The following is a 57,671-nucleotide window of genomic DNA, read 5'->3' on the forward strand; positions in this document are numbered from 1 at the left end:
CAGGGTGTCGTGCAGGGCGTCGGGGCGGAGGCCGAACAGGCCTTCCACCAACGAGCGGGCCGCCACGCCGATGGGGTCGGCAAAGTCGCGGTACAGCTCGCCGCGGTGGGCGTCGTAGAAGCTGATCTGCTGGAAGTTGCCGGGGCTGCTGCCCAGGTACATGCTTTCGAGCAGGGCGCTTTTCCAGAGCCGGAACCCATCCTGGGCGCGGCCCGCCTGCCAGTAGGCCAGCGCGGCGTGCAGGTTTTCGGCCAGCACCACGTTGTTCAGGGACCAGTCGTAGGGCTGCCAGTTGGTGGTCGACAGCAGGTAGTAGCCTTCGTCGGCAAGGCCCGCGGCCCGCACCGGAATGCGCGGCAGATCGGTATCGGCGTAGCGCAGGGCCTGGTAGGCCTGCTGCGCGTCGGGCACTTCCGAGTCGATGGCGTGGTAGACGGTCCAGAGGCCCGGCGCCGCGTGCAGGTCCCGGCGGCCCAGCGCGTCCTGAAACTCGGCGTACCAGCCCTGCTCGGGCAGCCACAGGCGCGTGTTCAGCGCCTGCCGGATCTTGCGGGCTTCCTGCTGGTAAGGCGTCGCGTTCTGCCCGATGAGGGCGGCCAGCTCGGCGGCCATGTTGTTTGCCAGGTAGTTGTAGGCCGAGGAGTGCGTGACGGCCCCGCCGCTGTACTGCAGCGCGTCGGAAGCCCAGATGGCGGCGTAGGCGTCGTAAAGTCCGTCGTTGTCGGGGTCGAAGTTGCGCTTTTCCCAGGCCAGGTGGCGCGTCAGCACCGGCCACATTTCGCGGGCAAAATTCAGGTCGCCGGTCCAGCGCAGGTGGCGCAGCAGCTCGTCCACGAACACCAGGTTCATGTCGTAGTGGTGGGCGCGCAGGTCGCCGCCGGGGTTGCGGCTGATGTAGCCCTCGGAGTAGACGCTGGTGCCCAGCTTTTCCTGCGAGCGGGCCAGGTTCAGGGCCGTGTCCATCACCACCGGCCCGATTTCGGGCTGCGTGAGCTGCGACTGGGCGTAGGCGCGAAAATGCTGCTGGGCCCGGTCGTGCCAGCCCAGCGGGTCGGCGGCGTAGGGGCCGCGCCAGCCGTTGAGGCGCATACGCCAGGCCACCGCGCCGTGCATGTAGGAAGGGGCCTCCCAGATGGCGTCGGCGGCCACGCTCAGCGCCCCGCCCAGGGTGTTCAGAAATGGATCGGGCGTGCTCACCCGCACCCGGCCGGCCAGCTGCTGCCGGGCCGCTTCGGCCTGCGCAAAGGCCGCCGGCAAATCGGCGTAGCGCAGCGCCGGGGGCGCGCCGTTCGGGCCGGGCTCCACCGCTTTCTGCACCGCGAAGTACAGCGTTTCGCCGGCCCGCACCGGCCGGCGGCCGACCAGTACCGGCGCCGCGGCCGACGCCGGGGCGGCCAGCAGCTGCGCCGGGGTTGGCTGCTGCGCGGCATCGGCTACGCGCAGGGCCGTGGCCGGCGGCACCACGCCCAGCAGGCGCGGCCGGGGCGTGCCGGCCGGGGCGTTTTTGGGCGGCTGCCCGTACGTGAGCGTGAAAGCGTCGCGCTGCAGCTCGACGGCGTTGCCCTGGCAGTTTTCGGGCTTAAGGTAAAAGCTGGATTCCGGGTCGGCGCCGATGTCGCCGTCGCGGCTGAACTTGCGGCCCGTGGCCCCGCCGAAGGCCCACACCAGCTGCACCGCGCCGGGCGCCACGCGCTCCAGCTCGGCCCGCACCAGCACGCCCTCGGCGTCGGCCAGGGGCAGCACGGTGAGGCGCAGCTGGCCCTGCGGCCCCAGCAGCGCATCCTGAATGCGGTAGCGCATGGTGCCGGGCCGGTAGCGCGCCTCGATGCTGTCGGCCTCGATCAGCCACTTGCTGCGGCCGCCGGCCACCAGGCCAAATTTCAGGTTGCCGCCCATACCGGGCAGGTAGAGGGCAAACTCGGGCAGGTCGCCGGCCTCCACGCGGAAGGCGGTATGGGTGCCGTAGAGGGCGCGGGTGAAGCGCCGCCGGCCGTTGCGGATGACGAAATCCTCGCCGGCGGGGCGGTAGCGCAGCGTGCGCGGCTGCCCGTGCCAGAGCGGGGGCGCGGGCGTCTGGGCGGCGGCAAATTCGCCCGCCATCAGCAGCCCGAGGGCGCAGCACAGGCCGCGCAGCAAGTGCCGGCCGGGCCACACAAGCCGGTAAGCGGACGGGTAAGCGAAGCGTTGGGGGTCGACCATTGGCCGGGGAAAAGGAGAAACGGCGGGCGAAAGATAGGAAGCCCGATTTCCGCCAGCAGAGGCGAAAACCGGGCTCACTCAGGTGTCAAAGGGCGGCTAGTTGTAGCCGGGATTCTGCTCGTAGGCGTACGACGAAGCGGCCAGCTCCTGCTGGGGCACCGGGTACAGCACGTCGTTGCTCGTCAACGGCTTGCGGATGCGGTTGCTCGCGTCGTCGGCCGTTACCCAGGCGTTCATCACGTCGACGGCGCGGCCCGAGCGCACCAGGTCGTGCCAGCGGATGCCTTCGCCGGCAAACTCGCGGCGGCGCTCCTCCAGCAGCTGGTCCAGGGTGAGCGAGGTCAGGTCGGCCGCGGTGCTCGGGGTGGTGATGGGCAGGCCGTAGGCCCGGCGGCGGATCTGGTTGACGATGGCCAGGGCCCCGGCCTGGTCGCCCGTGCGCAGCAGGCACTCGGCCTTGAGCAGCAGCACGTCGGCGAAGCGCAGCACAATGAAGTTGATGGGCCAGTCGGTGCGCGTGGTGCCGCGCAGCGTGCCATTGATGTACTTCTTGAAGGCGGCGCGCGTCTCGACGGCCGTGCCGGCGGTGTAGCCCACCTGGAAGTTGACGGCCTTGCGCAGGTCGCCGGTGCCGTAGGAGTTCAGCAGGCTATTGGAAGCCGGCCGCAGCTCGTCGCCGGTGCCGAAGGTGGTGCCCACCCCGATGGAGGTGAAGTAGTTGTTGGTCACCAGGATGGAGGGGTAGCTGGCGCCCAGGCCCACCCCGCCGCTGATGTACTGCACGTCGAAGACCACCTCGCGGTTGTTTTCGTTGGTGTAGGAGAAGACGTTGGCGTAGGCGTTGGGCGAGGTGCCGGCGGCCGTAATCAGCTGGTACTGCCCGCCGTTGATGACCTCGTTGAGCAGGTTCAGGGCCGTGGCGTAGTCGTTGGTGCCCAGGCCGGGGCCCTGAATGCCGTAGGTCGGGCCCGAGCGCGTCATGTACACCAGCGCCAGCAGGCTCTTGGCCGCGCCCGCGGTGGCCCGGCCCACGTCGGTGGCGGCGTAGGAGGCGGGCAGGGCGGCGGCGGCCGTCTGCAGGTCGCTGATGATCAGGCTGTAGACGTCGGCCACCGGCGTGCGCCCGATCTTGGCCACTTCCTGGGGCTCCAGGGGCTTGTCCACCAGCGGCACCCGGCCGAAGTAGCGCACCAGGTCGAAGTAGAAGAAGGCGCGCAGGAAGCGGGCCTGCGCGTCGAAGCTTTTGCGGGTGGCGTCGGTGAGCACCGTGCCGTTCTGGTCGAGCTGGTCGAGCAGGATGTTGGCCCGGTAAATGGCCAGGTAGTCGGCGCTCCAGGTATCGGCCGGAAATTCGTTGGCCACCACGCCCAGGGAGAAGTTGTTGATGGGCTCCCACACGCGGATGCCCTGCGCCGACACGCCGTAAATGTTGTCGGAGCGGGTTTCGGACATGGTCAGCGTGCGGTCGGGCCAGGCGCGCAGGCTGTTGTAGGCCGCGTTCAGGCCCTGGTTGAAGTCGTCGGCCGACTTGTAGAACGTGGGCACCGAGCCCGAGGACAGCGGGGCCTGGTTCAGGTCTTCGCAGCCCGTGGCGGTCAGCAGCGCGGCCGCAGCCAGCAGCAGAAATATCTTTTTCATGGGATTTTGCAGGAGTTAGGAGTCAGGAGCTAGAGGCGCAGGAAGTGAATGAGTCATAGCTCCATTCTAGCTCCTCGCTTCTATCTCCTGGCTTCTTTTAAAAGGTCACGTTCAGGCCCAGGGTCATCGATTTGGTCAGCGGCAGGCCGCCGTAGTCGGTGCCCACCGAGAAGCCGCCGCCGCCGGTGTCGGAGTTGACGGCGTCCACGTTGTAGCCGCCGGTGTACTTGTCGTGGCCGAAGAAGTTCTCCATCGAGAAGTACACCCGCGCGCCCTGCGCCACGCGCTTGCTGATGACGTTGCCCAGGTTGTAGCCCAGGGTGATGTTGCGCACCCGCACGTAGTTGGTGGAGTACAGCCAGGAGTCGCTCTTCAGGGGCGAGAAGTTGATGTTGGACTTGCCGCGCAGGCCCGCGCCGGGCTCTTCCGGGCTGATCCACCGGTCGCGCTGGGTGCCGAGCACGTTCTGGTTGTAGCCCATGCCGCTGTTGTCGATGGCGCGGCCGATGAGCGAGTAGAGCTGGCCGCCGTTCTGGCCCTGCACCAGCACGTTCAGGTCGAAGCCCTTCCAGCTGAAGGTGTTGGTCACGCCCCAGGTATACTTCGGGCTGGGCCGGCCGATGATGACGCGGTCCTGGTCGGTGATGACCCCGTCGCCGTTGGCATCGTGGTATTTCGGGTCGCCCACGGTTTCGCCCTGAATGATGGGCGCCCCGCCGTCCACGTCGGCCTGGGTCAGGATGCCGGTCTGCTTAATGGCGTAAAACACGTACATCGGCTGGCCTACCATCAGCAGGGTGCTGCTGGCCCCGTAGGGCGAGGGAATTTCGATGGTCGCGTCGCCCGGGCCGAGGTGTTTCACCTCGTTCTGGTTGTGGGCGAAGTTCAGCGAGGTGTTCCACTCAAAGCCGCCGCTGGCCAGGTTGCGGGTTTTGAGCTCCACTTCCCAGCCGCGGTTCTGCACCTCCCCGATGTTGACCAGCTGCGACTCGTAGCCCGAGGCGCTGACGCGCGGCACGTTCAGCAGCAGGTCCTGGCTGGTTTTGGTGTAGTAGTCCAGCGAGGCGTACACGCGGTTCTTGAGCAGGCCGAAGTCCAGGCCCACGTCGAAGGTGCGCGACTTTTCCCACTGCAGCAGGCCGTTGGGGGCCTTGTTGGGGGCCTGCCCGGTGGCCAGCGCCCCGCCGAACGAGTAGTTGTAGATGCCCAGCGTGGCAATGGAGCTGTAGTCGCCGATGCCGTTGTTGCCCGACATGCCGAAGGAGCCGCGCAGCTTCAGGTCGCTCACGGGGGTCACGTTCTGCATAAACGGCTCCTGCGAGATGCGCCAGCCCACCGAGGCGGCCGGGAACACGCCCCAGCGACGCTCGTCGCCGAAGCGGGACGAGCCGTCGCGGCGCACGCTGGCCGTGAGCAGGTACTTGCCCATGTAGGCGTACTGCAGGCGGCCGAAGTACGAGACGAGCACGTTCTGCGTCTCCGAGGTGCCGTTGTCGGCGGTGCCGGTGATGTTGGTGGCCCCGTTCAGCGTGGTCACGGCGCTGTTCACGAAGCCCCCCGACGAGCGGAGCTTGTCCGTCTCGGTCTTGAAGAAGTTGTAGCTGTAGCCGGCCAGCGCCGAGATGTCGTGCCGGTCGGCAATGACGTTGGCGTAGGTCAGCGTGTTTTCGTTCACGAAGGCCTGCTTGCGGTAGCCACTGTAGGTGCCCGTGGCGCCCGAGCCCACCAGCCGCGAGTTCGGAATGTAGGACTTGGAGCGCGCGTCGGTGTTGTCCAGGTTCAAGGAGACGCGGGCGCGCAGGTTTTTCACCAGCTCGTACTCGCTGTACACCGAGCTCAGGGAGCGGAAGGTGGTGGTGCGCTGCTGGCGGTTCTGCAGCTCGCCCACCGGGCTGATGCTGGTGCCGGCCCAGAGGTACCGGTCGTTTTCGCCGTAGTTGGTGTAAAGGCCGGCCGAGGACTCGGCCACCGGCACCATGGTGATGAATTTCTGGGCCAGGTTGTCCTTGCCCTCCACGCCCGGGTCGCGCGAGACGGAGTAGGTCGGGGTCATGTTCAGGCCGAACTTAAGTTTGTCCGAGGCCTTTACTTCCACGTTGGCGCGGGCCGAGTAGCGCTTGTAGTCGACGCCGATGACGATGCCCTCCTGGTTGGTGTAGTTGCCGGAGAGGAAGTAGTTGACGTTGTTGGTAGCCCCGCTGGCCGACACCTGGTAGTTCTGAATCTTGCCGGTGCGGAAAATGGCGTCCTGCCAGTCGAGGTAATCCAGGCCCGGGTGCCCCGGAATGGCCCACCGCTCGTCCGGCATCAGCGCCGGGTTGTAGTCGTTCGGGCCGAGCGGGGTGGGCAGGCTGCCGTTGGGCAGGCGGGTGCTGTTGATGATCTGGCGGCGGGTGGCGTTGTCCTGGCTGGCCGAGCGGCCGGTGCCCGACCGCTCCCAGGCGCTGTTGATGATCTGGGTGGAGCGCTCCACCCACTCCTCGGCCGAAAGCAAATCCAGGCGCGTGGCCTGCTGCGAGATGCCGGCGTAGGTGTTGAAGCTGATCTGGGGCTTGCCGGTCTTGCCGCGCTTGGTCGTCACCAACACCACCCCGTTGGCGGCGCGCGAGCCGTAGATGGCGGCCGCGGCGGCATCCTTCAGCACCTCAATCGACTGAATGTCGTTGGGGTTGATGTTGTCGAGCGGCGAGCCGGTGGCGAAGTTGCCGTTGCCGTTGGGCGAGGTGCCCTCGAGCGGAAAGCCGTCGATGACGTACAGCGGCTGGTTGTTGGCCGTGATGGAGCCGTTGCCGCGCACCTGAATGTTGAAGCCGCGGCCGGGCAGGCCGGTGTTCTGCTGCACCTGCACGCCAGCCAGCTGCCCCACCAGCGCCTGATCGACGCGGGTGATGGGGCGCTCCTCCAGCTTGGTGGCGTCGAGGGTGGCAATGGCGCCGGTCACGTCGCTGCGCTTCTGGGTGCCGTAGCCCACCACCACCACTTCCTCCAGGGCCTTGGTGTCGTCCTGCAGGGTGATGTCGAAGCTCTGCGTGCCGCTGAAGGGGCGCTCCACCGTCTGGAAGCCCACGAAGCTGAACACCAGCGTGCCGGCCGTTTCGGGCACGGCCAGCGCGAAGCTGCCGTCGATGCCGGTGGTGACGCCGCGGGTGGTGCCTTTCAGGGCCACCGTCACCCCGGGCAGGCCCTCGCCCTTGCTCGATACGACGCGGCCCGTGAGTTGCCACTCGGGGGCCATGGCCTCGGTGGCGTGGGCGGCGAGGGGCGCCACGCCCGGCGCGGTCAGCAGCAGCAGCGTCAGCGCGGCCGCGGGCTGGTACCGGTGCCAATTGTAAAATTTCTTCATGACCTATGAGTGAAAAAGAGTGGGAAGACGTCTGATTCTGAAGGCCAAACTATCGGCCCACTCCACCCAAACTGTCCTGTAGACTGCTGGATAGTAAGCAAGCACTCACCAGCCTTGCTTAGTCCCAGCCCCGTTTTTCTGCCGTCACTCCCCGATTTTCCCCAAACGTTTGCGGCAACCCACGCCGGATTACCGCCGTCAAACATCGCAAAACCGAAATTTTTGCCCCGCTGCCCGCCCCGGGCAGGAGAGTACCCGAAGGCCTGCTAGGCTTAACATGGCCGTTACAGGCCTGGAGCGCCACCTTGCTGGCTTGCCCCGTACACTTGGCCCGAGACGCCTAGGCAGAGCCGGCGCACGGTATTATGGCCTTTCCCTGCCTTAAGTAGCCTCTTGGCGCTTCTAGTTCCTTACCTGCGCGCATCATCCCCTACCCCACATGGCCCGGGCCGATTTCCAGCGCCACTTAGCCGCTGCAGCGCACCGCGCCCTCGTGCTTACCCGGACACGTTGCGTAAACCGACTGTCCGACTACTTAGATTTCCTCATTCAGCCGGATAATTTAAGTGAATTGGCTCCTTACCCAAGTGCATTGGAACTAGCCCGTTTTCTAGACCGAAAACGCGAGATAGGCCAGCGGTTTACGCTGGCCGAGGTAGTACAGCGGTTATGGGTGGCAGAGCAGGTGCCCGTTTACATCAACATCTCCGTTTGCCAAGCCAGCCGGCACCGCACCGCTCTGGAGTTGTTCATTGACCGCCGGCTGCGGCGGGATACGGTGAATCTGTTTCATGAGCAGGAAGGTTACCCGCCGCTTCACGTCTTGGTAGCGGTGCCTCCTTTCGCGGTGAACGGCCAGCGGTTTAACGTCAACTGGAAGCACTGGCCGTGGCGCATCAAGCTGTTGGCCTGCCGCAGCTGGCGGCGCTTGCACCGCCTGCGGGCCCGCTAAACCGCCAAGAACTTCCGTTGTCGGGCTGGCGGGACGAGGCCACGCCCGACCCCTGAAAACAAAGGAGGTCGGCCCCTGCCGGGCCGACCTCTTTTGCTTCACTCACTCAGGGTAATCGGAACGTGTATTCTAAAAAAGTGCCCAGCGCCTTATTGCCGGGCCAGCATCGAAGGCGCGTCGGTACTGGTACGGGCCTGGGACTGACTGGTTTCCGGAACTTGCGCTTCCTGCGCCGGCTTCTCCGAGCCGAGGTAGTTGCCGTAGCCCACGATGACCGTGGAGAAGACCACCGCCAGAATGCCGATGGCCACCGTGCGCATGGTGGGGCGGTTGGCGCCGCGCCACTCGTGCAGGTACAGGCCCCACAACGAGCTGAAGGTGATGATAAACGCCATGTGCAGCGTCCAGCCCGAGAAGCGGTACTCGCCGAGTTGGGTGTCGCCCATGCCGTAGAAGAAGAACTGCAGGTACCACGTCAGGCCGGCCAGGGCGCAGAAGAAGATGTTGCGCGCCACCGGGGCCGACACGTTGGTGTAGTCGGAGAAGGTCTTGTTCTTGAAGTTCAGGTAGAGGCACCAGAGGCCGTTGGTGGTCAGCCCGCCGAGCAGCACCACCACCAGAATGGCGTTGTTCTTATACAGCGGGTCGGTGCCGTGCTGCACGGCCAGGTCGGCAATGCCCTGGCCCGCGTCGAGGCCGAAGGACATGCAGGCCGACATCACGCCCGAGAAGACGGCCACCAGCAGGCCCTTGCGCAGGTCGAATTCGGCAATGCTGGCCTGCTTCTGCTCGGTCGACAAGGACTTTTCCTTCATCATGCCCGCCACCCCGCAGATCAGGATGCCCAGCACGCACACGGCCAGGCCAATCAGAATCATGCGGCCCGAGGGCGTGCCCAGCAGCTGGGCAAACTCGCTTTTCCAGAGCGGGGGCACCACCGTGCCGAACACCGCGCACAGGCCCAGCGTGACGGCCATGCCCAGCGAGAGGCCCAAGTAGCGCATGGCCAGCCCGAAGGTGAGCCCGCCCAGGCCCCACATGGCGCCCCAGAAGTACACCCAGCCCAGATCGGAGCCCGAAGCCTGCCCCAACACCTGAAACAGGTCCGACACGGTGGCCAGGCCCAGCACGATGGGCGCAATCAGCCAGGAGACAATGCCGCCCACCAGCCAGTAGCTTTCCCAGGCCCAGCCCTTCACTTTTTTGTAGGGCAGGTAGAAGCTGCCCGAGGCAAAGCCTCCCAGTGCGTGCAGAATGACTCCCCAGAGGACGGCCATAGTTCGGTGGTGATGTTGAGAATCGGTAATGAGCAAATCTGCTCCTAAAAATAGCCGGAACTCTCCTGCTCCCTCCTGACCCCCGAGTAAATGCTTACTCACCGACGCTAACTTGCTTGCCCACGGCCCGCTATTTTTTGCCGCGAGCAGGAGAGTGCAGGATGTAGACGGCCGGGGCAGGGACGTACTTTGTGCTAAAGCTAATTCCCTTACCCTTCTCCGCGACATTTCAACCAAGGCGCACTATGGAAAAAACGCTCACCTTCCAGCACGTCAGCTACCTGTGGGACGAGGCCAAGGCCGCCCAGCTGGCCGGCGACGAAGTAGCCCTGTTCCTGTACCGCTCGAACCTGCTGGGCGCCGACCTGCGCCTGACCAACTACGCCGGCGGCAATACTTCCTGCAAAATCACCGAAACCGACCCCGTTACCGGCCAGCCGGTGGAGGTCATGTGGGTGAAGGGCTCGGGCGGCGACATCGGCACGCTCACCAAGGCCGGCTGCGCCAACCTCTACGTGGAAAAGCTGCACGCCCTGAAGCAGCGCTACCGCGGCCTGGCGTTCGAAGACGAGATGGTGGCCTTGTTCGACCACTGCCTGTTTGACCCCAAGTGCGCCGCGCCCAGCATCGATACCCCGCTGCACGGCCTGCTGCCCTTCAAGCACATCGACCACCTGCACCCCGACGCGCTGATTGCCATTGCCGCCAGCAAGGACGGCGAGCAGATCATGAAGGACATCTGGGGCGACACCATGGCCTGGCTGCCTTGGCAGCGTCCGGGCTTCGACCTCGGCCTGCAGCTGGAGGAAACCGTCAAGAACAACCCCGGCCTGCGCGGCGTCATCCTCGGCGGCCACGGCCTCTTCACCTGGGGCGACACCAGCTACGACTCCTATATCAATACGCTGGAAGTCATCGAGCAGGCCGCGGCTTACCTCGAAGAAAACTACGGTAAGAAGCGCCCCGTTTTCGGCGGCGTGAAGCAGGAGCAGACGCTGGATGCCACCCAGCGCCGCCAGCAGGCCGCCGCCGTAATGCCCACCCTGCGCGGGCTGGCCTCGGGCCACCGCCGCATGCTCGGCCACTACACGGATGATGCGCGCGTGCTGGAGTTTGTGAATTCCAACGACCTGCCGCGCCTGGCGCGCCTGGGCACCAGCTGCCCCGACCACTTCCTGCGCACCAAAATCCGCCCGCTCGTCCTCGATCCGGCCCAGATGCACCAGCCGCTGCCGGCGGTGAAGGAGTACCTGCAGGAGCAGTTTGAGGCCTACCGCCAAGACTACACCGCCTACTACGAGCGCAGCAAGCACGCCAACTCGCCCGCCCGCCGCGACCCGAACCCGGTGGTGATTCTGTGGCCCGGCGTGGGCATGTTCACCTTCGCCAAGGACAAGCAGACCGCCCGCGTGGCTGCCGAGTTCTACACCAACGCCATCAACGTGATGAAGGGCGCGGAGGCCGTATCGGAGTACCAGGGCCTGCCCGAGCAGGAAGCCTTCGACATCGAGTACTGGCTGCTGGAAGAAGCCAAGCTGCAGCGCATGCCCAAGCCCAAGAGCCTCTCGGGCCAGGTGGCCTACGTGACGGGCGGCACCGGCGGCATCGGCAAGGCCATCTGCGAAGTGCTGCTGCAAAACGGCGCCTGCGTGGTGGCTACCGACCGCGACCGGCTGGACGAAACCCAGACCGAGCTGCGCAAGCAGTACGGCAAGGACAACGCCCTGACCGCGCCCATCGACGTGACCAGCGCCGAGAGCATTGCCGAGTCGCTGCGCCAGTCGGTGCTGCAGTTCGGCGGCGTCGACATCGTGGTGAACTGCGCCGGCCTCTCCATCAGCAAGCCGCTGAGCGAGACGACCCAGGCCGACTGGGACATTCTGAACGACGTGCTGGTGAAGGGCCAGTTCCTGGTGACCCAGCACGCGGTGGAAATCCAGCGCCAGCAGGGCCTGGGCGGCGACGTGGTGAACATTGCCAGCAAAAACGGCCTGGTGGCCGGCCCCAACAACGTGGCCTACGGCACCGCCAAGGCCGCCCAGCTGCACATGTCGCGCCTGCTCGCGGCCGAGCTGGGCCCCGACAAAATCCGCGTCAACACCGTGAACCCCGATGCCGTGCTGCGCGGCAGCAAAATCTGGGAAGGCGACTGGGCGGCCGGCCGCGCCAAGGCCTACGGCGTGTCGGTGGAAGACCTGCCCGCCCACTACGCCAAGCGCACCCTGCTCGGCGAGGAAGTGCTGGCCGAGGACATTGCCAAAGCGGTGCTGGTGTTCGTCGACGGCTCGCTCTCGAAGTCGACCGGCAACGTGCTGAACGTGGACGGCGGCGTGGCCATGGCCTTTGTGCGCTAACGAATTAAAAAAGGGAAACGCGCGTTTTTTCGGCGTGCGTTGTGGGATAAAAAAGCCGGCCAACTGGTCGGCTTTTTTATTTTATACCGATTGCGGGGAGCTGATTTATTTACTATTATTCAAACGCAATCTTAAATTATTTTAACTTGATTTATGGCAACGTTCCCGATAACGTTTGCGCAAATAAACAATTGGCATATTTTCTATTTTCAGTTGATTTGAGTAAGTTTTGTCTACTCCAGACCTCCTCTCCATCCTGGTTTGCCCGGCACTATCCCACGGTGCCGCTTCACTTTGCCTCCGCCTTCGCGCCGGAGGCGGCGGAAGCACCGGCAAACCGGCCTTGCCACCTAGCAGCTCCCGATGTACAAACTGCAGTTCAAGCCGTTTGATAAAACCCCGAAATACAAGCAGATCGTGCAGTCGGTCATCACCGACATTGAGCGCGGCGTGCTCAAGCGCGAAGACCAGCTGCCCTCCATCAGCGAGCTGAGCGCCGAATATTACCTGGCCCGCGACACCGTGGAAAAGGCCTACCGCGAGCTGCGCGCCCGGGGCTTCATTGTGTCGGTGCAGGGCAAGGGCTACTACGTGCAGGCTACGGACGCCAGCAAGCTGAAGATTTTGCTGGTTTTCAACAAATTAAGCTCTTACAAAAAAATTATTTATTACTCGTTCCTGAATGCACTGGGTGACCGGGCGACGGTGGATTTACAAATTCACCATCACAGCGCCAGCCTGTTTCAGGACATCATGGAAAAAAGCCTCGGCAAATACAATTATTACGTCATCATGCCGCACTTTACCCAGGATCTGGATAAGGTGGATTTCAAGACGATTCTGAATAACATTCCGGCCGGGGAGCTGGTACTGCTCGACAAGGACATTCCCGACCTGAAGCACCCCGCCCTGGCCGTGTTTCAGGACTTCGACAAGGACATCTTCGGGGCGCTGGAGGGGGTGCAGGATTTGCTGGCCAAGTACCACCGGCTGGTGCTGGTGCTGCCGAGCGTGGGCAACAACTACCCGGTGGAAATCGGCTGGGGCTTCCGCACCTTCTGCGCCAAGCACGGGAAGGAGTTTGCCATCAAGGAAAACGCCATGAACGAGGTGCTGGAAGCCGGCACCGCCTACGTGGTGGTGGAAACCACCGACCTGGCCGAGCTCATCAAGAAAGTGCGGCAGACGCCCTTCCTGCTGGGCCGCGAAATCGGCATTCTGTCCTTCAACACCAGCACCCTGAAGGAGCTGCTGGGCATCACCGTCATTTCCACCGACTTCGAGGCCATGGGCCAGACGGCGGCGGAAATGCTGCTGCAGGGCCGGCGCGAGAAAATCAAGAACCCGTTCTACACCATCCGCCGGGGGTCGTTGTAGGCCCCATGGCTGGTTCATAACTAGCTTATAGGGCACCGGTTACGCCGCTACCCGGCTAAACCAGCGCCCGAAATAAAGCAGGTTTTCAACCTGCGTGCAGCGTTGCCACAGCGGCGCGAATCCACTTATCTAGCGCTGACGCTATCCGCAGGCTGAAAGCCTGCGGGGAGGTGGGCACCGGTTACCCTCGCTTCGCTCGCTAAATCGACGCCGGCCTGCCTGCAGGCAGGAGAGTTCAGAACAGTTTCGGGCGAGGGCAAAACTACTTTGCTACTTCTAAGCCATGTCCCACCCGACGGAGCGGTGACTACTCACTCAGCCCCCGCCCGCTAATTCCGCTGCGCGACGATGATTGACCTCCAACGCCTACACGATTTCAACCACGCCAAGCAGGCCGAGCACGACTTGCGCCTGAGCTACCTCTCCGACCTGCTGAGCCGCCGCGGCATCGATGCCCAGGACGTGATTCGGCAGCTGGTCCAGTTTCAGGTGGCCATTCCGAGCTGGGCGCTGGGCACGGGCGGCACGCGCTTCGGGCGCTTTCCGCTGGGCGGCGAGCCGCGCAACTTAGAGGAGAAAATCCAGGACATCGGCCTGCTCAACCAGCTCAACGGCTCCTCCAACTCGATTTCGCTGCACATTCCCTGGGATATTCCCTCCGACGTGGCCGCCATTCAGCAGCGGCTGCAGGAGCAGCAATTGGTTATCGACTCGGTCAACTCCAACACCTTCCAGGACCAGAAGGAGCAGGCCTACTCCTACAAGTTCGGCTCGCTGTGCCACACCGAGCAAGGGGTGCGCGAGCAGGCCATTCAGCACAACATCGAGTGCGTGCGCTACGGCGAGCAGCTGGGCGCCAAAACGCACACCGTGTGGCTGGCCGACGGCTCGAACTTTCCCGGCCAGCAGCACTTCCGCCGCGCCTACCAGCGCACCCAGGAGTCGCTGGCGGCCATTTACGAGGCGCTGCCCTCCGACTGGACCATGCTCATCGAGTACAAGCCCTACGAGCCGAATTTCTACTCGATGATTATCCCCGACTGGGGCACCTCTTACTCCCTGTGCCAGCAGCTGGGCCAGCAGGCGCAGGTGCTCGTGGACCTGGGCCACCACCTGCCGAACACCAACATCGAGCAGATTGTGGGCCGTTTGCTGCACTTCGGGCGGCTGGGCGGCTTCCACTTCAACGGCTCCATGTACGGCGACGACGACCTGACCACCGGCAGCATGAAGCCCTTCCAGCTGTTCCTCATCTTCAACGAGCTGGTGGACGGCGCGCAGGACTTGGCAGTAAACAACCCCGCCGTGGCTTACATGATTGACGCCAGCCACAACACCAAAGACCCGCTGGAAGACCTGCTGCAGTCCGTCGACAACATCCTGGGCGCCTACGCCAAGGCCCTGCTGGTAGACCGCCCGACCCTGGCCGAGCTGCAGCAGAACAACGACGTGGTACGCGCCGAGGAGCTGCTGCGCGACGCCTTCCTGACCGACGTGCGGCCGCTGGTGCAGGAAGCCTACCGGCAGGCCGGCGGCGCCCTCGACCCGATTTCGGCTTACCGCACGGCCACGGTGCGCGAGCAACTCATCCAGCAACGCGGCAAGCTCAGCCTCTCGACCGGACTATGAAAAAGACCATCTATGCCGTGTTCGACGTGGGCAAGACCAACAAGAAGGTCATCCTCTTCGACGAAGACCGGCAGATTATCGAGGAAAAGCAGCACGTGTGCGTGGAAACCGTCGACGACGACGGGTTTCCCTGCGAGAGCCTGGCCCGCCTCACGCAGTGGGTGCAGGACCACTGGCACGCCTTGCGCCAGAACGCGCGCTTCTCGGTGAAGGGGGTGAATTTTACCTCCTACGGGGCCAGCTTCGTGCACCTGGGCGCCAACGGGCAGCCGGTACTGCCGCTGTACAACTACCTGAAGCCCATGCCGGAGCAGTGGCTGGAGCGGTTCTACCAGGAGCTGGGCCAGTCGCCGGCGGAATTTGCCGCCGCCACCTGCTCGCCGCAGCTGGGCATGCTCAACTCGGGCCTGCAGCTGTACTGGCTGAAGCACGCCAAGCCCCAGCAGTTTTCGCGCATCCGCACCTCCCTGCATTTGCCGCAGTACCTCTCCTACCTCATCACCGGCGAGGCCTTCAGCGACTATACCTCCGTGGGCTGCCACACCGGCCTCTGGGACTACGGCAAGGGCCAGTACCACGACTGGGTGTACCGCGAGGGCATCGACGACAAGCTGGCCCCGCTCACCCAGGATTCGGTGGCCGGCGTGGTCGACGGGGTGCTCGTCGGCGTGGGCCTGCACGACAGCTCCGCCGCCGTGCTGCCCTACCTGCTGGAGTGCCCGGAGCCCTTCCTGCTCGTCTCGACGGGGACCTGGGCCGTCGTGCTGAACCCGTTCAACGACCAGCCGCTCACCCCCGAGCTGCTGCGCCGGGACTGCCTGAGCTTCCTCTCGCCCAAGGGCCGCATGACCAAAGCGGCGCGGAGCTTCTTCGGCCGGGAGCACGACTACCAGGTGCAGCGCATTGCCAGCCACTTCCAGGTCAAGCCCGATTTCTACCACAGCTTCGTGCTGGCCCGCCCCTACGACCCCGCCGCCGCGCCCTTCCATCCCTGGTGCATGGCCGGCACGGGCCCCTTCCCGGACGAGCCGGTGACCGAGTGGGATTTGTTGGGCTTCAAGACCGCCGGCGAGGCCTACCACCAGCTCATTCACGGGCTGATGGACATTCTCACCGAGTCGATCAGGCTGGTGTACCAGGACGAGCGGATCATCTACGTCGACGGCGGTTTCGCCCGCAACCCGCTGTTTATGCAGGTGCTGGGCTGGAACTTCCCGCAGGCCGATATCCGCACCCTGGAAGTACCCCAGGCCACCGCGCTGGGCGCCCTCACGCACCTGGAGCAGGGCGAAGCCTGGACCAAAACGCAGCTGTTGTTTACGTAGCCTCACCCCCTAGCCCCCTCTCCGATGGAGAGGGGGGACTAGCTTCTAATTTTTAGAGCTAGCTCAGTCGGTAGACTACAAAGTTTCAAGTGAAGCAAGGCTTCATTAATTCTAATACTAGAGCTAGTTCCCCCTCTCCCCGGAGAGGGGGCTAGGGGGTGAGGCAATGAAAGTAGGGCTCTTTATTCCGTGCTACATCGACCAGTTTTACCCGCAGGTGGGCATTGCGACCTACCAATTGCTGGAAAAGCTGGGCGTGAAAGCCGATTTCCCGCGGCAGCAGACCTGCTGCGGCCAGCCGATGGCCAACACCGGCTGCGAGCAGGACGCCAAGCCGGTGTACCGCCACTTCGTCGATACCTTCCGGGGCTACGACTACGTGGTGGCCCCCTCGGGCAGCTGCGTGTACCACGTGCGCAAGCACTACGACGTGGTGGAGCAGACCGCGCAGGTGCAGCACGTGCGCCAGGCCACGTATGACCTGTTCGACTTCATCACGAGCGTCTTGGGCGTGACGGAGCTGCCGGGCCGCTTTCCGCACCAAGTCGGGCTGCACTTGAGCTGCCACGGGCAGCGCGGGCTGCACCAGGCCAACGAGTCGGAAATGACGCCGGTGCGCGAGGGACAGCTCAGCCGCCTGCTGCGCACGGTCGACGGGCTGACCCTGACCGAGCTTAACCGCAACGACGAGTGCTGCGGCTTCGGCGGCACCTTCTGCATCACCGAGGAAGCTGTATCGGCGCGCATGGGCCAGGACCGGGTGCAGGACCACGTGCTGAACGGCACCGAGGTGCTGACCGGCGGGGACATGTCCTGCCTGATGCACCTGGAGGGCATCGTGCGCCGCCGCCAGCTGCCGATGCGAGTGATGCACGCGGCCGAAATATTCAACGCGGCGCTGCAGCAGCCCAGCAAGCCGGTGTCGACTTTCGTGCCCGGAGCCGTGGCCGCGTTGTAGCGCGAAGTGGTACTTCGACTCCAAAGTCGTAGTACCACTGTCGTTGAACGACCACCCTGCGGAGCATATCCGCTTCGTTCTAACATCAGCAACGATAGTGGTAGTACGACTTTGATTCGTACTACCGCTGCGCCCCAAATCCATGAGTCACCCCCTACGAGCGGCCGCTTTTACCAGCGACGCGGAGCGCACCACCTGGCACGACGAAACGCTCTGGTTTGTGCGTCAGAAGCGCGACAAGGCCGTGTACGGCATCCCCGAGTTTCAGCAGCTGCGGCAGCTGGCCTCCGACATCAAGGAACACACCTTGAGCCGGCTGGACGAGTACCTGGAGCAGTTCGAGCAGAACGCCCGCGCCAACGGCGTGCAGGTGCACTGGGCCGCCGACGCCGAGGAGCACAACCGCATTGTGCTGGACCTGATTCGTAAAGCCGGCGCCACCAGCCTGGTCAAGAGCAAGTCTATGCTCACCGAGGAATGCCACCTGAACCCGTACCTCGTCAACAACGGTATTGCGGTGGTCGATACCGACCTCGGGGAACGAATCGTGCAGCTACGCGAGGAGGCGCCGAGCCATTTGGTGCTGCCGGCCATTCACCTGAAGAAGGAGGACGTGGGCGAGACGTTTCACCAGCACCTGGGCACGCCCAAGGGCGAGAAAGACCCGCAGGCTTTGACTGAGGCGGCCCGGCTGCACCTGCGCGAGAAGTTTCTCATCGGCGAGGTGGCCATTACCGGCGTCAATTTCGCGGTGGCCGAAACCGGGGCCGTGGTGGTGTGCACCAACGAGGGCAACGCCGACCTGGGCGTGAACCTGGCCCGCGTGCACATTGCCTGCATGGGCCTGGAAAAGCTGATTCCGCGCACCGCCGACCTGGGCGTATTTACCCGCCTGCTGGCCCGCAGCGCCACCGGCCAGCCCGTCACCACCTACACCTCGCACTTCGCCCGGCCCGCGGCGGGCCGCGAGATGCACATCGTCATCGTCGACAACGGGCGCACCCGGCAGCTGGGCCGACCCGACTTCCGCGCCTCGCTGAAGTGCATCCGCTGCGGGGCCTGCATGAACACCTGCCCGGTGTACCGGCGCAGCGGCGGCCACAGCTACGACTTCACCGTGCCCGGCCCCATCGGCGCCATCCTCTCGCCCAACATCGACATGCGCCAGCACAGCTCGCTGCCCTTCGCCAGCACGCTCTGCGGCTCCTGCACCGACGTGTGCCCGGTCAAAATCGACATCCACGCCCAGCTCTACAAGTGGCGGCAGATCATTGCCCAGGAAGGCGAATTGCCGGCCGCCAAAAAGCTGGGCATGAAGCTGCTGAGCAGCGTACTGGCCCGGCCCGGTATCTACCGCCTCGGCGGCAAAATCGCCCGGGAAGGCCTGCGCTTCCTCCCCCACGGCCTCACCCACGCCCAGGCCCTGAACCCCTGGGCCAAAGCCCGCGAGCTGCCCGAAGCCCCCAAGCAAAGCTTCCGCGACTGGTACGCGCAGCAAGCGGTGAAACAGTGAGATGGTGAAGTGGTGAGTTGACGTTCCGCTTGCGCAACCTGCGCGGTTCGTGCCACCACAACCTCAAACTCACCACCTCACCATTTCACCACCTCACCCTATGTCCTCCCGCGAATCCATTCTGGCGGCCGTGCGCCGCAACCGCCCTGAGCCCGCTCCCCTGCCCCCGGTGGCCGATTTCGGCGGCGCGGCCACGGTGGAGCAGTTCACGCACTGGCTGCACTTCATCGGCGGGCAGGTTATCCGCCTGGCCGCCGGGCAGCCGCTCACAGACGCGGTGCGCCAGCTGTACCCCGAAGCCGTGCGCGTGGCCTCCGACCTGATTCCGGCCACCGTGCCCGTGGACCAGCACACGCCCACCGCCGTGCTCGAAGCCGTGGATGTGGCCGTGCTGCGCGGGGAGCTGGGCGTGGCCGAAAACGGAGCCGTCTGGGTGCCCGAAGCCAACATGCTGCACCGCGCCCTGCCCATGATCAGCCAGCACCTGGCCCTGGTGCTCGACCACCGCAGCATCGTGGCGACCATGCACCAGGCCTACGCCGCCGTGCAGCACACCGGCAATTACGGCGTGTTCATCGCCGGGCCTTCCAAGACGGCCGATATCGAGCAGTCGTTGGTTATCGGGGCGCACGGGGCGCGCAGCCTGGTGGTGCTGCTGCGCTAGCGACGCCTGCCGAAAAAGAACGTCATCCTGAGCAGAGCGAAAAACTTTATCACCTCGGAACGACACTTGTAACAACGACTCGTTCCAACGTTATGAGGTCCTTCGCTTTGCTCAGAATGACAGCCGGTTTACCCCATCGGGTGAGGCCCTACGCGTTGGCCAGGGCGCGGTCGAGGTGCACGTAGCCGCCGTCGACGTGGATGATCTGGCCGGTGGTGTGCGAGCTGCGGCCGGAGAGCAGGAAGGCGACTGAGTTGGCAATTTCCTCGGGCGTGGTCATGCGGTTTTCCAGCGGAATTTTGCTGGTGATTTCGCGCAGCTTTTCCTCGGGGTTGGGCAGGGTCTGAATCCAGGTTTCGTAGGCCGGGGTCCAGCTTTCGGCCACCACCACGGCGTTGACGCGGATGCCGTATTTGAGCAGCTCCACGGCCCACTCGCGCGTCAGGGCGTTGCGGGCGCCGTTGGCGGCGGCATAGGCGGAGGTGTTGCCCTGCCCGGTTTCGGCCGTTTTGCTGGTGATGTTGACGATGCTGCCCTTGGCCTTTTTCAGCTCCGGCAGCGCGTGGTGGGCCAGCAGGTAGTAATGCACCACGTTGCGGTGCAAGGAGGCCATGAAGCCCGCGTAGTCGCCGTGCTCCAGCCCCACCCCGTCGTTGACGCCGGCGTTGTTCACCAGCCCGTCGATGCGGCCGTACTGCTCGATGACCTGCCGCACGGCCCGGGCGCAGGCCTCGGGGTCGGCCAGCTCGGCGGCGACCTGCCCGGCCCGGCCGCCGGCGGCTTCCACGGCCGCTACGGCCTGGCGGTTATCGGCTTCGTTGCGGCCGATGATGACGGGCACCGCGCCCTCGGCGGCCAGCACCCGCACGATACCCTCGCCGATGCCCTTGGCCCCGCCGCTGACGATGATGACTTTGTCCTGAAGCTCTAAGTTCATGGTTGGTGGGTAGTTGTGTTGTAGTGCGAACGTTCGGTTCGCGTGTTCCCGAACGGCAGCCGTTGTTTGCCGACCGGATGTGTAGTGTTCTGAAGCACGCGAACGGAACGTTCGGGCTACAGCCCGTAGAACTGCCTGGCGTTGTCGCCCCAGAACCGGCGCTGCTCATCGGCGGAGAAGCTCTGCAGATACTGTTGAACCACATCGACTACCTGCCCGTACCGGCCGGCTACCAGGCACACCGGCCAGTCGGAGCCGAACATGACGCGGCCGGGCCCGAAGGCTTCGAACACCACGTCGAGGTACGGGCGAAAGTCGGCGGGCTGCCAGCGGTGCCAGTCGGCCTCGGTAATCAGGCCCGAAGCCTTGCACCACACGTTCTCGTGCGCGGCCAGCTGCTGCAGATCCTGCTTCCAGCCGTCGATGTCGCCGTGCCTGATGTAGGGCTTGGCAATGTGGTCGAGCACGAAGGGCTGGTTGGGGTGGGCAGCGGCCAGCGCGGCGGCGTGGCGCAGCTGGTCGGGGAAGATGAGCACGTCGTAGGTGAAGCCGTGGGCGGCCAAAGCCCGGATGCCGCGCTGGAAGGCCGGCGTGAGCATCAGGGCGCGGTCGGCTTCGCCCTGCAGCACGTGGCGGAAGCCCTTCAGCTTTGCGAACTGGCTGTAGTAGGCCAGCCGCTCGGCCACGTCGGCGGCCCGCAGGTCCACCCAGCCGACCACGCCGCGGATGAAGTCGTTTGCCGCCGCGTTGGCCAGCTGGAAGTCGTTTTCGGCCTCCGTCTGGTCCGACTGCACCACCACGCAGCCGTCGAAGCCGTGCTGCTCCAGCAGCGGCTCTAAATCGGCGGGCCCGAAGTCGCGCCGGATAACGGCCATGTCGTCGGTTATCCAGGCGTCGCGCTCGGGCTGGTAAAGCCAGAAGTGCTGGTGGGCGTCAATCCTGGCCATACGCCTTCAGCACTTGCCGGGAGGTACCCAGCCCGTCGATGCCCAGCTCGACCACGTCGCCGGGCTGCAGGTACACGGGGGGCGTCATGCCCAGGCCCACGCCCGCCGGGGTGCCGGTGGAAATCACGTCGCCGGGCAGTAGGGTCATAAACTGCGAGATGTAGCTGATCAGGTGCGGAATGCGGAAGATGAACTCGGCGGTGGTGCCGTCCTGCATTTTCTGCCCGTTCACCGTCAGCCACAGGCGCAGGCTGTCCACGTCGCCCAGCTCGTCGGGAGTGGCCAGCCAGGGGCCGATGGGCGCGAAGGTGTCGCAGCCCTTGCCCTTGTCCCAGGTGCCGCCGCGCTCGATCTGGAATTCGCGCTCCGACACGTCGTTGTGCAGGGCGTAGCCGGCCACGTACTGCAGCGCGTCGGCTTCCTCCACGTACGAGGCCTTCTTGCCGATAACGACGGCCAGCTCCACTTCCCAGTCGGTTTTCACCGAGCCCCGCGGGATGACGATGTTATCGAACGGCCCCACCAGGGCGGTGGTCGATTTCATAAACAGCACCGGCTCCGAGGGCGGCGTGGCGCCGGTTTCGCGGGCGTGGTCGGCGTAGTTCAGGCCCACGCACACGATTTTGGAGGGGCGGGCCACGGGCGGGCCGAGGCGCACCTCGGCGGGTACCACGGGCAGCTGCCCGGCCTGGTGCTGGAGCAGATCGGCCAGCTGCTGCAGGCCGCCGTGGGCGAAGAACTTCTCGTCGTAGTCGACGAAGTGGGCCGACACGTCGTAGCGGGTGCCGTCGAGGAGGACGCCGGGTTTTTCCTGGTCGGGCTGGCCGAAGCGGATGAGTTTCATTCGTTGGTGGTTGATTGATTCAACCAGAACGTCATTCCGAGCGCAGTCGAGGAATCTCGCGTGCTGATGGCGAATAGTAATTTCTTCGTTCAACGAGAAGAATACTATCGAGCAAGATTGGCTTGCGCCGTCCTTCGGTTCCTCGACTGCGCTCGGAATGACGTTCTGCTGGGTTGCAAAGTCAATTATTCAGCTTGATGAAGCCGCCGTCGAGCGGGTAGTCGCAGCCGGTGACGAAGCCGGCTTCGTCGGAGCAGAGGTACAGGGCCAGGGCGGCTACTTCCTCGGGCTTGGCCATGCGGCCGATGGGCTGGCTGGCGGAGAGCTTCTCGAACATTTCCGCTTCCTGGCCGGGGTAGTTCTTGGCGATGAAGCCGTCGACGAAGGGCGTGTGCACGCGGGCGGGCGAGACGCTGTTGCAGCGGATGCCGTGGGCCATGTAGTCGCGGGCGACGGACATGGTCATGGCGAAGATGGCGCCCTTGCTCATCGAGTACGCCAGGCGGTCGGCGAGGCCCACGTGGGAGGCAATGCTGGCCAGGTTCAGGATGGCGCCCGCGCCCTGCTGCTTCATGCGCGGCACGGCCGCGTGCAGGCAGTTGTAGGCGCCCTTCACGTTCACCTGGTACACGCGGTCAAGGTCGGCTTCCGAGGTGGTTTCCACGTTGCCGACGTGGGCAATACCGGCGTTGTTCACGAGGATATCCACCCGCCCGATGGCGTCGAACACGGCCTTCACCTGCGGCTGCTGACTCACGTCGGCGGCGTGGGTGTGGGCCGTGCCGCCGGCCGCACCGATTTCGGCGGCGGTGGCCTGGCCGGCGTCGGCGCTTAGCTCCAGGATGTGGACGGTGGCGCCCTGGCGGGCAAACAGCAGGCTGATGGCCCGGCCGATGCCCGAGCCGCCGCCGGTAATGACGGCCGTCTTGCCGCTTAGGTTGAACATGAGAGGTGGGGTTGTTGGGGGATTCTAGAAGGTCATGCCGAGCTTGTCGGGACACCTCGCGGGCTGATGGCAGGTAATAACCTCAACGAGAAGGTTACTATCCAGCGAGATGTCCCGACAAGCTCGACATGACATTCTGGTCTGATCGTGCAATGATTGACTTAGAATTTCATATCCGCGCTGTTGGTCACGGCGACGGGTTCCTGGTCGTCGGCTTTCACGTCGAGGCCTTTGATGCTCCAGCCCCGGGCGTGGTCGATTTTGCCGGCGGTGGCGCCCGTGATGGTAATGTTTTCCAGCGTGAAGTTGTCGAGCACGGAATTGGGCAGGCCCTCGGCCGACACGGCGGTTTTGGCGCCGGTGGCGCGCAGGTTGCGGATGGTCACGTTGCGAAAGTGCGGCAGGCCCTGCTCGGGCGTCACCTGGGCCAGCATCTTCTTCCAGTGCTCGGGCAGCGTTTCCTGGGTGTAGCCGGCGGGCAGGGTGGAGTAGCTGTAGGCCGGGTTCCAGTTCATGGTCATGATGATGGGCACGCGTACGGCGTCCATCTCGATGTTTTCGACCAGGATATCCTCCACCGTGCCGCCGCGGTTGGTGGCCGACTTCAGCCGGATGCCGTACTTGGTGCCCTTCGCTTTCAGGCCGCGGGCAATGACGTGGCGGATGCCGCCCGACGTCTCGGAGCCGCAGGTAAAGAGCCCGTCGCCGGCGCCGGCCACGCAGTTCTGAATCAGAATGTACTCGGCGGGGCGGTTCACGCGCAGCCCGTCCCAGTCGCGGCCGGCTTTCAGGCAGAAGTTGTCGTCGTTGCAGTCGATGTCGCAGTTCTGCACCAGCACGTAGCTCGAGGAGTCGATGTCGATGCCGTCGGTGCTCGGGCCGTGGCCGCCCACGTTGTTGCGGATGACGAGCCCGTCGGCCGTCACGTTCTTGGAGTAGAGGATGTGGACCGTCCAGAAGCCGGCGCGCTGCAGGGTGATGCCCGTGAGCGTGACGTTGCTGGAATTGGCCACGATGAGCGTGCGCGGGCGCTTGGCGTCGTAGTCGACAATCCAGCGCAAGCCCTTGGCGTCGTACTCCTTGCGCATGGCCCAGTACTTGTCCCAGAACGGCTTGCCCTGCCCATCCACGGTGCCTTCGCCGGTAATGGCGACGTTGTCCTGGTTGAGAATATTAATGAGGGCAGCGGGCCACACCATTTCGATGCCGGCCACGCGGGAGGGCATGTCGGGGTAGTCTTTGAGGTCCTGGCTGCCGAGCAGGGTCACGCCCTTCGGCAGGTTCAGGGTGACGCCTTTCTTGAGGAAGATCGAGCCGGTGAGGTACTGGCCGGGGGCGAAGGTGACCACGCCGCCTTTCTTGGCCGCCGCGTCGATGGCCTTCTGAATGGCCTGGGTGTTGAGGGTTTTGCCGTCGGCCACGGCGCCGTACTTGGTGACGAGAAACGTGGCCTTGCCCGCGGGCTGGGTTTTGGCACCGGTCTGCTTCACCCAGTCGGGGTCGGCGGCGGGCGGGGGCGTGGCGGCGGGGGCGTGGCTGCCGAGCCAGGCCAGCAGGGGCAGCAGGAGGTTGAGGAGGGAATGCATGGCGGGCGGGCTTGGAGCGGACGGGAGCGGGAGTTCTGGCTGGTGCCCTCGGAACGGCAGGTGACGCTGCCGCTCCGGGTGTCGGACCGGAGCCGCGGGCTGCCAGCCAGAACGATTCCCTCGCCGGCAAGTTGGGCGCCGACCGGCCCGGCACCTTCCCGCACCCTCCTGCTATCCGGCATTTCGGCGGGCGCCGCTGGTGCCCCGCCGCCGAAAATTACCGGCCCGCGGCCACCGCCGGCGGCGTGCTGGCGCGTCATTGCACGAAGCTGACGCCGCCCCGCAGCCGACCAGCCGCAAATTCGCGGCCCTACCGCCGGCTCAGCGGCGGCGCCACTGGTCGGTGCGGAAGGGCGAGGCGGGCAGACCGGCGGCGTTGTAGAGGTTGGGGAAGGGCACGGGTTTCCAGGCGAAGCGCACGGCAACGGGCTGCTGCACGGCGGGGCTCCACACCACCAGCTCCCGGCCCTCGATGCGGGCCTGGGCGGGGTGAAACACGCTGTCGGGGCCGGCGACGAGGAACTCGCGCAGCGGGCCGCCCTGCGCGACGAGGCCGCCGTCGGCGTGCTTGAAGCGCAGGCGCAGCCGGCCGTTTTCGGGCTGCATGCGCTCGTAAATCGGGCCGGAGTACGGGCGCTGGGTTTCGCCGTATTCGCGGGCCAGGGCCCACTGCGCGAGGCGGTGGCCCACCACCTGCTTGTTGCGCGGGTGAATGTCGAGGGAGTCGCCCGCGTCGGTGATGACGGCCATGCCGGTGCGGGGCACCGTCTGCATGGTCAGCAGCTGGGCTTCGCGCAGCTCGGGGCGGGCGGAGCGGTGCGGGGCAATCTGCACGAAGTAGAACGGCAGCTCGGGCCGGCCCCACTCCTGCCGCCAGCTCCGGATCAGGGCCGGAAACAGGCGGCGGTACTGGTAGCCGCGCTCGGCGTTGGTTTCGCCCTGGTACCAGATGACGCCGCGCAGGGCGTAGGGCACCAGCGGGTGAATCATCGCGTTGTAGTTGCGGTAGGGCGCCTTGTTGCTGGTGGGGCCGAGGGGCTCTTTCGGGGCCGGCAGGCGCAGCTGCGGGTTGGCGGCTTGCTGCGCCCGGTATTGCTGCCGGGCGGTTTGGTAGGCGGCGTAATCCTGCGGGTAGGTGTCGAGGCCGCGCTGGTAGCGCTCCACCAGGGGGCGCAACTCGGGGTCGGCTTCCAGCACTTCGCGGCGCATCCAGGCCTCGGCCGGGGTGCCGCCCCAGGTAGCGTTGATCAGCCCGATGGGCACGTGGGTGCGCTCGTAGATTTCCTGAGCGAAGAAGTAGGCCACGGCCGAAAACTCGCCCACCGTTTCGGGGCTGCACACGGCCCAGCTGCCGCCGGGCACGTCGCGCTGCGGCTCGGCGGCCGTTTGCGTCGTCACCGTGAACATGCGGATCTGCGGGTAGTGGGCCCGGGGCTTCACCGCCGCCTCGTTGACGACGCCCGAATAGGAGCTGCTGCCCGGCCGCCTGCTGATGGGGAAGACCATGTTGGACTGCCCGCCGCACAGCCAGACTTCGCCCAGCAGCACGTTCTGCACGGTCAGCCGGTTCTTGCCCTGGAAGGTGAGCGTGTAGGGGCCGCCGGCTTTGGCCGTGGGCAGGCGCACCAGCCAGTGGCCCTGGGCGTCGGCGGTGGTTTGCACGGGCTGTTTCGCCCAGCCGGCCGTTACCGTCACCCGCTCGCCCGGCTCGGCCCCGCCCCAGAGCGCGACGCTGGTTTTCTGCTGCAGCACCATGTTGTTGGCGAAGAGCTTGGGTAAGGTAATGTCGGCGCGGGCGGGCAGCGCGAGCAGCAGGGCGGCGGGAAGCAGGCGGTGGAGCATGGCGGGAAGCAGAACGTGTCGTAAGCGTCGTAGCGCGAAACGAAGTTCGGCGCCAGCCAAGCTCTGCTTCGCCAATGCAGCACGACCATCGTTGAAACCGTTTGGTGACAATCGTTCGAGCGTAGCGCGAAGCTCCGCTCGAACGGCTCAGATAATTTTAAACACGAACGACGAGGCCGTCATGTAGCGCCCGCCCTGCGAGGCGCAGAACAGGTACTCCGGCTTGCCGTCCTTCATCAGCAGTTGCGGGCGCTCCAGGCGGCCGTAGCGCTTGAGGTTTTTGGGCGCGGGCGGCTCCTGCACGCCGTACGCGCGAAGGGGCAGGAAGGCCACCTTGGGGTAGCGCCACTGCCGGCCGTCTTTGGAGTCCAGGTACAGCCCGACTTCGTGGTTGTACACGCCCATGTCGCGGGCCAGCAGGTGAAACCGGCCGTGCTGCTGCCACACGAAGGCGTCCTCAAACTGCTTGTTCTGCGCGTTGTCGCCGAGGCGCGAGAAGTCGATGACGGGGTTGCCGGCGAACTTCCGGTAGGGCCCTTCGAGGCGGTCGGCCACGGCCAGGCCGTACTTGCGGTTGCCGCGCACCACGGGGTCCTTGCTGGTCTGGTATTCCCGCGTGTTCCACGATTTGTAGTAGAGCCAGTACTGCCCGTTGGGGTGCCGCACGAAGGCCGGGTTGGTGGTGCAGTGGTCGTCCCAGGCGCCCTCGTCCCCGGGCAGCAGCAGCGGGGCGTCGGGGCGCGTCCAGGGGCCTTCCAGCCGGTCGGCCAAAGCCAGGCCGATGCGCTTGGTGTCGGTCTTGCCGTTGGCGCAGCCCATAAAGAACAGCGCGTACCGGCCGTCGACGTACTGAATGTGGGGGTTGTGGCAGGTGGTGGCATCCCAGTAACCCGGGCCGCGCGGGGTCAGCACGGTTTGCTGGTACACGTAGGGGCCCTCGGGGCGGTCAGCCACGGCCCGGCAGATTTCGCAGCTGTTCAGCCAGCCGCCCATGCCCCGGCTCTTCGGCCAGCGCGAAAAGAACAGGTGCACGCGCCCGTCGGGGCCGTAAATCGGGCTGTTGCACCACACGAAGTAGTCCTCCATTTCCAGCACCCGCCCGAGGGGCCGCAAGTGCCTGCTGAACCGGGCCAGGCTGCGTTTGGGCAGCAGCAGGGAGGGCTTTTCGTCCCGAACGAAGCCGGCCCAGGCCCGCGCAAACGGCGCCAGGGCCAGGCCGGTGAGAAAGGTGCGGCGGTTCATGGTGTGGGCCTCTCCCTAGCCCCTCTCCTTGGGGAGAGGGGAACTAGTTTCTAGTGTCAGCTAAAAGCCAGTTATCAGGAAGAGAATAAGTTAAGAGGTAGAAACTAAAACTAGCTCCCCTCTCCTTCAAGGAGACGGGGCTAGGGGGTGAGGTTTCACTGCAGCTTCTCGGCCCGGGCCGTGGTAGGCGTCAGCGTCACCGGCCCCAGCAGGCCCGACTCCCTGGGCTCCCACCGGGCGGCGGTAAAGAGCCCCTTGTCGTCGCGGTTTTCCTTGAGTTTGGCGGCTAGGTTCACGTTGTAGAAGTGGCGGTACTCGACGCCGCGCTTGTCCAGGTCGATGATGCGGTTGGCCATGCCGTTGCTGACGAGCACCGTGAGCGTGTTCGAGGCTTTGAGCTGCTCCCGGGGGATGAACATCTGGTAGGTCGGGCCGATGAGCGTGCCCAGGTCCTGGCCGTTGAGCTGCACGCGGGCGCTCTGGGCCACCCGGCCCAGATCGAGCAGCCAGCCATCCGGGGCTGCGCCGGCGGGGGCCGCGAAGGTGGTGGTGTAGGCGGCCGTGCCCGAAAAGGCCCGGGCCGCGTCGCTGAAGGCGGTCCACGAAGTCAGGGCTCGGGTTTCCGCGGGGGCCGGCAAGGTGGGGCCGCCCGCCACGAAGCGCACGCTCCAGGGGCCCGCCAGGGGCTGGGCGGCCCCGGCCGGCCGCAGGTAGGCGTAGGCCGGGGCGCTGACCGGGGCCTCGTTGGTTTCCAGGATGCACGACTCGCCCGGGGCCAGCTGCAGGTACACTTCGGGCGTGCCCTGGGCGCCGGGGCGCAGGCCGGCCATGCCCAGCTTTTCGGTGAGCGGGTTGTAGAGGGCCACGGCTTTGGCGGCCGTGTGCAGCGGCACCCAGCCGTCCACGGCCTTGCCGCTCCAGTTGGTCACGAAGTAGTAGTGCCCCTGGGCGTGGCGGCGGCGAATAAACTCCAGCCCGGTGTCCACCATGGTTTCGCGGCGCACCCCGGCGGCGGCCAGCAGCGGCTCCACGTCCGCCCCCACGAGCACCGTGCCCTTGCCCACGGCAGCTTTCTGCACGCCGTTGCTTGCAGCCCCCAGTTTGATCTGCCCGAGCAGCTTCTGGAAAGCGGCGCGGCGCGCGTCGAGGTTGCCCAGGCCGTTGACGTCGGTGGGCAGCCCGCCCTGGAATACCACCGTAGCGCCGCCCCGGGCGAGTTGCACCAGCTGCGCCAGCGTGGCCAGGGGCACGAGGCGGGCCGCCGGCACCACGATGGTGCGGTAGCTCGTGCCGCCGGTTTGCAGCGCGGCGCCGCGGCCCTTCAGCTGCTGCACCTGCCGGTCCGAAATAAAGTCGAAGCCGTAGCCGCGCCGGAGCAACTCCTCGCCGGTCTGGGCCACGGGCAGGCCCTTGAAGCCGTGGTCGATGCCGTCGTAGTGCTGCAAGAGCAGCTTGGCGCGGTCCACGTCGGCCGGGGCGGGTTGCTTGTTGGGGCGGGCGAAGGAGTCGTAAGTGGGCAGGTAAAGCAGCACGTCGTGGGCGGGCTGGCCGGCCTGCAAAAAGCTCTGGCAGTGGGCGGCGTAGCGGTTGAGCTGGCCGAAGTCGGGCCAGAACGAGTTGTTCGGGTTGAAGTGCACCGCGGCGTAGAACAGCCAGCCCGGCCAGGCGGCGGCCTGGGGCGAGTAGTTGGTGCCGTGGTAGAAGATGTGGTTCACGCCGCCGAGCAGCATGCGGTCCACGGCCTTTTTCACGTCGCTCAGGGAGGAGAGGAAATGGTCGTTTTCCCAAGTGGCGGTTTCGGCCGAGGTCAGCGGCTTGCCCGTCACGTGGGCGGCCGAGGAGGCAAACTTGATGCGCAGCAGGTCCTCCCCTTCCGTCTCGGGAATGTCCGTCACGGCGTAGAGGTCGAGGATGTTGGCCGGGGAGCCGTGGGCCTGGTTGCGGATGAGCGCGTCGTGGGTGCGGGCCCAGTCGCGCCAGGTGCGGGTGTAGTTTTCCAGCAGCAGCTCCGACACGGTTTCGCGGTAGTCGCTGAGCACGCGGCGGTTCTGCTCGTCGTCCGGGGCCTTGCCCAGCAGCGCGGGCAGGTGCTGGCGCAAATCGTAGCCGCGGCGCCGCTGAAATTCGGTGAGCAGCTGCGGGGTCCAGTTGGCCTCGCCCTGGGCGTCGTCCACCTCGTAGGAGTCGTTGAAAAAGGCGCGCACGGCCTTCAGGTCGCGGCCCTTGAAGGCCTGATCGAAATGGCGCAGGTAGTTGTCGGTGGCGGTTTTGGAGAGGTGGTCGATAACGTCGCCCTCCCCGCCCGGGCCGGCGCGCTCCACCTGCTTGCCGTGCCAGCCCTGAAACAGGGCGTAGAGCGTCCAGCCGCTCCCCGCGGGGGCCGTCCAGCTCAGCTTGCCGTCGGCACCCACCTTGCCGGTCAGGTCTACGGCCTGGCCCTTGGCGGAGTAGGCCATCAGCGTCTGCAGCGGCAGCGGCTTTTCGAAGCGCACTTGATCGAAGGCGTGGAGCTGCAGGTCGGGGTTGCGGGCCACCGGCTGCTGCATGGTCTTCACGTCCAGGGGCGGGCCCACGGCGCGCATCATGGGCTTCTGCAGGTAACGCACGGGTTCCGCCAGCTGCCCGCCGCCCGGCACCTCGTAGGTGCGGTAGGTCACGTACTTGCAGGCGTCGTCGGGGCTCACCCAGGGCCCGCCGAAGGGCCAGCCGGAGGCCTGCGCCACGTCGATGCCCAGGCCCAGGCGCTGGGCCTCGCTGAGCGTGTAGGCGAGCATGTCGACCCACTTGGGCGAGAGAAAGTCGATGAACTGGCTTTCAGCGCCCTTCACCCCGTAGATGGTCGTAATTTCCAGCCCGCCCAGCCCGGCCTGCTGGTACTGCGTCATCAGCCGGGTGAGGTCCTGCTGGTTCACGGCGCTGCCCTCCCACCACCAGCGCGTCCAGGGCTTGGCTTGCTGGGTAATGGCCGGCCACTTCGGCGCCTGGGCCCGGGCGGGCGTTTGAGCCAGCGCGGCGGCAAGAAGCAGGGAAAGGGCGAGGGTGTTTTTCATGTGGGAAGGCGGATTCGGGTATTGAGGCGCCAGCGTTGCGTCTAGCTTTCTGCCTGAGTGGGAGCGGCGTCAAGGCAGTTGGATTCAGGACCAGAATCGTACTCCTACTCCTGGCCGTCATGCTGAGCCCCGCGAAGCATCTCTACCGCTTCGTCAGATACTATTCAACGAAGCGGTAGAGATGCTTCGCGGGGCTCAGCATGACGTTCTAATCAGCTCAACGACGTATGCGAGATGTCTCGGCCCCTTGCTTGATGCGCAACATGCTCGACATGACGTTCCATTCAGCTGCTTAGCGCACCTTTTCAGACCTAGCTCTTGGCCGCCGCGGGCGGGTTGTCGACCAGCTTGTACAGCTCCGTGCCGGCCAGCAGCAGGCAGCCCAGGCCGTAGTCCTCGAAGTCGGGCCGGGAGTCGTAGGTGACGGGCTGCCCGTCCTTGGGCTCTTTGCCGGTGCCCTGCACGTAGCCCAGGAAGCCGTCCTTGTGCACGCACTCCGAGGCCAGGGCCGTCCACGCTTTGGTGATGATGGGCAGGTACTGCTTGGCGTCGAGCAGGCCCTGGTTGATGCCCCAGGCCATACCGTAAACGAACAGGGCGGTGCCGGTCAGTTCCTTGCCGCCGAAGTGCGTGGGGTCGTGCAGGCTCACGTTCCAGTAGCCGTCCGGGCGCTGCAGCCGGGGCAGGGCCTGCACCATGCGCAAATACATCTGCTGGTACTCCGCGCGGTGCGGGGCATTCGGGGGCAAAATACTGAGCGTGCGCACCATGGCCGCCACCACCCAGCCGTTGCCGCGGCTCCAGTAGCAGTCCTCGCCGTTGGGCTCCTTGTAAGGCGGCACGAAGTCCTTATCGCGCCACCAGAGGTTGTCCTCGGGGTTGAAGAGGCCGTTGCCGCCGTGCCGGGTTTTGGCGTAGTCGTAGAGCTGGAACATCTTCTCGAAGTATCGCTCGTCCTGGTACATAACGCCCAGCCGGGCAAACACCGGCATGGCCATCTGCAGCGCGTCAATCCACCACCAATCGTCCACCTGCTCGGTTTGCAGCATACGGTCGATGCTGGCCTTGATGTCGCGCACGCGCTCGGGCTGCGGGTCGATGGCGTGCAGGTCGAGGTAGGTCTGGCCGCAGCACTGGTTGTCGGCATTGCGGGTTTCCACGCCGCGGTTCAGGCCCCACTGGTGCTTCTGGCCCCAGTCCACGGCGTAGTCGTAGTAGCGCTTCTGCTTGTCCACGCCGTACAGGGCCATTAGCCCCTCGTAGTACACGGCGCGGGTCCAGATGTTGCTGGGCCGGGCCTTGTTGGTCACGATTTCCTTGCCCGTATCCGGCCACTTCTGCATGAAGTAGCCGTTGGTGAGCGTCAGCACTTTCAGGATATCCTTTTTCCGGGGCAGCTTGGCCGGTTGCTGGGCCGCGCCGGCCCAGTCGGGCAGCAGCAGGCCGGCGCCGAGCAGACCCAGCGACTGGGCGAAGGTGCGGCGGGTTATCGGGGCAGAAAAGGAATGCATGGTTATCGGGGGCTGTAGAGCCGCCTGTTTGCGACTCAATCGTGAACTGCGTTGATCTTCGATTGCTGATGTTGTTAAAACCGGGGCGGCGAAGGCCGTTAGTCCAGGTGTCCAGCGTTCTGGCGCCGAGACGCAAGGTCGCGTCTCTACGACGCCGCTTTGGCTATTTCGACCGCGTATACCTGGCTCTGACCCTCGAAATTGGCGCGGAAGATCAGCCACTTGCCGTCGGGCGAAAAGTGCACGTTGGGCTCCAGGTGGTAGTTGTGCCGGGCCAGGTTCACCAGCTTTTCGGCCTTGAAGGTGGAGCCATCGGGCCGAAACAGGTAAATCCACTGGCCGTTGGGCGAGTGCGCCACCGAGGTCGGGTAGCCCCCGTCGCCGGCAAAGGTTTTCTGGTCGGGCGCGGTGGTGTAGTGCACCGACCACTCGTCGCGCGTCAGCTCGTACTTCCGCTCCTTGCCCGATTTCAGGTCGGTGCCCGTCACGAAGAAGGTGGCGCCGCGCGGCAGCTGGTGGTCAAACCAGATGGTCTTGCCGTCGGCCCCGAACCACTCGTGGCCGGCTATTTCGCGCTCCATCGTGCGCTTGTGCACCAGCTTCACCTCTTTGGTTTTGGTGTCGATGGTCCAGATGCGGTCCACCAGCTCCCAGGGTCCTTCGTGGCAGAACATGAGCAGGTGCGGGTCCGTGGGCGAAAACTGCACGTGGTTCAGCCAGGCCGTGTCGGTGAAAAGCTTGGTGAGCTGCCCGCCCTCGGTGCCCACAGTGAAGAGGGTGCGCGGCAGCCGGGCCTCGTAGATGCGGCGGAAGTAGTCCTTTTTCTCGGGGTACTGCCGCGAAATTTCCTTTTCCGCGTCGCTGCTCCAGGCCCCGCCCAGCTGGGTCTCGTCGGCGTTCAGGGTGGTGATGCTGGCCCGAAAATCCTGCGGAAACACGAACACCAGCCGCGTCCGGCGCGTGTCGACGTGGGTGGCGTAGACCGAGTCGCCGGTCTGGTAAAACACCTCCCGCAGCTTCGGGGCCACGATTTCGCCGCTCACTTTCGGGAAGTAGCGCGTCAGCGGAGTCACCTCGTGGGTTTTCAGGTCGAGCAGCCGCAGCTGCTTGCCGCGCGCGTCGGTGTGGTAGAACACCATCCGCTCCCCGCCCCTGCCCGCGAGAAAGGGCCGGTTGTGGAAGTAGAAGCTGGCGTTGTCGCCGTCGAGCGGGGTGAGGCGCCGCACGCGGTGGCCCGTGTCCTGGTCGATCCACTCGGCGGCGGGCATGGGCTGCTGGCTGCCGGTGACCAGGCGCTGCTGGGCCCGGGCGGGGGCGCCGGCCAGCAGCCCGCCGAGAACGGCCAGGATGCCAAGGCGGCGGTGGCTTGGTGCTGCAAACATGAGGTCGGGCGGGGGTTGGGGGAGGTCGTGAAGGAGCAGAGTCAATTGGCGGCCGGCTCGGGCGGCAGGTAGCGGGCCAGGTCGCGCAGGGCCACCACGCGGTAGTGGTGGCTTTTCAGGTAGCGCAGGTATTCCTCGAACAGCGCGGGCGGCGTGCTCACCCAGTCGTGGGCTGTATCGGGCACGCCGTGCAGCGTGAGCACTGCCACCCGTCCGTCGCGGGCCTGCGGCAGCGCGGCCAGGATGTCGGCCCGGTTGGCGGCGCCGGTGCTGAAGCTCGGGATAAGGCGCCGGTCGTCGCGGGCCGGGTCGTAGGCGCGCACGCGGCCCTGCTTAGCGCCCCCGGCCCGCGCCAGCGTGTAGCCGCGGGCCCGCAGCACCGCCAGGGCCGTGGGGTGGGTGTCGTAGCCGGGGTAGGCAAAGGACGTGGGCCGCCGGATGCCGTAGCGGCGGCAGCGGTCCTCGATGGAGTCCAGCTCGGCGCCCAGCTCGGCGGCCGTCAGCTTGTTGACGTGCCGGTGCGTGAGCGTATGGCTGCCGATTTCGAAGCCCTGCCGGTCCAGCTCGCGGGTCTGCGCCCAGCTCATGTAGCGGGTGGTGTCGGCGAAGGGCGGGTCGCGAAACTCGCACACGAAAAAGGTGGCGCCGAAGCCGTACTGGCGCAGCAGCGGCGCCACGTAGGTCGCGTGGCTGCGCACCGCGTCGTCGAAGGTGAGGACCACCAGCCGCTCGGGCACCCGGCGCGGGCCGTGGGCGGCGCCGGCCGTCAGCAGGCCAGCCACCAGCCCCAGCGCGGCGGTGCGCACACAAACCCGGACGGAAGCAGCGAAGCCCATGCGCGGCGGACGTTAAACCTGCCCCAATAGAGCAAACCGCTGCGGCGAAACTCTCCTGTACTCTGCGGTGCGGCCACCGAAGAAGTGGGTGGTTACTAACCAGGCCAGCCCTAGCAGACTTAGCGCCGCTCAGCTGTGGTCGGTGGATGGGAGAATCAGAACGTCATGCTTCATCTGGTGTCCGCTTGTCGATGCATCCACCGCTTCGCCCGATAGTAAAATCACTACCGGCCATCAGCACGCGAGATTGGCTACGCCTTCCTTCGGGTCCTCGACTTCGCTCGGAATGACGAACTGAGAAAGAGCCTAAGCGGTAGATGCTTCGACTGCGCGGACGCCAGATGAAGCATGACGTTCTATATGCGTCCGCCTATTGTTAGCTTACCCGGCCTGCAGGCCATTCCCGCCCCACCCGCTCAACGGCCCAGCCGGCGCAAAGCCAGCAGGCACAGCGCCACCGAGCCGGCCACCCGAATGCGCCCGCCGAGCACCCACTGTTCCAGCTCGGCCAGCGGCACGGTCAGCACTTCGATGTTTTCCGTCGCGTCGAGGTGCTGGGCGGCCACGCGGCGGGCGTTGCGGGCGAGGAAGAAGTGCAGCAGGTTGGTGTCCTTGGTAGGGTTGTCCGATACGTTGAGCACCCGGTCCAGCTCGTCGGCGGCGTAGCCGGTTTCCTCCAGCAGCTCGCGCCGGGCGGCGGCCACCGGGTCGGTTTCGCCGGGGTCGATGACGCCCCCGGGCAGCTCCACGAACACGTCGGCCGCGCCGTGCTTGTACTGGCGCACCAGCACCACCTGCTCGTCGGCGGTCAGGCAGAAAATCAGCACCGCGTCGGGCCGCTCGCTCACGAAGTAGTCGTCCAGCTCCTCGCCCGAGGGCAGGCGCACCCGGTCGCGGCGCAGGCGGTACCAGCGGTGCTCGAACACCAGCTCGGAGCCAAGTACTTGCCAGGGTTTGATAAGAGCAGCCATAACAGCGGAACGGGCCTGATGAGCCGGCAAGTTACGCGCCGCCGGCCCGGGGCCGAACGCCGGCCCGCGCCGGCATTGGTGCAGTTTGCCCGATATTGCGACCTGTTAGGGCCGCCCCGCGCGGTCCGGCCTCTTTCGTCCGGCGTTTCGCGCGCCGCTATTTGCCCCGTGCCCGCCCGCTCCGCTCCCCCCCCGCCGCCTTCCGCTGACGTCACCGCCGCCAACCGGCAGCAGCTGCGCCAGCTGTTTCCCGAAGCCTTCCGCGCGGGCCGGCTCGACGTGGACGTGCTGCGCCAGCTGCTGGGCGAAGCCCCCGCCGACGAGGAGCAGGAGCACTACGGCCTGAGCTGGCACGGCAAGCGCGCCGCCCGCCAGCAGGCCCTGCAGCCGCCCGCCGCCGCCCTGCACCCCGCCCCCGCCGATAGCCTCAGCTGGGACAGCACCCAGAATCTGGTGGTGGAAGGCGACAACCTCGACGTGCTCAAGCTCCTGCGCCAGCAGTACGAGGGCCAGGTCAAGCTGATTTACATCGACCCGCCCTACAACACGGGCAAGGACTTCGTCTACCGCGACAATTACCAGCGCAGCCGCCGCCGCCACCGCCAGCTCACCGGCCAGCCCGAGGCCGGCCCCGCCGCGCCCGCCGACGCGGCCGAAACCGCCGGCCGCCTGCACACCGACTGGCTGAACCTGATGTACCCGCGCCTGCACGCCGCCCGCCACCTGCTGCGCGACGACGGGGTGCTGTTTGTCTCCATCGACGACAACGAGCTGGAAAACGCCCTGCAGCTGCTCAACGAGCTGTACGGGGAGGAAAACCGCCTGGCCATCATCTGCCACAAGGCCCGCGCCTCGGTGTCGAACGACAAGATTATTTCGGCCAGCCACAACTTCATCCTGCTCTACGCCAAGGACCGCGCGCGCATCCACGCCCGGCGCGCTGCCTTCGGCCTGCCGCCCGATCTGGCGGGCTTCACCCACTACGACGGGCGCGGGGCCTACAAGCTGGCCCCGGTCGACGGGCCCGGCGGGGCGGCCAAGGGCAACCCGCACTACACGTTTCTGGGCGTGACGGGCTACTTCCGCTTCGCCCCGGAGCGCATGCAGGCCATGTACGAGCAGGGCCTGATCATCAAGGCCGGCAACGGCTTGCAGCAGAAGCACTACCGCCACGACGCCGAGCGGGTGCGCAAAACCGACACCACCTGGTGGGACGATAAGTACTACACCGCCACGGCCACCGCGCGCCTCAAGGCCCTGATGGGCGCCGACGTGTTCGACGCGCCCAAGCCGGTGGAGCTGGTGGAGCGTATGCTGCAGCTCTGGGCCCGCGACCCAGCCGATTTGGTGCTCGACTTCTTCGCCGGCTCGGGCACCACCGGCCACGCCGTGATGAGCCAGAACGCCCAGGACGGCGGCACGCGCCGCTTTATCCTGGTGCAGCTGCCCGAGCCGCTGGACCCGGCCAACAAGGACCAGTGCGACGCGGCGGCCTACTGCGACCAGCGGGGCCGCCCCCGCACCATCGCCGAGCTGACCAAGGAGCGCCTGCGCCGCGCCGCCGCCCAGCTGCGCGCCGCCCACCCCGCTACCACCGCCGACCTGGGCTTCCGCGTGTACCGGCTGGCCGAAGGTCCGGCCGCAGCCCCCAAGCCGCGCAAACGGTCGGCTGCACCGGCCAAAGCCCCAGCGGCCCCGCCGGCCGCGGCCACCCTGCCCGAACTGCTGCTGCACCTGGGCCTGCCCCCGGGCACCGCCGTGGAGCAGCGCGAGGTGGCGGGCTACGCGCTCTACGCCGTCAATGGCGGGGCGCAGCTGGCCTGCCTGGCGCCCCGCCTGGCCCCGGCCGAGCTGGAAGTGCTGGCCGGTCACCTGGCGGCCTGGCACGAAGAGCTGGCCCCCGGCCCCGGCACGCAGCTGCTGGTGCGCGCCCAGGCCTGCCGCACGGCCGAGGCCCGGCGGCGCCTGGCCACCTGCCTGGAGCAGGCCGGCTTCGGGGCGCAGCAGCTGCGCTGGTTGTAGCAGCGCGCCAGCCCCTTGCGCCCGCCGCCGCGCCCCAATTCTACAATCTTTGCCCGCGCTGGTGCCCTGCTTATAAGGCGGCCATGCTAAGATGCTACAGAGGGTCGAAAAAATGGTATACGGTGCCGGCCCGCGCAGCCCCGACCTTTAGCCCCGATCAAACCAGTCTTTCCCGCCCATGAAAACGCCCGTTGCTTTCCTTGCCAGTCTAGGTCTCTTCTTGTCGGCCGCGCCGGTGGCGCTGGCCCAGTACCCGCAGATTCCGCCGGACGTGCAGAAGGCCAGCGACGAGCTGATGAAGGAAGCCCGCCGCCAGTCCGATCTGGCCTGGGCCAAGGCCTACCCCATCATTCAAAAGGAGCAGCGCGAGGGCAAGCCTTACATTCCGTGGGCGGCCCGCCCGATTGACCTGCCGCAGTCCCCGATTCCGGCCTTCCCCGGTGCCGAGGGCGGCGGGGCGTACTCCTTCGGCGGCCGCGGGGGCAAGGTCATCGTGGTGACCAGCCTGGAAGACAGCGGCCCGGGCACGCTGCGCGAGGCCTGTGAGCAGGGCGGCGCCCGCACCGTGGTGTTCAACGTGGCCGGCATCATCCGGCTGAAGTCGCCGCTGATGATCCGGGCGCCCTACATCACCATTGCGGGGCAGTCGGCCCCCGGCGACGGGGTGTGCGTGGCCGGCGAATCGGTCTGGATCAACACCCACGACGTGATTATCCGCTACATGCGCTTCCGCCGCGGCGAAACCAACGTGGGCCGCCGCGACGACGCCATCGGCGGCAACCCGATCGGCAACATCATGATTGACCACGTCTCGGCCAGCTGGGGGCTGGACGAGAACATGTCGATGTACCGCCACATGTACAACGACAGCACCGGCATTGCAGAGCAGAAGCTGGGCACGGTGAACATCACCATCCAGAACAGCATCTTCTCGGAGTCCTTGGACACCTGGAACCACGCTTTCGGCAGCACGCTGGGCGGGGAAAACTGCACCTTCATGCGCAACCTGTGGGCCGATAACGCGGGCCGCAACCCCTCGATTGGCTGGAACGGGGTGTTCAACTTCGCCAATAACGTGATGTTCAACTGGGTGCACCGCTCGACCGACGGCGGCGACTACCGGGCCCTCTACAACATCATCAACAACTACTACAAGCCCGGTCCCTCCACGCCGCAGGGCACCAACATCGGCCACCGCATCCTGAAGCCCGAATCGGGCCGCAGCAAGCTGAAGTACCAGGTGTACGGCCGCGCCTACGTGGCGGGCAACATCGTGGAAGGCAACGACAAGGTGACCAAGGACAACTGGGACGGCGGCGTGCAGGTGGAAGAGCTGCCCAACGCCGGCAAGTACATGGCCGACATGCGGGTGAATGCGCCGCTGCCCATGCCCCAGATTACCATTATGCCGGCCGATAAGGCCTTCGGCTACGTGCTGGAAAACGCCGGCGCCACCCTGCCCAAGCGCGACGCCGTCGACGCCCGCGTGGTGGAGCAGGTGCGCACCGGCAAAATCAACGCCCTGCCGAACGTGAAGCTGCCCGAAACGCAGTTCAAGCACCGCCGCCTCCCCATCGACTCCTACAAGCAGGGCATCATCACCGACATCAGCCAGGTGGGCGGCTACCCCGACTACAAGGGCACGCCCTACCAGGACTCGGACAAGGACGGCATGCCCGATCAGTACGAGAAGAAAAACAAGCTGAACCCCAACGACGCGGCCGACGCCCGGCAGGTGCGCGGCAAGGAGGGCTACACCAACATCGAGGAGTACCTCAACAGCCTGGTGGCCGTGAAAAACGTGAAGCCCTCGTAAGGACGGCTTCTGATAGTAAGCGTCATGCTGAGCTTGTCGAAGCATCTCTACCGCTTCGTTGCGTCGTTCGGGAGAGATGCTTCGACTGCGCTCAGCATGACGTTCTGTTTTACCCGATTTCTGCCTACTCCTGCCCGCATGAACCTCCGTCCGCTCGTCCTGCTGCCCTTCCTCGCCCTGCCCCTCGGCGCCGCCCAGGCGCGGGTGGTGCTGCCGCGGGTGCTGGGCCACGGCATGGTGCTGCAGCGCGAGAAGCCGGTGCCCATCTGGGGCTCGGCCGCACCCGGCGAGGCGGTGACGGTGCAGTTCCGGGGCCAGCAGCAGCGCACCGCGGCCGCCGCCGACGGGCAGTGGCGGGTGACGCTGCCGCCCATGCCGGCCAATGCTACCGGCGCCGAGCTGCGCATCACGGGCACGAACGTCATCCGTTTAAAGGACGTGCTGGTGGGCGAAGTCTGGTTGTGCTCGGGGCAGTCGAACATGGAGTACACCATGCGCAAGAGCAGCAAGGCCACGGTGCCCCCGCAGCCCGAGCCCAACCCGCAAACCGAGCTGGAACGCGCCCACAACCCACAGCTCCGTATTTTCCTGGTCAACCGCAAGGAGCTGGCCCGGCCCGATTCGCTGCACCGGGGCTGGAGCGTGGCCCAGGATTCGGCCCTGCGCGTCTTCTCGGCGCCGGCCTATTTCTTCGCCCAGGAGCTGCAAACCAAGCTCGGCGTGCCGGTGGGCGTCATCAGCTCGGCCGTGCCGGGCAGCCGCATCGAGCCGTGGATTGCGGAGGCGGCCTTCCAGGCCGACAGCTACTACCAGCCGCCCGTCGGCGGCGACCCGGGCAAGTTCTACGAGCCCATGATCCGGCCGCTGGTGCCCTTCGCGCTGCGCGGCTTCTGCTGGTACCAGGGCGAGTCGAACTGCTTTCTGGCCGAAACCAGCAGCTACACGCATAAGATGCAGACGCTGATCAGCAGCTGGCGCGCGGCCTGGCAGGACGCCGAATTGCCCTTCTACTACGTGCAGCTGGCCCCGTTCAAGTACTCCGAATCCAAGGAGCCCAAGCAGCCGCTGACGCCCGAGACGCTGCCCCTGTTCTGGGAAGCCCAGGAGGCGGTGCTGGCCACGGTGCCGCGCACGGGCCTCATCGTGGCCACCGACCTGGTGACCAAGCTCGACGACATTCACCCGCCCTACAAGTGGCAGATCGGCCGGCGCCTGGCCTCCCTGGCCCTGCACGACACCTACAACCGCCGCGAGGTGGCCGCCGCCGGGCCGGTGTTTCAGAGCCTGCGCCTCCGGGGGAGCCGCGCCGAAATCAGCTTTCGGCCGCTGCAGGGCCGCCTCGTGAGCAAGGACGGCCAGCCGCTGACCGGCTTCACCGTGGCCGGCGCCGACGGCCGGTTTGTGCCCGCCGAGGCCCGCATCAAGGGCAAGCGGGTGCTGGTGTCGGCCCCCGCGGTGGCGCGGCCGACGGCCGTACGCTTTGCCTGGCACGAGGCATCCCAGCCCAACCTGTTTTCCAGCGCCGGGCTGCCCGCCCGGCCTTTCCGCACCGATAAGCCCGCCGCCGCGCTCAGCCACGCCGCCCGGTAGCGGTGGGGGTCGTCCGGGTAGTCTGCATCGCCTGCGTCGTAGCGCGTAGCCCCACTATGCGCTACGACGCAGGCGCCCCCCCGTCCACATTTCCCACATTCCGCACATTCCCCGATGCCTTCCCGCCGCGACTTTCTTGCCTCCTCCCTGCTGGCCGCCGGTGGCCTGCTGCTGCCCCGCCCGCTGGCGGCGCTGGCCCGGCCCCGGAAGCTCACCTATAAGATTGCCGTGGTGGACCTGATGATTCTGAAGCGGCAGAAGCTGGGCGCTTTTCAACTCACCAAGGACATCGGGGCCGACGGCGTGGAGGTGGACATGGGCGGGCTCGGCAACCGCGACACCTTCGACAGCCAGCTCAGCAACCCCGACATCCGCCAGCAGTTTCTGGCCAAGGCCAAGGAGCTGAACCTGGAAATCTGCTCCCTGGCCATGACGGGCTTCTACGCCCAGTCCTTCGCCACGCGCCCGACTTATGAGCGCATGGTGCAGGACTGCATCGACACGATGAAGCTGATGAACGTGCCGGTGGCTTTCCTGCCGCTGGGCAACCAGGGCGACCTGGTGAAGAACCCGGAGCTGCGCCCGGCCATTGTGGAGCGGCTGCGGGTGGTGGGCCGCATGGCCGAGAAGGCCGGCGTCGTCGTCGGCATCGAAACGGCGCTGGACGCGGCCGGCGAGGTGCAACTGCTCAAGGACATCGGCTCCAAGCACGTGCAGAGCTACTTCAACTTCTCCAACGCGCTCAAGAACGGCCGCGACCTGCACCAGGAGCTGCGCACCCTCGGCCGCAAGCGCATCTGCCAGATCCACTGCACCGACGACGACGGCGTGTGGCTGCAGAACAACCCGCGCCTGGACATGAAGCGCGTGAAAGAAACCCTGGCCGACATGGGCTGGCAGGGTTGGCTGGTGATTGAACGCTCGCGCGACGCCACCGACCCGCGCAACGTGAAGAAGAACTTCGGGGCCAACACGGCTTATATGAAGTCCATCTTCCAGGCTATCTGACGCGCCTTTGCGGCCGACCGGGAGCCCGGAACAGCGCCGGGCCGCCCCGGGCTGGCCGGCGCGCCATTTATCCGGCAGTGGGCTGGAACCATTACTCTAGCATCTTGGCTTTGGCATAGCCAGTGAGTAAGTGCTTACCGGGTTGCTACCGCCCATCGATGCCGCTATTCTTGCCCGTCACCGTCGCAGTGCCCGATTTGCGCCGCCGTTTAAGCGTAGCGCGCTCTATTTCAGCTACTAAATTCCGCCGTTCGGATAAACCGCCGGTGGGTTGTCCCGGGGGCTGGCTAACCTTGCACGGCCGCCGCGGCCGCCCGGTTTGAGGGGCTTTTTTGCCGGATATTACCCCCAAAGCGGCCGGGGGTGCAACGGCATGACAACATTGTATAATAAGATGGTTAAAAGCTGCATTCCGCCGCAGCCTGTGGCTAGTAATTTGGTCCCACTACAGTAGTCCCTACTTGCCCATGAATCTCTTGCTCAGAAGCTTGCTGCTCGCCGCCCTGCTGACCACCGGCTCCGCCGCCCTGGCGCAGGCCCCCGTTTCGCAGCCGACCGAGTCGAAGGAAGCCGCCTACACCCGCACCATCACCGAGCGCGCCGACAAAATCGTGGCCAAGCTCGAGGGGCTGAAGCCGGCCAAAACCACCAAGGTGCGCGACATCATCGTGGCGCAGTACCGGGCGCTGAACGAGATTCACGAGGGCCGCAAAACCCAGCTGGCCGCCCTGAAGGCCCAGAACCCGGACGAGGCCACCAAGAAGGCCGAAACCGACAAAATCGAGGCGGCCACCACGGCTTCGCTGGAGCGGCTGCACCCGCAGTTCCTGCAGAAGCTGGGCCGCCAGCTTTCCGCCGCCCAGGTGGATCAGGTGAAGGACGGGCTGACCTACGGGGTGCTGCCCATCACGGTGCGGGCCTACAACGACATGCTGCCCACCCTCACCGAAGCCCAGAAAGCCCAGATCCTGACCTGGCTCACCGAAGCCCGCGAAAAGGCCATGGACGCGGGCACTTCCGAGCAGAAGCACGCCTGGTTTGGCAAATACAAAGGCAAAATCAACAACTACCTATCCGCCGCCGGCATCGATATGAAGCAGGCCGGCAAGGACTGGGAGGCCCGGCGCCAGCGCGCCGCCGCCGACGCCCAGGGCCGGTAAGCCCCCCTCCCTCCCCGACACGCCCACTGCTTTCCCACACACCAACCTCATATGAAAAACCTTTTACCCACGCTTCAGGCGCCCGGTAGCGCCCCGCGCCTGGCCGGCGCCCTGCTGAGCGGACTGCTGGTTGGGGCTACGGCCGCCACGGCGGGCACGCCCACGACCCCGCCCGCCTCGACCACCGATGCGCAGATCAACGTGAACATCACCGGCACGGTGCGCGACGCCAAGGGCGGCGCGGTGCCCGGCGCGAGCGTGGTGCTGAAAGGAACCACCACCGGTACGTCGACCGACGCGCAGGGCGTGTTCCGCATCAACGTGCCGACCGGCACCGAGACGCTGGTTGTCAGCTCGGTGGGCTTCAAGAAAATCGAAATTGCCATCGGCGGCCGCACCACCATCGACGTGACGCTGGACGAGGAAACCTCGTCGCTGAACGAAGTGGTGGTGGTGGGCTACGGCACCCAGACCAAGCTCAGCCTGACCGGCTCGGTGGCGCCGGTGGACATGCAGAAAATCCAGGACCTGCCCGTCGGCTCGCTCTCGACGGCCATTGCCGGCCAGCTGCCGGGCGTGGGCGTCTCGGGCGGCACCGGTCGCCCCGGCGACGCGGGCCAGATTACCGTCCGCAACCCCCAGCTGCTCTCCAAGGACGGCGGCACGCTGCGCCCCCTCTTCGTTATCGACAACGTGGTGCGCACGGAGGAGGACTTCAACCTGCTCGACGCCTCCGAGGTTGACGCCATTACCATCCTGAAGGACGCCGCCGCCGCTATCTACGGCGCCCGCTCCAGCCAGGGCGTGGTGGTGGTGACGACCAAGCGCGGCAAATCCGGCGCGCCCAAGTTCAGCTACAACACCTCCGTGGGCGTGACCGACGCCGTGCGCCTGCCCTCGATGATGAGCGGCGTGGACCACGCCCGGTACCTGAACACGGTGAACCTGACGGCCGGCAAACCGATTACGGATCCGCTGATCTACACCCCCGACGAGCTGGAGTACTTCAGCCAGAACAACTACAACTGGCTGCAGGAAGCCTGGAAACCCTCGCTGCTGATGCGCCACGCGCTGAACGTGAGCGGCGGCTCGGAGCGGGCTACGTACTTCGCCGGCATCAGCTACACCGGCCAGGACGCCAACTTCCGCAACATCAACTCCAACAAGTGGACGTTCCGCGCCAGCACCGACGTGAACGTGACCAAGGGCCTGAAGCTGGGCCTCTCGCTGAGCGGGGACTTGGCGCAGAAGCGCATGTACTACCTCAAGCAGGGCGGCGAAAGCCCGGAGAAGGACATGCAGTCGTTGCTCTTCACGCCGCAGTTCAACCAGCCCTACGTGAACGGGCTGCCGGTGCTGCTCTCCAACGCCAGCAACGTGAACACCACCGACGCGTTCCACTTCTTTGAGGTGCAGCGCTCGAACAACTACACCGCCACCCGGGGCACGGGCCTGAACCTGACGGCCAACCTGGACTACGAGCTGCCGTGGGTGAAGGGCCTGAAAGTGCGCGGCTTGTTCAGCAAGACCATGGACAACAGCTTCGGCAAGCAGTACGGCACGAAGTACAACGTGTACCGCTTCTCGATGCTGGGCCAGAACAAGCACATCTACGGCGGCGACGTGCTGAACGCGGTGTCGCTCAACAACGGTGACCGGGTCCGCATCAATCCCAGCTACTACGACAGCTACCAGCTGAACGGCTACGTAACCTACGACCGCGACTTCGGCAAGCACCACGTATCGGCCATTGCCTTCTACGAGCAATCGGAGCTGCACACCGACGACGTGGCGGCCATGGCCGAGGGCGCCATCGTGGGCGGCCTCGACAACATGCGCTACGCCACGGGCGTGCAGACGACCTCGGAAACCGAGGGGGAAAACGGCCTGGTCTCGTACGCCGGCCGCCTCAACTACAGCTTCGCCAACAAGTACCTGCTGGAGTTTGCCATCCGCCGCGACGGCTCGACCAACTTCGCGCCGGGCTACCGCTGGGGCACCTTCCCCTCGCTGTCGGTGGGCTGGGTGATTTCGGAAGAGGGCTTTTTCCGCGACAACGTGCAGTTCGTGAACATGCTGAAGGTGCGCGGCTCGGCCGCCCACATGGGCAACGACGCCACCAAGCCCTACCAGTGGCAGACCAACTACGCCACCCAGACGGGCCGCGGCTTTGTGGCCGGCAACAGCGACATGGGCCTGGTCATCACTCCCAACAGCACGATGGCCAACCCCTTCGTGCAGTGGGACGACGTGAACAAGTTCAACGCTGGCCTGGACATGCAGTTCCTCGAAAACCGCCTCTCGTTTACGGGCGACGCGTTCTTCAACCACCACTACAACATGCTGACGGGCCTGAGCAGCTCGGTGTCGCAGCTGGTGGGCGCCACGGTGCCGTCGGAAAACTACGCCGTCGTCAACGCGTTCGGCTACGAAGTCTCGCTGGGCTACAACGGGCAGATCGGCAACGACCTGAACTACCGCCTCAACTCGTTCTTCACCTGGAACGACAGCAAGAACATCAAGGTGGACGTGGACAAGGGCCGGGTGGGGACCTTCCTCGACCCGAACGGCCGCTCCGGCGACCCGGGCGTGCTCGGCTACCGCTACCTGGGCATGTTCCGCAACCAGGAAGAGGTTAACGCCTGGCGGGAGCTGTACCCCAACTACACCATCTTCGGCGAAGTGCCCCGCCCGGGCATGCTCTACTACGAAGACCTGCGCGGCCCCAAAGACCCGGTCACGGGCCAGTTCACCGCTCCCGACGGCAAAATCACCGAGGACGTGGACGTGGAGTACCTCACCAAGAAGGCCAACAACCACTACTCGGTGGGCCTGAACCCCTCCATCACGTACAAGGGCCTCTCGGTGGGCTTCACCATGGGCGCCTCCTTCGGCGGCCAGGCCGTGCTGGAATCGACGGCCCGCTCGCAGGCCACGCTCACGGCCAACCGCCCCGCCTTCTGGGCCGACCACTGGGCGCCCGACAACCAGGGCGCGGAGTACCCGAACCCCTACTACAAGGACAACTACAACAAGACCTCGTCCTTCTGGTTCCGCAGCTCCTTCCAGGCCGGCATGCGCAACGCCAACATCTCGTACAGCTTCCCGAGCCAGCTGATCGGCAAGGCCGGCATCAGCAGCCTGCGGGTGTACTTCGTGGCCATCAACCCGGTGAACTTCTACAATCCCTACGACTTCAAGGTCTACTCGGGTTCTTACGACGCTTACCCCACGCTGCGCTCCATGTCGCTGGGCTTGAACATCGGCCTGTAACCCTTTCCCACCCATGAAACGCATTCACCTCACCGCCCTGGCCGCCGGGGCCGCCCTGCTCACCGGCCTGACCGGCTGCGAAGACGCACTGGATAAAACCAACCTGGGCGCCATCGACGAGAAGCTGATTTTCAACGACTCGACCCTGGCCAAGCTCAACGTTGACTACCTCTACAACCAGAACCTGCCGACCTGGTTCGGGCAGACGGGCGTAGGCCTGGGCAACACCAACCCCAGCACGCTCTCGGACGAAACCGGCGGGGACAACCGGTTTATGGAAGGCACGGTTACGCTCAACGACGTGACCGACTTCGGCACCGCCCTGAGCGCCACCAACAACTACGGCAAGATCCGCAACATCAACACCTTCCTGGTGGCCGTACGCCAGGGCAGCATCGCGGAGAAATCCAAGAACCGCCTGCTGGCCCAGGCCTACTTCTTCCGCGCTTACCGCTACTTCGACCTGGTGCGCCTCTACGGCGGGGTGCCGCTGGTGCTCAAGCCGCTGTACGCCGTGGGCGAAGCCGCCCGCGACGAGGCCTTCATGCCCCGCAACAGCACCAGCGAGTCGTTCCGCCAGATTGCCAGCGACCTGGACTCGGCCTCGATGTTTTTGCCCGGTAAGTGGGCCTCCGCTTCCGACTGGGGCCGCATCACCAAGGGCGGCGCCGCGGCCATGAAGGCCCGGGTGCTGCTGTACGCCGCCAGCCCGCAGTTCAACCCCTCCGACGACGTGGCCAAGTGGCAGGCCGCCTACAACGCGAGCGTAGACGCCAAAAACAAGCTTACCGCGGCGGGCTTCGGCCTGCACGCCTCCTACGACCAGATGTGGCTGCAGAACCCGGAGGCCAACAACCCGGAGGCGGTCCTCGTGTCGGGCTTCAACAACTCCACCGGCGACCAGACCCGCAAGAACAACGCCTACGACAACGCCACCCGGCCCTCGTACACCGGCACCGCCGGCGGCTCGAACCAGCCCAGCTGGGACCTGGTGCAGGCCTACCCCATGCTGGACGGCAAGAAGCCCGGCGAAACCGGCCGCTACACTTACAACCAGCAGCTCTTCTACAAGAACCGCGACCCGCGCTTCGCCAAGACCATTGCCTTCAACGGCGCCACCTGGCCCCTGAACGGCAACAACTCGTACAAGATCTGGACTTACTACGTCGGCAACACCTCGACGGAAAACCGCGCCAGCACCACCGGCTTCTACCTGCGCAAGGCCATCAACCCCTCGGTGGCGGCCAGCGAAGTGCAGTTTTCCGGCACCGACTGGATGGAAATCCGCTACGCCGAAGTGCTGCTGAACCTGGCCGAAGCCGCCGCCGGCGTCAACAACCTGAGCGAGGCGCTGACCCAGCTGAAAGCCATCCGGCAACGGGCCGGCATCGAGCCGGGCGACGGCAACTACGGCCTGAACCCGGGCATGAACCGCGCCCAGATGTTCGAAGCCATTCTCTACGAGCGGCAGATCGAGCTGGCCTTCGAGGGCAAGCGTTTCTGGGACCTGCGCCGCTGGAAGAAGATGGAAAGCACGCTCAACGGCAAGCGCCGCAAGCGTCTTCACATCACCCTGAAGTCCAACGCCCCCGCCAACTTCGCCACTACCCGCGACGGGCTGAACCTGGACCAGGTGTACACGGACTACTTCACCCTGGAAGTGCGGGACCTCGACACGCGCTACAACATCAACTGGCGGCCGGAGTACTACTTCTTCCCCCTGCCCCAGTCGGCCATCGACAACAACCCCCGCCTGCAGCAGAACAACACCTGGGGCGGCGCGTTCGACCCGCTGCAGTAATCGGCGGGTAGCGGGCCCCCGGCAGTCCGGAGCAGGACGCGCCGTCACCTACTGCCCACCTTACCTACGACCGACTACCAAAAAACGCGGCTCCGGCCGGGTGGGCTCAGGAGAGCTGCCCGATGCCGGAGCCGCAGTTTTGTAACCGGGCGGTGCCATTGCCGGCCGCCTGCCCCCCTTTCTTCCCCCTTGCTATGATGAACACCCTGGTTTGCCGCGAGCCGGGCCAGCTGGCCTACGAGCAGCGCCCCACCCCCACCGCCGCGCCCGGCCACGCCCTGCTGCGCATCCGCCGCATCGGCATCTGCGGCACCGATCTGCACGCCTACGAGGGCACCCAGCCGTTTTTCAACTATCCGCGGGTGCTGGGCCACGAGCTGGCCGGGGAGCTGGTGGACGCCGGCGGGGCCGAGGGCTTCGCGCCCGGGGAGGCCGTCACGTTTATTCCCTACTTCAGCTGCGGCCACTGCGTGGCCTGCCGCAACGGGCTGCCCAACTGCTGCACCCAGATCAACGTGTGCGGCGTGCACGTGGACGGGGGCATGACCGAGCTGCTGGCCGTGCCCGCCAGCACGCTGGTGCACGGCCAGGGCCTGAGCTACGACGAGCTGGCCCTGGTGGAGCCGCTGGCCATTGGCGCGCACGGCGTGCGGCGCGCGGGCGTGCGCCCGGGCGAGTTTGTGCTGGTGGTGGGCGCCGGGCCCATCGGGCTGGGCGTGATGGAGTTTGCCCGCATTGCCGGCGCCCAGGTCATTGCCCTCGACCTGAACCAGCAGCGCCTGGATTTCTGCCGCCAGAAGCTGGGCGTGGCGCACGTCATCAACGCCGCCGCCGAGGACGTGGCCGGGCAGCTGCGCGCCATTACCAATGGCGACATGCCCACGGTGGTTATCGACGCGACGGGCAGCCTGCGGGCCATCAACGGGGCGTTTCCGTACCTGGCCCACGGCGGGCGTTTCGTGCTGGTGGGCCTGCAGAAGGGCGACATCAGCTTCGCGCACCCCGAGTTTCATAAGCGCGAGGCGACCCTGATGAGCAGCCGCAACGCCACCCGGGAAGACTTCGAGCACGTCATTGCCAGCATGAAGGCCGGGCTGGTGCAGCCCACTACCTACATCACCCACCGCGTAGCGTTTGGCGACGTGCAGCAGCAGTTCGCCGGCTGGCTCGACCCGGCCACGGGCGTCATCAAGGCCATGGTGGAGCTGAACTGAGTTCGTTCCGACGTTTAGTAGCCCGCTGAGGGCGCGCAGGGTTCGGCAGAAGGCACGGAGGCCTCTTTTTGTAGGAAGCTTGCATATAGCCGACGGCGCCGCAGTAGCTCCGGAACGTGCCTGATAGCACCGCCGGAGCTTGTTCCACGAAACTGCGCGGTCGGCCACCCGCCGAAGCGGGGTTGAATGCGGCTTCGCAGCCGTGCTAACATCCTACAACAACTTGCCAAAGGCCGCCAAAGGCCGGGGACCGGGGCGGTTACTTTTGTAAAGGCTCTAATTCTGCCCGCGCCGCGTAGCCGGCTGGTGGCAGCCGGAGTCGTCGCCCCGCTTACCTCCCACCCGCTGCCCATGCGCTGTTTTCGCCCGGTTTTCTCCGTTTCGCGTGCCCTGACGTTGCTGGCCGGGCTGCTGCTGAGCGGGCTGGCGGCCCTGGCGGCGCCCCCGACGGTGAGCCACCTGCGCTGCGGCTACCGGCCCGGCCCGCTGGGGGTGCAGCAAACCGCGCCCAACCTGAGCTGGGAGCTGCAGGCCGACCACCGCAACGCCCGGCAGAGCGCCTACCGCGTGCTGGTGGCCGACGACGAGAAGCTGCTGGCCCGCAACGTGGGCAACGTCTGGGACTCGCAGAAAACCACCTCGGCCGCCGCCATCCAAGTGCCCTACGCCGGCCCGGCGCTGCAAGCCACCAAAACCTACTACTGGAAGGTAATGGTGTGGGACGACCGGCAGCAGGCCTCCAGCTGGAGCCAGCCGGCCAAGTGGCAGATGGGTTTGCTGACGGCGGCCGACTGGCGCGGGGCCCAGTGGATTGCCTACGAGAAGCTGCCGGCCGAGCACGTGAACGTGCTGCCCGTCGATGGCAAAAAGGACGGCTACCAGGGCGGCAACGTACTGCCGCTGCTGCGCAAGGATTTCACGGTACCGAAAAAACTGCGGCGGGCCACGGCCTACGTCTGCGGGCTGGGGCAGTTTGAGCTGCACCTGAACGGGCAGAAAGTCGGGGACCATTTCCTCGACCCGGCTTGGACCAAGTTCGATAAGCACGCGCAGTACGTCGCCTTCGACGTGACCGAGCAGCTGCGCCGGGGCGACAACACGCTGGGCGTCATGCTCGGCAACGGCTTCTACTACGTGCCGCCGGTGAAGGGCCGCTTCCGCAAGCTCAAGTCGGCTTTCGGGCTGCCCAAGCTGCTGTGCCGCGTGGTGCTCGACTACCAGGACGGCGCCCAGGACAACGTGGTCAGCGACGCCTCCTGGCAGACCGCGCCGGGGCCGGTGACCTTTAGCAGCATCTACGGCGGGGAGGACTACGACGCCCGCCGGGAGCAGCCGGGCTGGGACGCCCCGCGCTTTAAAGCCGCGGGCTGGCGGCCGGTACTGCTAGTCGACGGCCCGGCGCGACTGGACGCCCAGCAGGCCGAGCCGCTGAAGGTGCACGAGCAGTTCAAGCCCCGGCGCATCAGCCAGCCCCAGCCGGGCAAGTTTGTGTACGACTTCGGGCAGAACGCCTCGGGCATCGTGGAGCTGCGGGTGCAGGGCCGCGCCGGCGACACGGTGCGCCTCGTGCCGGCCGAGCTGCTGAAGACCGACGGGACCGTGACGCAGAAAAACAGCGGCGGGCCCTACTACTTCACCTACGTGCTGCGCGGCTCGGGCGTGGAAACCTGGCGGCCCCGCTTCAGCTACTACGGCTTCCGCTACGCGCAGCTGGAAGGCGGCGTGCCCCAGGGCGAGGCCAACTCCCAAAATCGCCCGGTGGTGCTGGCCCTGACCATGCTGCACACCCGCAACGCGGCCCCCGAGGTGGGCGCCTTCAGCTGTTCCAACGAGCTGCTGAACCAAACCAACACGCTTATCGACTGGGCCGTGAAGAGCAACATGGCCAGCGTGTTTACCGACTGCCCGCACCGCGAAAAACTGGGCTGGCAGGAGCAAAACCACCTGATGGGCAGCTCCATCCGCTACCGCTACGACATTGCCGCCCTCAGCCGCAAGGTCATTCAGGATTTGCAGGTGTCGCAGCTGGAGAGCGGGCTGGTGCCGGAAATTGCGCCCGAGTTCGTGAAGTTCGAGTGGGGCGGCGACATGTTCCGCGACTCGCCCGAGTGGGGCAGCAGCGCCATTTTGCTGCCCTGGTACGTGTATCAGTGGTACGGCGACCGGCAGGTGCTCGAAGGCAGCTACCCCATGATGCAGCGCTACGCGGCCTACCTGGCGACGAAGGCCAACGGCCACATTCTCACGCAGGGCCTCGGCGACTGGTACGACCTGGGCCCCAAGCCGCCCGGCACCTCCCAGCTCACCCCGATGGGCGTGACGGGCACGGCTATTTACTACTACGACCTGACCACGCTCAGCGCCGTGGCCCGCCTGCTGGGCAAGCCCGACGACGCCGCGCAGTACGCGCAGCTGGCTGCCAAAGTGCGCACGGCTTTCAACGCGAAGTTCTTCAACCCCACGACCCGGCAGTACGCCAGCGGCAGCCAGGCCGCCAACGCCGTGGCCGTGTACATGGGCCTGGTGGAGCCCGAGCAACAAGCCGCCGTCGTCGAGAACCTGGTGCGCGACATTCAGAGCCGCAACAACGCCCTGACGGCCGGCGACATCGGGTACCGCTACGTGCTGCGGGTGCTGGAAGACGCGGGCCGCTCCGACCTCATCTTCGCCATGAACAACCGCTCGGACGTGCCCGGCTACGGCTACCAGCTGGCCCAGGGCGCCACCGCCCTCACCGAGTCCTGGGCCGCCCTGCCGACGGTGTCGAACAACCACCTGATGCTGGGCCACCTGCAGGAGTGGCTGTACGGCGCGCTGGCCGGCATCCGCCCCGCCGCGGGCTCGGTGGCTTTCGACAAAATCGACATCCGCCCCGAGCCGGTGGGCGACGTCACGTCGGCCCGGGCTACGCACCACTCGCCCTACGGCCTGATTGCCAACGAGTGGCAGAAGACGGCCGCGGGCTTCGAGCTGACGACGACCATTCCGGTGGGCGCCACGGCCACGGTGTATCTGCCGGCCGCGGCGGCCGCCACCATCACCGAATCGGGCCAGCCGCTGGGCCAGCGCCCGGAGCTGCGGGTGCTGGGCTTCGAGGGCGGCCGGGCACGCATTGCGGTGGGCTCGGGCACGTACCGCTTCGCCGTCAGCACCCCGGCTGGCGCCAACTGATTGTTTGACTTCGCTCCTACTTCCCGCTTCCGCATGAAACTGAAACTCGCCAGCCTGCTGCTCCTGGGTTTGCTCAACCAGCAGTCCTTTGCCCAATCGGCCAAGCCGAAAGAAGTGCCGGCCACCGTGATGCAGAAGGTGTACGAGGAGGTGAAGACGCCCTACAAGTACGGCCTGGTGCTCGTCACCGACGACAATAAGAAGAAGATGGATTGTCCCAGCGTGTTTCGCAAGGGCGGCAAGTGGTACATGACCTACATCATCTACGACGGCCGGGGCTACGAAACCTGGCTGGCGCAAAGCAAGGACCTCTTGAAGTGGGAGACGAAGGGTAAAATCATGGCCTTCACCGACACCACCGACTGGGACACCAACCAGAAAGCCGGCTACGTGGCCCTGCAGGACTACAAGTGGGGCGGCTCCTACGAGTGGCAGCAGTATCAGGGCAAGTACTGGATGTCGTACTTCGGCGGCAAGTCGCGGGGCTACGAGAAGGGCCTGCTCTCCATCGGTATTGCCTCCACCGATAAGGACCCGACGACGGTGCACCCCTGGCCACGCCTGCCCCAGCCGGTGCTCCGCCCCGACGACAAGGACGTGCGCTGGTGGGAAAACCACACCATCTACAAAAGCTCCGTCATCTGGGACAAGAGCCAGCTCACCGGCCACCCCTTCGTGATGTACTACAATGCCAACGGCGACTCCCTGGACGCCAAGCGCGGGGCCGAGCGCATCGGCATGGCCGTGTCGGACGACATGGTGCACTGGTCGCGCTACCTGAAGAACCCGGTGCTCAACCACCACAAGGGCATCACCGGCGACGCCTACCTGCAGAAGGTCGACGGCATCGACAAGGACCTGTGGGTGATGTTCTACTTCGGCGCCTTCTACCCCGGCATCAAGGGCGCGGTGAACCGCTTTGCCTGCTCCTACGACCTGGTGAACTGGACCGACTGGAGCGGGCAGAACCTGGTGGAGCCCTCCGAGCCCTACGACGAGCTGTTTGCCCACAAGTCCTTCGTGGTGAAGCACAAGGGCGTGGTCTACCATTACTACTGCGCCGTGAACAAGCCCGACCAGCGCGGCATTGCCGTGGCCACGTCCAAGGACCTGGGCAAGAGCAAGGTGACGTTTATCGCCCCGCCCGAGAAAAAGAAAAAGGAGGCCAAGGCTTCCACGAACTAAAGCTTTGCAAGACTGAAAATGAACGTCATGTCGAGCTGGTCGAGACGTCTCGCTCGATAATAATTCCAATCGTCAGGTTACTTCTCAAACGTCAGCACGCGAGATGTCTCGACCAGCTCGACATGACGACCTAACGAATCGGACGATCCGCCAAAACTTAAACTGTATGCGCCAGCTCCTCCCCTGCCTGCTCCTGTTGTTGCTCAGCGTCGCCCACCCCGTGGTAGCGGCCCAGCCGCCGGTGCGCGGGGTGGAGAACTTCAACAAGGGCTGGAAGTTCTTTCTCGGCGACGAAACCCAGGCCAAGGAAGCCGGCTTCAACGACGCGGGCTGGCGGCAGCTCAGCCTGCCGCACGACTGGAGCATCGAAGGCAAATTCGACGAGAAAAATCCCGCTAAGCCCGAGGGCGGCGGGCTGCCGACGGGCATCGGCTGGTACCGCAAGTCGTTCAGCACCAAGGCCGGCCAGAATCAGCGCGTGTACATCGAGTTTGACGGGGTGTACCAGCAGAGCGAGGTGTGGCTGAACGGGCAGCTGCTCGGCAAGCGGCCCAACGGCTACATCTCCTTCCGCTACGAGCTGACCCGGCACCTGCGGCCCGCCGGCCAGGCCAACGTGCTGGCCGTGCGCGTCGACAACTCGGCCCAGCCCAACTCGCGCTGGTACTCCGGCTCGGGCATCTACCGCAACGTGCGACTGGTGACGACCGCGGCCGTGGCCGTGGACCACTGGGGCACCTTCGTGACGACGCCCAAGGTTGCGGCCGAGGCGGCCACGGTGCGGGTGCAGACGACCATTCGCAACGCCGCCGGCAAGGGCGCGGGGCCCGTGCGCGTGGAAACGCTGCTGCTGGATGCCCAGGGTAAGGCGGTGGCCCAGCAGGCTACCGACAACGTGCAGCTGACCGACTCAACCACCGTGCTGACGCAGACCATCAGCCTCGCGAAGCCGCAGCTGTGGTCGGTGCAGCGGCCGTACCTGTACCGGGTGCTGACGCGGCTGGTGCAGGGCAAAACGGCCGTGGACGAGGTCGAAACGCCGCTGGGGGTGCGCACCTTCGCCTTCGACGCGCAGACGGGCTTTTCGCTGAACGGGCAGCCGCTGAAGATTCTGGGCGTCAATCAGCACCACGATTTGGGCGCGTTGGGTGCGGCTTTCAACGTGCGGGCGGCGGAGCGGCAGCTGCAGATTTTGCAACAGATGGGCTGCAACGCCATCCGCATGTCGCACAACCCGCCGGCGCCGGAGCTGCTGGACCTCTGCGACCGGATGGGCCTGCTCGTCATGGACGAGGCCTTCGACATGTGGCAGAAGAAGAAGAACGGCAAGGACTACCACCAGGACTTCAAGCTCTGGCACCGGCGGGATTTGCAGGACATGGTGCGGCGCGACCGGAATCACCCCAGCATCATCGTCTGGAGCATCGGCAACGAAATCCGGGAGCAGTTCGACAGCACCGGCGTGCGCCTGACCAAGGAGCTGGTGGCCACCGTGAAGCGCCTGGATGAAACCCGGCCCGTGACCTCGGCGCTGACCGAGCAAGAGCCGCAGAAGAACTTTATCAGCCAGGCCGGGGTGCTCGATATTCTGAGCTTCAACTACAAGCACGAAGGCTACCCGCTGCTGCCCCAAAGCTTCCCCGGCAAGCCCTTCCTGGCCACCGAAATTGCCGCCGCCTTCGAAACCCGCGGCCACTACGACTTGCCCTCCGACAGCGTCCGCGTGTGGCCCCTGGATGGCAAAACCAAGCTCACCACCGGCAACGCGGACTTCACTGCCTCTTCCTACGACAACGCCCGGCCCTACTGGGGCTCGACGCACGAGCCGGCCTGGCTGGCCGTCAAGCGCAGCCCGTTCATCGCCGGCACCTTCGTGTGGTCGGGCTTCGACTACCTGGGCGAGCCGCTGCCTTACCCCTGGCCGGCGCGCAGCTCGTACTTCGGCCTGATCGACCTGGCCGGCTTTCCCAAGGACGCTTACTACCTCTACCAGAGCGAGTGGACCGCCAAACCGGTGCTGCACCTGCTGCCGCACTGGAACTGGCACCCCGGCCAGACCGTGGACGTGTGGGCCTACTTCAGCCAGGCCGACGAAGTGGAGTTATTCCTGAACGGCAAGTCGCTGGGCACGAAAAAGAAAGCCACCGACCAGCTGCACGTGCTGTGGCGGGTGCCCTTCGCGCCCGGCACCCTGCAGGCCATTTCGCGCAAAGCCGGCAAAACCGTCCTGACGCGCACCATCCGCACCGCCGGCCCCGCCGCCAAAATCGAGCTGACCGCCGACCGCAGCGCCCTGCGCGCCGACGGCCTGGACCTCTCGTTTGTGACCGTGCGCGTGCTCGATGCCCAGGGCAACCTGGTGCCCGACGCGGCCAACCAAGTGAAGTTCGACCTCGGCGGCCCCGCCAGCATTGCCGGCGTCGACAACGGCTACCAGGCCAGCCTGGAGCCCTTCAAGGCGACGGAGCGCAAGGCTTACAACGGGCAGTGCCTGGCCATCGTGCAAACCACCGAGCAGGCCGGCACCATCACCCTGAAGGCCTCGGCCGAGGGCTTGCAGCCGGCCACCATCACCCTCAAAAGCGGCGCCTCCGGCTCCGCTTCCACCAAGAATAACCCGGCCGCCACGGTAGCCGGCAACTAAGAACCCAACCTGATGAATCAGCACCTCCCTCCTTCCAACAGCCGCGAAAATCGTCCGGCTCCCCCTCTCCATTTTCGGAGAGGGGGCCGGGGGGTGAGGCGCACCGTCTGGGCGGCCGTGACGGCGGCTCTGCTACTGCCAGCGGCCACCTACGCTCAGGAAGCCAGCGTGTACTTCTTCCCCGGCGTGTCGCACCCGCCGCAGGTGTATCCCGGCCCCGAGGCTGATGGCTGGCAGATTCCGCAGATTACCGAGCTGAACCGCGACCCGGCCCGGGCCACGGCCTACTCCTTTGCCTCGGAAGCCGCCGCGCTGGAAGGCAACCGCGACAAATCCGGCCGGCTGATGTCGCTTAACGGCAGCTGGGACTTCAGCTTCGCCGCGAAGCCGAGTGACGCGCCCAAGGATTTTCAGCAGAGCCGCGTGCAGGGCTGGAAGCAGCTGGCGGTGCCCGCCAACTGGGAGATGAACGGCTACGACCTGCCCATCTACAAATCGGCCAAGTACCCGTTTCGGCCCGTCACGCCGCCCTTCGTGCCCCAGGATTACAACGGCGTGGGCTCTTATCAGCGCAGCTTTTCGGTGCCGGCCGACTGGAAGAGCATGAACGTGACGCTGCACTTCGGCGGGGTCAGCTCGGCGTTTAAGGTGTGGGTGAACGGCAAGTTTCTGGGCTACGCCGAGGACAGCTGCCTGCCCTCGGAGTTCAACGTGACGCCGTATTTGCAAGCGGGCGAAAACACGGTGTCGGTGCAGGTGATGCGCTGGTCGGATGGCTCCTACCTCGAAGATCAGGACCACTGGCGCCTCAGCGGCATCTACCGCGAAGTGCTGCTGCTGGCCGAGCCCAAAATGCGCCTGGCCGACTTCCACTGGCAGGCCAAGCTCGACAAGCAGTACCAGGACGCGACGCTCAGCATTCGGCCCCGCCTGGAAAACTTCACCGGCGACAACGACCTGAAGGGCTACAACGTCCGGGCTCAGCTGTACGACAAAGCGGGCAAGCCGGTGCTGGCCCAGCCCCTGCAGCGCACGGCCGAAAGCATCATCAACGAGCCCTACCCGCGCCTCGACAACGCCAAGTTCGGGCTGCTGGAAGCCAAGATTCCGGCGCCGCTGAAGTGGAGCGACGAGACGCCGAACCTCTACACGCTGGTCTTGACCTTGACCGATAAGACGGGCGCGGTGCTGGAAAGCAAGAGCTGCAAGGTGGGCTTCCGCAGCGTGGAATTCGACAAGCAGACGGGCAAGCTGCTCATCAACGGCAAGCTCACGTACCTGTACGGCGTCAACCGCCACGACCACCACCCGACCAAGGGCATGGCCGTGTCGCGCGAAGACATTCGCAAGGACGTCATGACGCTCAAGCAGTTCAATTTCAACTGCATCCGCACCTCGCACTATCCCAACGACCCGTACTTCTACGACCTCTGCGACGAGTACGGCATCCTGGTGATGGACGAG

General features: G+C 65.8%; 36 protein-coding genes (2 of these 36 running past the window's edge). 20 read left to right on the forward strand and 16 right to left on the reverse strand.

Translation table 11 applies throughout. From position 1 onward, the window contains the following. From DLM85_RS07305 to DLM85_RS07315, 3 genes are all read right to left on the reverse strand, one after another. Positions 1-2,199: the 5' portion of a DUF4450 domain-containing protein gene (locus tag DLM85_RS07305; RefSeq protein WP_111477378.1), read on the reverse strand. 1,212 nt of this gene lie to the left of the window's left edge; 2,199 of the gene's 3,411 nt are visible here — the first part of the coding sequence; its start codon is at positions 2,197-2,199; the stop codon falls past the left edge of the window. A 96-nt stretch (positions 2,200-2,295) separates the two neighbouring features. Beyond that, positions 2,296-3,837: a RagB/SusD family nutrient uptake outer membrane protein gene (locus tag DLM85_RS07310; RefSeq protein WP_111477379.1), complete on the reverse strand. Its 1,542-nt coding sequence runs from the start codon at positions 3,835-3,837 to the stop codon at positions 2,296-2,298. Between the two features lie 97 nt (positions 3,838-3,934). Continuing rightward, positions 3,935-7,180 (reverse strand): SusC/RagA family TonB-linked outer membrane protein, encoded by a 3,246-nt coding sequence (locus DLM85_RS07315; protein WP_111477380.1) that lies wholly within the window; start codon positions 7,178-7,180, stop codon positions 3,935-3,937. Between the two features lie 439 nt (positions 7,181-7,619). Between DLM85_RS07315 and DLM85_RS25005 the strand changes: the two genes are divergently transcribed. Then, positions 7,620-8,132, forward strand: a complete 513-nt coding sequence (locus DLM85_RS25005; RefSeq protein WP_133256950.1) for a hypothetical protein — start codon at positions 7,620-7,622, stop codon at positions 8,130-8,132. 149 nt (positions 8,133-8,281) lie between these two features. Here the strand turns inward: DLM85_RS25005 and rhaT are convergent, their stop codons facing one another. After that, positions 8,282-9,409 (reverse strand): L-rhamnose/proton symporter RhaT, encoded by a 1,128-nt coding sequence (gene rhaT / locus DLM85_RS07325; RefSeq protein WP_111477382.1) that lies wholly within the window; start codon positions 9,407-9,409, stop codon positions 8,282-8,284. A gap of 245 nt (positions 9,410-9,654) precedes the next feature. Here rhaT and DLM85_RS07330 point away from each other — a divergent pair, with 245 nt between their 5' ends. The 7 genes from DLM85_RS07330 (at position 9,655) to DLM85_RS07360 (ending at position 19,229) form a co-directional block, all read left to right on the forward strand. Continuing rightward, positions 9,655-11,763 carry a bifunctional aldolase/short-chain dehydrogenase gene (locus tag DLM85_RS07330; RefSeq protein WP_111477383.1) on the forward strand — a complete coding sequence of 703 codons (2,109 nt, stop codon included), beginning with the start codon at positions 9,655-9,657 and terminating at the stop codon, positions 11,761-11,763. 363 nt (positions 11,764-12,126) lie between these two features. Then, the gene (locus DLM85_RS07335; protein ID WP_111477384.1) at positions 12,127-13,140 is read left to right on the forward strand and encodes a GntR family transcriptional regulator; all 1,014 of its coding nucleotides are present in this window, start codon (positions 12,127-12,129) and stop codon (positions 13,138-13,140) included. 348 nt (positions 13,141-13,488) lie between these two features. Then, positions 13,489-14,769, forward strand: a complete 1,281-nt coding sequence (locus tag DLM85_RS07340; RefSeq protein ID WP_111477385.1) for a sugar isomerase — start codon at positions 13,489-13,491, stop codon at positions 14,767-14,769. Next, positions 14,766-16,094, forward strand: coding sequence for an FGGY-family carbohydrate kinase (locus tag DLM85_RS07345; RefSeq protein WP_111477386.1), 1,329 nt, complete (start codon positions 14,766-14,768; stop codon positions 16,092-16,094). Before DLM85_RS07340 ends, DLM85_RS07345 begins: the two co-directional genes overlap by 4 nt. A 166-nt stretch (positions 16,095-16,260) precedes the next feature. Beyond that, complete coding sequence (locus tag DLM85_RS07350) at positions 16,261-17,052, forward strand: (Fe-S)-binding protein (protein ID WP_111477387.1); 792 nt, start codon at positions 16,261-16,263, stop codon at positions 17,050-17,052. 142 nt (positions 17,053-17,194) lie between these two features. After that, positions 17,195-18,565: a lactate utilization protein B gene (locus tag DLM85_RS07355; RefSeq protein WP_111477388.1), complete on the forward strand. Its 1,371-nt coding sequence runs from the start codon at positions 17,195-17,197 to the stop codon at positions 18,563-18,565. 100 nt (positions 18,566-18,665) lie between these two features. Beyond that, on the forward strand, positions 18,666-19,229 hold the full coding sequence (locus DLM85_RS07360; protein ID WP_111477389.1) for a LutC/YkgG family protein: 564 nt from the start codon (positions 18,666-18,668) through the stop codon (positions 19,227-19,229). A gap of 148 nt (positions 19,230-19,377) precedes the next feature. Here the strand turns inward: DLM85_RS07360 and DLM85_RS07365 are convergent, their stop codons facing one another. From DLM85_RS07365 to DLM85_RS07420, 12 genes are all read right to left on the reverse strand, one after another. Continuing rightward, positions 19,378-20,166, reverse strand: coding sequence for an L-fucose dehydrogenase (locus DLM85_RS07365; protein ID WP_111477390.1), 789 nt, complete (start codon positions 20,164-20,166; stop codon positions 19,378-19,380). Positions 20,167-20,282: 116 nt separating this feature from the next. Continuing rightward, positions 20,283-21,113, reverse strand: a complete 831-nt coding sequence (locus DLM85_RS07370; RefSeq protein WP_111477391.1) for an amidohydrolase family protein — start codon at positions 21,111-21,113, stop codon at positions 20,283-20,285. Next, positions 21,100-21,957, reverse strand: a complete 858-nt coding sequence (locus DLM85_RS07375; protein WP_111477392.1) for a fumarylacetoacetate hydrolase family protein — start codon at positions 21,955-21,957, stop codon at positions 21,100-21,102. The genes DLM85_RS07370 and DLM85_RS07375 overlap by 14 nt, the downstream gene beginning before the upstream one ends. A gap of 181 nt (positions 21,958-22,138) precedes the next feature. Next, positions 22,139-22,903, reverse strand: coding sequence for an SDR family NAD(P)-dependent oxidoreductase (locus DLM85_RS07380; RefSeq protein ID WP_111477393.1), 765 nt, complete (start codon positions 22,901-22,903; stop codon positions 22,139-22,141). 161 nt (positions 22,904-23,064) lie between these two features. Further along, positions 23,065-24,489, reverse strand: coding sequence for a glycoside hydrolase family 28 protein (locus DLM85_RS07385; protein WP_111477394.1), 1,425 nt, complete (start codon positions 24,487-24,489; stop codon positions 23,065-23,067). Positions 24,490-24,810: 321 nt separating this feature from the next. Then, the gene (locus tag DLM85_RS07390) at positions 24,811-26,331 is read right to left on the reverse strand and encodes a sialate O-acetylesterase (protein ID WP_111477395.1); all 1,521 of its coding nucleotides are present in this window, start codon (positions 26,329-26,331) and stop codon (positions 24,811-24,813) included. Between the two features lie 147 nt (positions 26,332-26,478). Next, complete coding sequence (locus DLM85_RS07395) at positions 26,479-27,573, reverse strand: glycoside hydrolase family protein (RefSeq protein ID WP_111477396.1); 1,095 nt, start codon at positions 27,571-27,573, stop codon at positions 26,479-26,481. Positions 27,574-27,728: 155 nt separating this feature from the next. After that, the gene (locus DLM85_RS07400) at positions 27,729-30,623 is read right to left on the reverse strand and encodes a glycosyl hydrolase (RefSeq protein ID WP_111477397.1); all 2,895 of its coding nucleotides are present in this window, start codon (positions 30,621-30,623) and stop codon (positions 27,729-27,731) included. 311 nt (positions 30,624-30,934) lie between these two features. Next, positions 30,935-32,134, reverse strand: a complete 1,200-nt coding sequence (locus DLM85_RS07405; protein ID WP_111477398.1) for a glycoside hydrolase family 88/105 protein — start codon at positions 32,132-32,134, stop codon at positions 30,935-30,937. Positions 32,135-32,280: 146 nt separating this feature from the next. Next, a complete protein-coding gene (locus tag DLM85_RS07410) occupies positions 32,281-33,516 on the reverse strand; it encodes an oligogalacturonate lyase family protein (protein WP_111477399.1) in 1,236 nt (411 codons plus the stop codon). A 41-nt stretch (positions 33,517-33,557) separates the two neighbouring features. Next, complete coding sequence (locus tag DLM85_RS07415) at positions 33,558-34,352, reverse strand: polysaccharide deacetylase family protein (protein WP_111477400.1); 795 nt, start codon at positions 34,350-34,352, stop codon at positions 33,558-33,560. 416 nt (positions 34,353-34,768) lie between these two features. Then, complete coding sequence (locus tag DLM85_RS07420) at positions 34,769-35,323, reverse strand: NUDIX hydrolase (RefSeq protein WP_111477401.1); 555 nt, start codon at positions 35,321-35,323, stop codon at positions 34,769-34,771. A 168-nt stretch (positions 35,324-35,491) separates the two neighbouring features. Between DLM85_RS07420 and DLM85_RS07425 the strand changes: the two genes are divergently transcribed. From DLM85_RS07425 to DLM85_RS07480, 12 genes are all read left to right on the forward strand, one after another. Beyond that, entirely contained in the window at positions 35,492-37,345 is a 1,854-nt protein-coding gene (locus DLM85_RS07425; RefSeq protein WP_165822043.1) for a site-specific DNA-methyltransferase, read from the forward strand. A gap of 178 nt (positions 37,346-37,523) precedes the next feature. Further along, positions 37,524-39,161 carry a pectate lyase family protein gene (locus DLM85_RS07430; protein WP_111477403.1) on the forward strand — a complete coding sequence of 546 codons (1,638 nt, stop codon included), beginning with the start codon at positions 37,524-37,526 and terminating at the stop codon, positions 39,159-39,161. A gap of 138 nt (positions 39,162-39,299) precedes the next feature. After that, complete coding sequence (locus DLM85_RS07435; RefSeq protein WP_111477404.1) at positions 39,300-40,751, forward strand: sialate O-acetylesterase; 1,452 nt, start codon at positions 39,300-39,302, stop codon at positions 40,749-40,751. Positions 40,752-40,865: 114 nt separating this feature from the next. Beyond that, complete coding sequence (locus DLM85_RS07440; RefSeq protein WP_111477405.1) at positions 40,866-41,759, forward strand: sugar phosphate isomerase/epimerase family protein; 894 nt, start codon at positions 40,866-40,868, stop codon at positions 41,757-41,759. A gap of 467 nt (positions 41,760-42,226) precedes the next feature. Next, positions 42,227-42,919: a DUF3826 domain-containing protein gene (locus DLM85_RS07445; RefSeq protein ID WP_111477406.1), complete on the forward strand. Its 693-nt coding sequence runs from the start codon at positions 42,227-42,229 to the stop codon at positions 42,917-42,919. 51 nt (positions 42,920-42,970) lie between these two features. Next, positions 42,971-46,192 (forward strand): SusC/RagA family TonB-linked outer membrane protein, encoded by a 3,222-nt coding sequence (locus DLM85_RS07450; RefSeq protein WP_111477407.1) that lies wholly within the window; start codon positions 42,971-42,973, stop codon positions 46,190-46,192. Positions 46,193-46,205: 13 nt separating this feature from the next. Continuing rightward, on the forward strand, positions 46,206-47,993 hold the full coding sequence (locus DLM85_RS07455) for a RagB/SusD family nutrient uptake outer membrane protein (protein WP_111477408.1): 1,788 nt from the start codon (positions 46,206-46,208) through the stop codon (positions 47,991-47,993). Between the two features lie 197 nt (positions 47,994-48,190). Then, positions 48,191-49,207: a zinc-binding alcohol dehydrogenase family protein gene (locus tag DLM85_RS07460; RefSeq protein WP_111477533.1), complete on the forward strand. Its 1,017-nt coding sequence runs from the start codon at positions 48,191-48,193 to the stop codon at positions 49,205-49,207. Between the two features lie 351 nt (positions 49,208-49,558). Next, on the forward strand, positions 49,559-52,378 hold the full coding sequence (locus DLM85_RS07465; RefSeq protein WP_111477409.1) for a family 78 glycoside hydrolase catalytic domain: 2,820 nt from the start codon (positions 49,559-49,561) through the stop codon (positions 52,376-52,378). A gap of 33 nt (positions 52,379-52,411) precedes the next feature. Continuing rightward, entirely contained in the window at positions 52,412-53,563 is a 1,152-nt protein-coding gene (locus DLM85_RS07470; protein ID WP_111477410.1) for a glycosylase, read from the forward strand. Between the two features lie 166 nt (positions 53,564-53,729). Further along, positions 53,730-56,207 carry a beta-galactosidase GalB gene (gene galB, locus DLM85_RS07475; protein WP_111477411.1) on the forward strand — a complete coding sequence of 826 codons (2,478 nt, stop codon included), beginning with the start codon at positions 53,730-53,732 and terminating at the stop codon, positions 56,205-56,207. 117 nt (positions 56,208-56,324) lie between these two features. Then, positions 56,325-57,671: the 5' portion of a glycoside hydrolase family 2 TIM barrel-domain containing protein gene (locus DLM85_RS07480; protein ID WP_243635877.1), read on the forward strand. Its footprint extends 1,989 nt past the window's final position; the window shows 1,347 of its 3,336 coding nt (coding positions 1-1,347); its start codon is at positions 56,325-56,327; the stop codon falls past the right edge of the window.

The organism is Hymenobacter edaphi (genome assembly GCF_003258365.1).
GTDB classification, from domain to species: domain Bacteria; phylum Bacteroidota; class Bacteroidia; order Cytophagales; family Hymenobacteraceae; genus Solirubrum; species Solirubrum edaphi.

What these genes read in the sequence shown, in the direction of transcription:
- DLM85_RS07405 (WP_111477398.1), bottom strand. Translation starts at nt 32,134, where the DNA reads ATGCATTCCTTTTCTGCCCCGATAACCCGCCGCACCTTCGCCCAGTCG.
- DLM85_RS07410 (WP_111477399.1), bottom strand. Translation starts at nt 33,516, where the DNA reads ATGTTTGCAGCACCAAGCCACCGCCGCCTTGGCATCCTGGCCGTTCTC.
- DLM85_RS07355 (WP_111477388.1), top strand. Translation starts at nt 17,195, where the DNA reads ATGAGTCACCCCCTACGAGCGGCCGCTTTTACCAGCGACGCGGAGCGC.
- DLM85_RS07335 (WP_111477384.1), top strand. Translation starts at nt 12,127, where the DNA reads ATGTACAAACTGCAGTTCAAGCCGTTTGATAAAACCCCGAAATACAAG.
- DLM85_RS07315 (WP_111477380.1), bottom strand. Translation starts at nt 7,180, where the DNA reads ATGAAGAAATTTTACAATTGGCACCGGTACCAGCCCGCGGCCGCGCTG.
- DLM85_RS07360 (WP_111477389.1), top strand. Translation starts at nt 18,666, where the DNA reads ATGTCCTCCCGCGAATCCATTCTGGCGGCCGTGCGCCGCAACCGCCCT.
- DLM85_RS25005 (WP_133256950.1), top strand. Translation starts at nt 7,620, where the DNA reads ATGGCCCGGGCCGATTTCCAGCGCCACTTAGCCGCTGCAGCGCACCGC.
- DLM85_RS07380 (WP_111477393.1), bottom strand. Translation starts at nt 22,903, where the DNA reads ATGTTCAACCTAAGCGGCAAGACGGCCGTCATTACCGGCGGCGGCTCG.
- DLM85_RS07450 (WP_111477407.1), top strand. Translation starts at nt 42,971, where the DNA reads ATGAAAAACCTTTTACCCACGCTTCAGGCGCCCGGTAGCGCCCCGCGC.
- rhaT (WP_111477382.1), bottom strand. Translation starts at nt 9,409, where the DNA reads ATGGCCGTCCTCTGGGGAGTCATTCTGCACGCACTGGGAGGCTTTGCC.
- galB (WP_111477411.1), top strand. Translation starts at nt 53,730, where the DNA reads ATGCGCCAGCTCCTCCCCTGCCTGCTCCTGTTGTTGCTCAGCGTCGCC.
- DLM85_RS07470 (WP_111477410.1), top strand. Translation starts at nt 52,412, where the DNA reads ATGAAACTGAAACTCGCCAGCCTGCTGCTCCTGGGTTTGCTCAACCAG.
- DLM85_RS07395 (WP_111477396.1), bottom strand. Translation starts at nt 27,573, where the DNA reads ATGAACCGCCGCACCTTTCTCACCGGCCTGGCCCTGGCGCCGTTTGCG.
- DLM85_RS07340 (WP_111477385.1), top strand. Translation starts at nt 13,489, where the DNA reads ATGATTGACCTCCAACGCCTACACGATTTCAACCACGCCAAGCAGGCC.
- DLM85_RS07310 (WP_111477379.1), bottom strand. Translation starts at nt 3,837, where the DNA reads ATGAAAAAGATATTTCTGCTGCTGGCTGCGGCCGCGCTGCTGACCGCC.
- DLM85_RS07440 (WP_111477405.1), top strand. Translation starts at nt 40,866, where the DNA reads ATGCCTTCCCGCCGCGACTTTCTTGCCTCCTCCCTGCTGGCCGCCGGT.
- DLM85_RS07345 (WP_111477386.1), top strand. Translation starts at nt 14,766, where the DNA reads ATGAAAAAGACCATCTATGCCGTGTTCGACGTGGGCAAGACCAACAAG.
- DLM85_RS07435 (WP_111477404.1), top strand. Translation starts at nt 39,300, where the DNA reads ATGAACCTCCGTCCGCTCGTCCTGCTGCCCTTCCTCGCCCTGCCCCTC.
- DLM85_RS07370 (WP_111477391.1), bottom strand. Translation starts at nt 21,113, where the DNA reads ATGGCCAGGATTGACGCCCACCAGCACTTCTGGCTTTACCAGCCCGAG.
- DLM85_RS07465 (WP_111477409.1), top strand. Translation starts at nt 49,559, where the DNA reads ATGCGCTGTTTTCGCCCGGTTTTCTCCGTTTCGCGTGCCCTGACGTTG.
- DLM85_RS07350 (WP_111477387.1), top strand. Translation starts at nt 16,261, where the DNA reads ATGAAAGTAGGGCTCTTTATTCCGTGCTACATCGACCAGTTTTACCCG.
- DLM85_RS07430 (WP_111477403.1), top strand. Translation starts at nt 37,524, where the DNA reads ATGAAAACGCCCGTTGCTTTCCTTGCCAGTCTAGGTCTCTTCTTGTCG.
- DLM85_RS07400 (WP_111477397.1), bottom strand. Translation starts at nt 30,623, where the DNA reads ATGAAAAACACCCTCGCCCTTTCCCTGCTTCTTGCCGCCGCGCTGGCT.
- DLM85_RS07415 (WP_111477400.1), bottom strand. Translation starts at nt 34,352, where the DNA reads ATGGGCTTCGCTGCTTCCGTCCGGGTTTGTGTGCGCACCGCCGCGCTG.
- DLM85_RS07420 (WP_111477401.1), bottom strand. Translation starts at nt 35,323, where the DNA reads ATGGCTGCTCTTATCAAACCCTGGCAAGTACTTGGCTCCGAGCTGGTG.
- DLM85_RS07390 (WP_111477395.1), bottom strand. Translation starts at nt 26,331, where the DNA reads ATGCTCCACCGCCTGCTTCCCGCCGCCCTGCTGCTCGCGCTGCCCGCC.
- DLM85_RS07385 (WP_111477394.1), bottom strand. Translation starts at nt 24,489, where the DNA reads ATGCATTCCCTCCTCAACCTCCTGCTGCCCCTGCTGGCCTGGCTCGGC.
- DLM85_RS07445 (WP_111477406.1), top strand. Translation starts at nt 42,227, where the DNA reads ATGAATCTCTTGCTCAGAAGCTTGCTGCTCGCCGCCCTGCTGACCACC.
- DLM85_RS07330 (WP_111477383.1), top strand. Translation starts at nt 9,655, where the DNA reads ATGGAAAAAACGCTCACCTTCCAGCACGTCAGCTACCTGTGGGACGAG.
- DLM85_RS07375 (WP_111477392.1), bottom strand. Translation starts at nt 21,957, where the DNA reads ATGAAACTCATCCGCTTCGGCCAGCCCGACCAGGAAAAACCCGGCGTC.
- DLM85_RS07460 (WP_111477533.1), top strand. Translation starts at nt 48,191, where the DNA reads ATGAACACCCTGGTTTGCCGCGAGCCGGGCCAGCTGGCCTACGAGCAG.
- DLM85_RS07365 (WP_111477390.1), bottom strand. Translation starts at nt 20,166, where the DNA reads ATGAACTTAGAGCTTCAGGACAAAGTCATCATCGTCAGCGGCGGGGCC.
- DLM85_RS07455 (WP_111477408.1), top strand. Translation starts at nt 46,206, where the DNA reads ATGAAACGCATTCACCTCACCGCCCTGGCCGCCGGGGCCGCCCTGCTC.